This is a genomic window from Microbulbifer jejuensis, from assembly GCF_047289955.1.
GTDB lineage: Bacteria > Pseudomonadota > Gammaproteobacteria > Pseudomonadales > Cellvibrionaceae > Microbulbifer.
Map to the genome: position 1 here is coordinate 1 of NZ_JBLBUB010000013.1, position 57,671 is coordinate 57,671.

The 57,671-nt window shown below is 52.4% G+C and carries 53 protein-coding genes, 1 tRNA gene, 4 pseudogenes and 1 other annotated feature (1 of these 59 running past the window's edge); of the genes and pseudogenes, 29 read left to right on the plus strand and 29 right to left on the minus strand.

The genetic code is table 11. The features are described 5' to 3' along the window. The 4 genes from tnpA to ydiJ all read right to left on the minus strand — a co-directional run. Positions 1 to 194: IS66 family insertion sequence element accessory protein TnpA (gene tnpA, locus ACL7TT_RS09715; RefSeq protein WP_413395025.1), on the minus strand; the 194-nt coding region annotated here is incomplete at its 3' end. Positions 195 to 395: 201 nt separating this feature from the next. Then, a complete protein-coding gene (locus tag ACL7TT_RS09720) occupies positions 396 to 800 on the minus strand; it encodes a 3D domain-containing protein (RefSeq protein ID WP_299942490.1) in 405 nt (134 codons plus the stop codon). 497 nt (positions 801 to 1,297) lie between these two features. Next, the gene (locus ACL7TT_RS09725) at positions 1,298 to 2,035 is read right to left on the minus strand and encodes a tetratricopeptide repeat protein (RefSeq protein WP_413395027.1); all 738 of its coding nucleotides are present in this window, start codon (positions 2,033 to 2,035) and stop codon (positions 1,298 to 1,300) included. Between the two features lie 75 nt (positions 2,036 to 2,110). Further along, entirely contained in the window at positions 2,111 to 5,149 is a 3,039-nt protein-coding gene (ydiJ, locus tag ACL7TT_RS09730; RefSeq protein WP_413395029.1) for a D-2-hydroxyglutarate dehydrogenase YdiJ, read from the minus strand. Between the two features lie 258 nt (positions 5,150 to 5,407). On the opposite strand from ydiJ, the gene ACL7TT_RS09735 reads away from it, so the two are divergent. Both ACL7TT_RS09735 and ACL7TT_RS09740 read left to right on the plus strand, forming a co-directional pair. Then, positions 5,408 to 6,355 (plus strand): YbgA family protein, encoded by a 948-nt coding sequence (locus ACL7TT_RS09735; RefSeq protein WP_299942487.1) that lies wholly within the window; start codon positions 5,408 to 5,410, stop codon positions 6,353 to 6,355. A 344-nt stretch (positions 6,356 to 6,699) separates the two neighbouring features. Continuing rightward, positions 6,700 to 8,172: a cryptochrome/photolyase family protein gene (locus ACL7TT_RS09740; protein WP_413395031.1), complete on the plus strand. Its 1,473-nt coding sequence runs from the start codon at positions 6,700 to 6,702 to the stop codon at positions 8,170 to 8,172. A 213-nt stretch (positions 8,173 to 8,385) separates the two neighbouring features. On the opposite strand, the gene ACL7TT_RS09745 is transcribed toward ACL7TT_RS09740, so the two are convergent. Beyond that, complete coding sequence (locus ACL7TT_RS09745; RefSeq protein WP_413395033.1) at positions 8,386 to 8,820, minus strand: MAPEG family protein; 435 nt, start codon at positions 8,818 to 8,820, stop codon at positions 8,386 to 8,388. A gap of 311 nt (positions 8,821 to 9,131) precedes the next feature. On the opposite strand from ACL7TT_RS09745, the gene ACL7TT_RS09750 reads away from it, so the two are divergent. Beyond that, positions 9,132 to 9,362, plus strand: coding sequence for a tautomerase family protein (locus tag ACL7TT_RS09750; protein WP_413395035.1), 231 nt, complete (start codon positions 9,132 to 9,134; stop codon positions 9,360 to 9,362). Positions 9,363 to 9,523: 161 nt separating this feature from the next. Here ACL7TT_RS09750 and ACL7TT_RS09755 read toward each other — a convergent pair whose 3' ends face one another. Beyond that, positions 9,524 to 10,252, minus strand: a complete 729-nt coding sequence (locus ACL7TT_RS09755) for an aspartate/glutamate racemase family protein (protein WP_413395037.1) — start codon at positions 10,250 to 10,252, stop codon at positions 9,524 to 9,526. Positions 10,253 to 10,970: 718 nt separating this feature from the next. Here ACL7TT_RS09755 and ACL7TT_RS09760 point away from each other — a divergent pair. The 3 genes from ACL7TT_RS09760 (at position 10,971) to ACL7TT_RS09770 (ending at position 13,378) form a co-directional block, all read left to right on the plus strand. Next, a complete protein-coding gene (locus ACL7TT_RS09760; RefSeq protein WP_413395039.1) occupies positions 10,971 to 12,170 on the plus strand; it encodes a pyridoxal phosphate-dependent aminotransferase in 1,200 nt (399 codons plus the stop codon). Between the two features lie 135 nt (positions 12,171 to 12,305). Next, a complete protein-coding gene (locus tag ACL7TT_RS09765; protein ID WP_413395041.1) occupies positions 12,306 to 12,782 on the plus strand; it encodes an Lrp/AsnC family transcriptional regulator in 477 nt (158 codons plus the stop codon). 191 nt (positions 12,783 to 12,973) lie between these two features. Next, positions 12,974 to 13,378, plus strand: coding sequence for a DUF4345 family protein (locus ACL7TT_RS09770; protein WP_413395042.1), 405 nt, complete (start codon positions 12,974 to 12,976; stop codon positions 13,376 to 13,378). 222 nt (positions 13,379 to 13,600) lie between these two features. Here ACL7TT_RS09770 and ACL7TT_RS09775 read toward each other — a convergent pair whose 3' ends face one another. From ACL7TT_RS09775 to ACL7TT_RS09795, 5 genes are all read right to left on the minus strand, one after another. Next, positions 13,601 to 14,437, minus strand: a complete 837-nt coding sequence (locus ACL7TT_RS09775; protein WP_299942479.1) for a sterol desaturase family protein — start codon at positions 14,435 to 14,437, stop codon at positions 13,601 to 13,603. 353 nt (positions 14,438 to 14,790) lie between these two features. Next, positions 14,791 to 15,855 carry a helix-turn-helix transcriptional regulator gene (locus tag ACL7TT_RS09780; protein WP_413395044.1) on the minus strand — a complete coding sequence of 355 codons (1,065 nt, stop codon included), beginning with the start codon at positions 15,853 to 15,855 and terminating at the stop codon, positions 14,791 to 14,793. 3 nt (positions 15,856 to 15,858) lie between these two features. Further along, positions 15,859 to 16,425, minus strand: coding sequence for a lytic transglycosylase domain-containing protein (locus ACL7TT_RS09785; RefSeq protein WP_299942477.1), 567 nt, complete (start codon positions 16,423 to 16,425; stop codon positions 15,859 to 15,861). A gap of 133 nt (positions 16,426 to 16,558) precedes the next feature. After that, complete coding sequence (locus tag ACL7TT_RS09790) at positions 16,559 to 18,286, minus strand: proline--tRNA ligase (protein WP_413395047.1); 1,728 nt, start codon at positions 18,284 to 18,286, stop codon at positions 16,559 to 16,561. 211 nt (positions 18,287 to 18,497) lie between these two features. Beyond that, positions 18,498 to 18,899: an HU family DNA-binding protein gene (locus tag ACL7TT_RS09795; protein ID WP_299942475.1), complete on the minus strand. Its 402-nt coding sequence runs from the start codon at positions 18,897 to 18,899 to the stop codon at positions 18,498 to 18,500. A 285-nt stretch (positions 18,900 to 19,184) separates the two neighbouring features. Between ACL7TT_RS09795 and ACL7TT_RS09800 the strand changes: the two genes are divergently transcribed. From ACL7TT_RS09800 to ACL7TT_RS09875, 16 genes are all read left to right on the plus strand, one after another. Next, positions 19,185 to 19,454: an FmdB family zinc ribbon protein gene (locus ACL7TT_RS09800; protein ID WP_413395049.1), complete on the plus strand. Its 270-nt coding sequence runs from the start codon at positions 19,185 to 19,187 to the stop codon at positions 19,452 to 19,454. Between the two features lie 58 nt (positions 19,455 to 19,512). Continuing rightward, the gene (gene aspS, locus ACL7TT_RS09805) at positions 19,513 to 21,291 is read left to right on the plus strand and encodes an aspartate--tRNA ligase (protein ID WP_413395051.1); all 1,779 of its coding nucleotides are present in this window, start codon (positions 19,513 to 19,515) and stop codon (positions 21,289 to 21,291) included. A gap of 101 nt (positions 21,292 to 21,392) precedes the next feature. Then, the gene (locus ACL7TT_RS09810) at positions 21,393 to 22,136 is read left to right on the plus strand and encodes a YebC/PmpR family DNA-binding transcriptional regulator (RefSeq protein ID WP_299942472.1); all 744 of its coding nucleotides are present in this window, start codon (positions 21,393 to 21,395) and stop codon (positions 22,134 to 22,136) included. A gap of 142 nt (positions 22,137 to 22,278) precedes the next feature. Continuing rightward, positions 22,279 to 22,806, plus strand: a complete 528-nt coding sequence (gene ruvC, locus ACL7TT_RS09815; protein WP_299942471.1) for a crossover junction endodeoxyribonuclease RuvC — start codon at positions 22,279 to 22,281, stop codon at positions 22,804 to 22,806. A 60-nt stretch (positions 22,807 to 22,866) separates the two neighbouring features. Then, complete coding sequence (gene ruvA, locus ACL7TT_RS09820) at positions 22,867 to 23,478, plus strand: Holliday junction branch migration protein RuvA (protein ID WP_413395054.1); 612 nt, start codon at positions 22,867 to 22,869, stop codon at positions 23,476 to 23,478. Positions 23,479 to 23,493: 15 nt separating this feature from the next. After that, on the plus strand, positions 23,494 to 24,510 hold the full coding sequence (ruvB, locus tag ACL7TT_RS09825) for a Holliday junction branch migration DNA helicase RuvB (RefSeq protein WP_413395056.1): 1,017 nt from the start codon (positions 23,494 to 23,496) through the stop codon (positions 24,508 to 24,510). 17 nt (positions 24,511 to 24,527) lie between these two features. Continuing rightward, positions 24,528 to 24,932, plus strand: a complete 405-nt coding sequence (gene ybgC, locus ACL7TT_RS09830) for a tol-pal system-associated acyl-CoA thioesterase (RefSeq protein WP_299942468.1) — start codon at positions 24,528 to 24,530, stop codon at positions 24,930 to 24,932. A gap of 3 nt (positions 24,933 to 24,935) precedes the next feature. Continuing rightward, positions 24,936 to 25,625 carry a protein TolQ gene (gene tolQ, locus ACL7TT_RS09835; RefSeq protein ID WP_299942467.1) on the plus strand — a complete coding sequence of 230 codons (690 nt, stop codon included), beginning with the start codon at positions 24,936 to 24,938 and terminating at the stop codon, positions 25,623 to 25,625. A 20-nt stretch (positions 25,626 to 25,645) separates the two neighbouring features. Beyond that, a complete protein-coding gene (gene tolR, locus ACL7TT_RS09840; protein ID WP_299942466.1) occupies positions 25,646 to 26,077 on the plus strand; it encodes a protein TolR in 432 nt (143 codons plus the stop codon). 6 nt (positions 26,078 to 26,083) lie between these two features. Continuing rightward, positions 26,084 to 26,878, plus strand: coding sequence for a cell envelope integrity protein TolA (tolA, locus tag ACL7TT_RS09845; protein WP_413395058.1), 795 nt, complete (start codon positions 26,084 to 26,086; stop codon positions 26,876 to 26,878). Next, positions 26,875 to 28,170, plus strand: coding sequence for a Tol-Pal system beta propeller repeat protein TolB (tolB, locus tag ACL7TT_RS09850; RefSeq protein WP_413395060.1), 1,296 nt, complete (start codon positions 26,875 to 26,877; stop codon positions 28,168 to 28,170). The genes tolA and tolB overlap by 4 nt, the downstream gene beginning before the upstream one ends. 94 nt (positions 28,171 to 28,264) lie before the next feature. After that, on the plus strand, positions 28,265 to 28,750 hold the full coding sequence (locus tag ACL7TT_RS09855; RefSeq protein WP_413395062.1) for an OmpA family protein: 486 nt from the start codon (positions 28,265 to 28,267) through the stop codon (positions 28,748 to 28,750). Positions 28,751 to 28,767: 17 nt separating this feature from the next. Next, positions 28,768 to 29,589 carry a tol-pal system protein YbgF gene (gene ybgF / locus ACL7TT_RS09860; protein WP_413395064.1) on the plus strand — a complete coding sequence of 274 codons (822 nt, stop codon included), beginning with the start codon at positions 28,768 to 28,770 and terminating at the stop codon, positions 29,587 to 29,589. A 105-nt stretch (positions 29,590 to 29,694) separates the two neighbouring features. After that, positions 29,695 to 30,354, plus strand: coding sequence for a 7-carboxy-7-deazaguanine synthase QueE (queE, locus tag ACL7TT_RS09865; protein ID WP_413395066.1), 660 nt, complete (start codon positions 29,695 to 29,697; stop codon positions 30,352 to 30,354). Between the two features lie 52 nt (positions 30,355 to 30,406). Further along, positions 30,407 to 31,084 (plus strand): 7-cyano-7-deazaguanine synthase QueC, encoded by a 678-nt coding sequence (queC, locus tag ACL7TT_RS09870; RefSeq protein WP_413395067.1) that lies wholly within the window; start codon positions 30,407 to 30,409, stop codon positions 31,082 to 31,084. A 128-nt stretch (positions 31,085 to 31,212) separates the two neighbouring features. Continuing rightward, positions 31,213 to 31,288: transfer RNA gene (locus ACL7TT_RS09875), tRNA-Lys, on the plus strand. A gap of 160 nt (positions 31,289 to 31,448) precedes the next feature. On the opposite strand, the gene ACL7TT_RS09880 is transcribed toward ACL7TT_RS09875, so the two are convergent. Together ACL7TT_RS09880 and ACL7TT_RS09885 are read right to left on the minus strand one after the other, a co-directional pair. Next, on the minus strand, positions 31,449 to 31,796 hold the full coding sequence (locus tag ACL7TT_RS09880; protein ID WP_413395069.1) for a hypothetical protein: 348 nt from the start codon (positions 31,794 to 31,796) through the stop codon (positions 31,449 to 31,451). Between the two features lie 316 nt (positions 31,797 to 32,112). After that, positions 32,113 to 32,304: a hypothetical protein gene (locus tag ACL7TT_RS09885; protein WP_413395071.1), complete on the minus strand. Its 192-nt coding sequence runs from the start codon at positions 32,302 to 32,304 to the stop codon at positions 32,113 to 32,115. Between the two features lie 84 nt (positions 32,305 to 32,388). Here ACL7TT_RS09885 and ACL7TT_RS09890 point away from each other — a divergent pair, with 84 nt between their 5' ends. Both ACL7TT_RS09890 and ACL7TT_RS09895 read left to right on the plus strand, forming a co-directional pair. Next, positions 32,389 to 32,601, plus strand: coding sequence for a hypothetical protein (locus tag ACL7TT_RS09890; protein WP_413395073.1), 213 nt, complete (start codon positions 32,389 to 32,391; stop codon positions 32,599 to 32,601). Positions 32,602 to 32,821: 220 nt separating this feature from the next. After that, positions 32,822 to 33,193, plus strand: a pseudogene (locus tag ACL7TT_RS09895) (transposase); the annotation flags it as partial. A gap of 631 nt (positions 33,194 to 33,824) precedes the next feature. Here ACL7TT_RS09895 and ACL7TT_RS09900 read toward each other — a convergent pair. From ACL7TT_RS09900 to ACL7TT_RS09915, 4 genes are all read right to left on the minus strand, one after another. Then, positions 33,825 to 34,775, minus strand: coding sequence for an IS5 family transposase (locus ACL7TT_RS09900; protein WP_413395075.1), 951 nt, complete (start codon positions 34,773 to 34,775; stop codon positions 33,825 to 33,827). 99 nt (positions 34,776 to 34,874) lie between these two features. Then, positions 34,875 to 35,333 carry a hypothetical protein gene (locus tag ACL7TT_RS09905; protein ID WP_413395077.1) on the minus strand — a complete coding sequence of 153 codons (459 nt, stop codon included), beginning with the start codon at positions 35,331 to 35,333 and terminating at the stop codon, positions 34,875 to 34,877. Positions 35,334 to 35,447: 114 nt separating this feature from the next. Continuing rightward, a protein-coding gene (locus ACL7TT_RS09910) for an IS3 family transposase (RefSeq protein WP_413395079.1) occupies positions 35,448 to 36,664 on the minus strand; the annotation gives its coding sequence in 2 pieces (ribosomal slippage) (positions 35,448 to 36,385 and positions 36,385 to 36,664; 1,218 coding nt in all). Beyond that, positions 36,270 to 36,386, minus strand: a sequence feature (AL1L pseudoknot). Its footprint overlaps the gene before it by 117 nt. Continuing rightward, entirely contained in the window at positions 36,585 to 37,097 is a 513-nt protein-coding gene (locus ACL7TT_RS09915) for a hypothetical protein (protein WP_413395081.1), read from the minus strand. The genes ACL7TT_RS09910 and ACL7TT_RS09915 overlap by 80 nt, the downstream gene beginning before the upstream one ends. Positions 37,098 to 37,285: 188 nt before the next feature. Here ACL7TT_RS09915 and ACL7TT_RS09920 point away from each other — a divergent pair, with 188 nt between their 5' ends. From ACL7TT_RS09920 to ACL7TT_RS09930, 3 genes are all read left to right on the plus strand, one after another. Beyond that, positions 37,286 to 37,849: a hypothetical protein gene (locus ACL7TT_RS09920; RefSeq protein ID WP_413395083.1), complete on the plus strand. Its 564-nt coding sequence runs from the start codon at positions 37,286 to 37,288 to the stop codon at positions 37,847 to 37,849. 213 nt (positions 37,850 to 38,062) lie between these two features. Continuing rightward, complete coding sequence (locus ACL7TT_RS09925) at positions 38,063 to 39,316, plus strand: DDE-type integrase/transposase/recombinase (RefSeq protein ID WP_413395085.1); 1,254 nt, start codon at positions 38,063 to 38,065, stop codon at positions 39,314 to 39,316. Continuing rightward, positions 39,313 to 40,119: an ExeA family protein gene (locus ACL7TT_RS09930; RefSeq protein WP_413395087.1), complete on the plus strand. Its 807-nt coding sequence runs from the start codon at positions 39,313 to 39,315 to the stop codon at positions 40,117 to 40,119. The genes ACL7TT_RS09925 and ACL7TT_RS09930 overlap by 4 nt, the downstream gene beginning before the upstream one ends. Before the next feature lie 562 nt (positions 40,120 to 40,681). On the opposite strand, the gene ACL7TT_RS09935 is transcribed toward ACL7TT_RS09930, so the two are convergent. The 7 genes and pseudogenes from ACL7TT_RS09935 to ACL7TT_RS09965 form a co-directional block, all read right to left on the minus strand. Continuing rightward, entirely contained in the window at positions 40,682 to 41,080 is a 399-nt protein-coding gene (locus tag ACL7TT_RS09935; RefSeq protein ID WP_413395089.1) for a hypothetical protein, read from the minus strand. Between the two features lie 4 nt (positions 41,081 to 41,084). Further along, the gene (locus ACL7TT_RS09940) at positions 41,085 to 41,459 is read right to left on the minus strand and encodes an RHS repeat-associated core domain-containing protein (protein ID WP_413395091.1); all 375 of its coding nucleotides are present in this window, start codon (positions 41,457 to 41,459) and stop codon (positions 41,085 to 41,087) included. A 57-nt stretch (positions 41,460 to 41,516) separates the two neighbouring features. Next, positions 41,517 to 41,738, minus strand: a complete 222-nt coding sequence (locus ACL7TT_RS09945; protein WP_413395093.1) for an Imm32 family immunity protein — start codon at positions 41,736 to 41,738, stop codon at positions 41,517 to 41,519. 11 nt (positions 41,739 to 41,749) lie between these two features. Continuing rightward, positions 41,750 to 42,478: an RHS repeat domain-containing protein gene (locus ACL7TT_RS09950; protein WP_413395095.1), complete on the minus strand. Its 729-nt coding sequence runs from the start codon at positions 42,476 to 42,478 to the stop codon at positions 41,750 to 41,752. A gap of 32 nt (positions 42,479 to 42,510) precedes the next feature. After that, a complete protein-coding gene (locus tag ACL7TT_RS09955; RefSeq protein WP_413395244.1) occupies positions 42,511 to 47,325 on the minus strand; it encodes a hypothetical protein in 4,815 nt (1,604 codons plus the stop codon). A gap of 156 nt (positions 47,326 to 47,481) precedes the next feature. Continuing rightward, positions 47,482 to 48,063 (minus strand): annotated as a pseudogene (locus tag ACL7TT_RS09960) (DUF6531 domain-containing protein); the annotation flags it as partial. 179 nt (positions 48,064 to 48,242) lie between these two features. Next, positions 48,243 to 48,563 (minus strand): annotated as a pseudogene (locus tag ACL7TT_RS09965) (IS66 family transposase); the annotation flags it as partial. 93 nt (positions 48,564 to 48,656) lie between these two features. Here ACL7TT_RS09965 and ACL7TT_RS09970 point away from each other — a divergent pair. Together ACL7TT_RS09970 and ACL7TT_RS09975 are read left to right on the plus strand one after the other, a co-directional pair. After that, complete coding sequence (locus ACL7TT_RS09970; protein WP_413395097.1) at positions 48,657 to 49,586, plus strand: IS5 family transposase; 930 nt, start codon at positions 48,657 to 48,659, stop codon at positions 49,584 to 49,586. Positions 49,587 to 50,498: 912 nt separating this feature from the next. Further along, positions 50,499 to 50,870: pseudogene (locus tag ACL7TT_RS09975) on the plus strand (transposase); the annotation flags it as partial. Between the two features lie 126 nt (positions 50,871 to 50,996). On the opposite strand, the gene ACL7TT_RS09980 reads toward ACL7TT_RS09975, so the two are convergent. From ACL7TT_RS09980 to ACL7TT_RS10000, 5 genes are all read right to left on the minus strand, one after another. Further along, positions 50,997 to 51,362, minus strand: a complete 366-nt coding sequence (locus tag ACL7TT_RS09980) for a hypothetical protein (RefSeq protein WP_413395099.1) — start codon at positions 51,360 to 51,362, stop codon at positions 50,997 to 50,999. A 160-nt stretch (positions 51,363 to 51,522) separates the two neighbouring features. After that, the gene (locus ACL7TT_RS09985) at positions 51,523 to 52,494 is read right to left on the minus strand and encodes an IS30 family transposase (RefSeq protein WP_413395101.1); all 972 of its coding nucleotides are present in this window, start codon (positions 52,492 to 52,494) and stop codon (positions 51,523 to 51,525) included. Positions 52,495 to 52,768: 274 nt separating this feature from the next. Next, positions 52,769 to 53,077, minus strand: a complete 309-nt coding sequence (locus ACL7TT_RS09990; RefSeq protein ID WP_413395103.1) for a DUF4288 domain-containing protein — start codon at positions 53,075 to 53,077, stop codon at positions 52,769 to 52,771. Between the two features lie 8 nt (positions 53,078 to 53,085). Beyond that, positions 53,086 to 55,815 carry an RHS repeat-associated core domain-containing protein gene (locus tag ACL7TT_RS09995; RefSeq protein ID WP_413395105.1) on the minus strand — a complete coding sequence of 910 codons (2,730 nt, stop codon included), beginning with the start codon at positions 55,813 to 55,815 and terminating at the stop codon, positions 53,086 to 53,088. Positions 55,816 to 55,881: 66 nt separating this feature from the next. Beyond that, on the minus strand, positions 55,882 to 57,671 hold the 3' portion of the coding sequence (locus ACL7TT_RS10000) for a DUF6531 domain-containing protein (protein WP_413395107.1). The gene runs 190 nt beyond the window's last position; 1,790 of the gene's 1,980 nt are visible here — the last part of the coding sequence; its start codon lies beyond the right edge, outside the window; the stop codon is at positions 55,882 to 55,884.

A 57,671-nucleotide genomic window follows, 5' to 3' on the forward strand; every position in this document is an offset into this window, starting at 1 on the left:
TCAACCGAGGTTTCCAAAACTGGCATGGGCACCGGCATCAGCTTAGGCCGGGGCTTGTTCTGCTTGTTGCGCCAATAGGTGAAGGTGCTGAGCTTTAGCTTATGCTGCTGGCAGTAGGCTGCTTGGGATAGATCGCTGTTCTTCCAAGCACCGATGTGCTGCTGCCAGAAATCGGATTTACTCTGAGTGGCCATTCAAATCTCCTGATCATTAAAAATCAGGAGAGTAGTGAAAATCTGGCTGGACTTTCAGGTGGGGTTACTGGATCGCTTACACTACTTCGGAGGGCTGATCATCGGGAAAAGGTCAAAAGTCCTGTCTAATTGCCTGGCAGCGGCAATACAAAAAACCCCGCTGGAGGGCGGGGTCACAAGGGTTGTTGAAATCAGCTCTGCTTACTTAGCCGGTTCAAAAATGATTTTCAGCTTTTTCTTGCCCCAGGCACGGGCTTTCTTGATATCTTTTTCCATCCACACGTCGATGCGGTTTCTGAATCGCTTGTTCATACGGTCGCGCACAGTATAGGTACCCGGCAGTCCTTCAATCTTTACCTTGGCACCGTTGGTCAGGCCGTGTTTTTCCAGATCACGGGATACGGCGATCACTTTATCACCCGGGCGCAAGCGGTTGTTCCAGGCCGCTACCCAGGGGTCGCTGTCGGTCTGGCCGGGTACGGAATTGTAAGCGGTTGCGTCCACGACCATGGTTTTCTTGATCGCCGCCGATGCATTGACACTCATACCAATGGCGAGAAAAGCAGCCACAAAGAAGAAGGTATTACGCAGAGTCTGTTTCATCATGTCCCCTCCAGGAGTAAAGTGATCACAAGCCAAAAGGTGCTTATGAAGTTTAAGTATCCTTAGGAATAATTGATCAATATTTAATCAACGCTGGTTATATTACAGGTGGTGGCGGACCGATCAACTTTTTCTGTTAAACCACAATAACCCGTATGAAATGGCTTTTTTTTTCTCAAAAATAATCTTAAATACCTTTTCTTCGCTTTTTTCCGCAACAAGTTTGCGCTGTATGCTTTTTGTGCAGTTGAGGTTGGCGCTGACCCGCTCGCCCTTGGTAAATGATTTCCGGCAAAGAAAAAAAAGATGACAGCGATGTCATCCTAAGAGAAGGGAGTCCCCCGTCTGGGATGGACTGCTCGGACACAGAGGAGAAAGTAAAAAATTTCTCCGTGATTATTTGTGACTAGCCATTCAAAGCTGCTGAATCACTGGGGAAATGGCCTGGCAGGACGGAGAAACCATGTAGTCACAGGCTAGCTGGTAAACTCACACTGCGTTCAGAGGGAGGTTTCCGTATGCTGCACAATTGGCTGGATCTGCCGGCGCAGTGCAGAAAGGTAGTTGCTATCCTCTTCCAGGTCGGGAAACCCGTACCGAAAATCCAATTGTACAGCCTTATCCAGCCAGGTGATGGCTTCCGGAAGGTTGCCCTGCCATTCACAGACCTGGCCCAGATTGAAATAGGTAATGGCGAGGTTGTGCCATTCCCCCTGTTCCACCAGTCCAGCCACAGCACCCTTATAGAGGAGGTAGGCTGTGTTCAGCAGGTGAGTGCGCTGGGTGGTTGTGAGTTCGCTGGCGGCCTGCTGATGATAGGTGTGCGCCAGGGCAGAGCGGACCCTGGCGGCCGAGTGCTGTAATTTGGCACCGGAATCCAGATAGTCGAGTACGGATTGAAACTGGGCGCGGGCCAGCAAATACAGGTCTGGACGTGATTCGGCGCCCAGGGCATTCAAAATGATGCCATAACGGTAGCGCAGGGGCTGCTGCCTGGATGGATATGGCGCTAGGGCAGCAATGGCTTTTTCATAGAGGGGCAGAGCGTCGTGGTAGTTGCCGCTGCGGGCGAGGGCTTCGGCCTTATTGACCCATGCCATGGGGTTCTGGATACCGTTCCTGCCAAGTGTCGCGTCTTTGCGCCAGGTGTTTTGCACTGTAAACATAACAAGAAGCAGTATCGCCATGCCGAGGAGCACGTAAAAAAAGATCGGTAAACTGGCTGGGGCTTTGTGCACTGGGACTTCCCGCGGGCTGCTTTGGGTGGACGATTCAGGGGCGCACTTTTGCCGGCCCCTTACGTCAGTTAATCCCTAATTTTTGAGTTGTGCCAGCAGTCCCTGCAGAGGGTGGCGCAGACTAACACCCGCAAAGCGGTTTGCCTGGCAGCGGCAGGAGTAGCCGGTGGCGAGTTGGTTGCCCTCACCGTGGCTGAGTTTGGCGGCCCAGGACTGCTGGAAGATCACGCGCGAGGTTTCCTTGTGTACAGCCTCGTGACCGTAGGTGCCGGCCATGCCGCAACAGCCAAGGTTTTCGGTTTGCAGCTCAAGGCCAAGAGCGGAGAATACCGTTTGCCAGTCTTTCAACGAGGCGGTGGCAATGGTCTGCTCCGTGCAGTGCGGCAACAACTGAAAACTGCCGGGGCGCACCCGTTCGCGTTGTTGTGCCAAGTGATCCTGCTGCTCAGCCAGCCACTCTTGCAGCAGCTGGACTTTTGGCGCCCGTTCACCGAGGAGTTTTTTGTATTCCGAGCGGTAGGTGAGGGTCATGGAGGGGTCTATACCTACCAGGGGAATGCCACGTGCCGCCAGATTGTTGAGCATTTCGCTGTTGCCCTGAGCCACCCGCTGGAATTGGCGCAGGAATCCGTATACATGTAGTGGCTTGCCGTTGGCCCGGTAGGGCGCCAACAGGGGTACGAAATCCAGATGCTTGAGCAGGCGCAGTATGTCCGATACCACTTTGGCGTCAAAATAACTGGTAAAGGCGTCCTGCACGATAATCACTGCGCGACTGCACTGGGTGGGGCCCAGGGCCTCCAGGCAGGCTTTGCTGGCGGTGGGCACACCCAGTTCCCGCACCCTGGCCTTCAGTGTTACCTGTGAGAGCCGCGGGCTGTCCACCATGCCGAAAGCGCTCTCCATCAGGGCGGTTACCGGCTTCAGCTGCAATGGCCAGTTATAGAGCTGCGGCAGCTTTGCCAATTGCGGCATCAAAAATTCCAACCCGGCCACGGCATAGTCCCTCAATGGGCGCAGGTAGCGGCTGTAATACAGCTCGAGGAACTTGCTGCGAAACTCCGGCACATCCACTTTGATAGGGCATTGACCCACACAGGATTTACATGCCAGGCAGCCCTGCATGGCTTCATTCACTTCGTGGTTGAAATCGTACTCGCCACGCATTTTGGCAAGGGAGTTCACGATGCGTTTGGGCAGGCCGACAAAAAAGGAGCGTTCCCGGTATTTGCGTGCGCTGGCTATCGCATTCACATCGTGCCCGCTCAACAGACGCAGCCATTCCCGCATGAGTGAGGCGCGCCCCTTGGGTGAGTGAATCCGGTTGCGTGTGGCTTTGTAGGAGGGACACATGGCGTCGTCGGGGTTCCAGTTGAAACAGGCGCCATTGCCGTTGCAGTGTACCCCTTCGCTGTAGCCCTCCCATACCTGGGCGGGAATCTGCCGGTCGTATTCACCGCGTATCGCCACCGCGTCAATTTTCAACAGGTTGGTGCTGTCGTCGGGCGTGGCAATTTTGCCGGGGTTTAGCTGGTTGCGCGGGTCGAATGCGGCTTTGATTTTTTGTAGCTCGGGGTAGAGTTCCCCAAAAAATTCCGGCGCATATTCAGACCTGACTCCCTTGCCGTGTTCACCCCACAACAACCCCTGGTATTTCTGCGTGAGGGCCACCACCCGATCAGTGATGGGGCGTATGTGTGCCGCCTGCTGCGGGTCTTTCATATCGATGGCTGGGCGCACGTGTAATACCCCTGCATCCACATGGCCGAACATGCCGTAATCAAGGCCCGCTTCATCCAGAATCGCACGAAATTCGGCAATAAAGTCCGCCAGCTGTTCCGGGGGTACCGCAGTATCTTCCACAAACGGAATCGGGCGCTTTTCCCCCGGGGCATTGCCCAGCAGACCCACTGCCCGTTTGCGCATGGCCCAGATGCGATTGACCTCTGCGTGGCCGCGGGCGATGGAGTAGCCGAAGCTCTTGCCCGGCTGACCGATCACTTCGCCTATTTGTGTGGTGAATCTTGCCAGTGCACTTTCCAATTCCTCTTCGGAATCCGCTGCGTACTCCACCAGGTTGATTCCTTTGACCGGCCTGTCCTCTGTGGGGAAAAACCCGCTCACGCTGTGCCACACGATATCCTCCATGGCCAGCTGCAGTACCTTGCTGTCCACCGTTTCGATAGACATGGGACCGGCGTCCATCAAGTGCTTGGCGTCGCGCAGGGCATCCCGGAAGTGGTCGTATTTCAGGTTCACCAGCGCTACGCACTCGGGAATCGGCAGCAGGTTGAGTTTTGCCTCTGCCACAAAGCCGAGGGTGCCCTCGGAACCGCACAGCACACTGTTGAGGTTAAAGCACCCGTTCTCGCGGATATGGGCCAGATCGTAGCCGGTGAGGCAGCGGTTCAGCTTGGGAAATTTCTGCTCGATCAAATCTGCCTTTTGTCGCGCGATTTCGTCGCAGGTTTTGTGCACTTTGGCCGAGCGCTTATCGCCACCGCTGATTTCCCGCAACCGCGCTTCGTCTATGCATGAGGATTGCCACAGTTCGCCGCCTATGAGCACGGTATGCAGTTCCAGCACGTGGTCGCGGGTCTTGCCGTAGACACAGGAGCCCTGGCCCGAGGCATCGGTATTGATCATACCGCCAATAGTGGCGCGGTTGCTGGTGGAGAGTTCCGGGGCAAAGAACAGGTCGTGGTGTTTGAGTGCGGCATTCAGCTGGTCCTTGACGACGCCCGCCTGTACGCGCACCCAGCGTTGCTCCACATTGATTTCCAGAATCTGGTTCATATGGCGGGAGATATCCACCACCAGTCCGTCGCTGAGGGACTGGCCATTGGTGCCGGTACCACCGCCTCTGGGGGAGAGTACCACGGAGTGGAAGTCCTCCCGGTCGGCCAGTCGCGCCAGTAGCTGCAGGTCACGATTGTCGCGGGGGTATACCACTGCCTGGGGCAGTACTTGATAAATGGAGTTGTCTGTCGCAAGAACCATGCGGTTGGCATAACTGGGGGTGATGTCACCGCGAAACCCCGCGTCTGCCAGCGCCTGCAAAAACTGCAAATACAGCGCCTGAACCTCGTCAACTTCGCGCAATGCTGGAATCATGGGCTAATCCGTAGTTTCGGGTAGGTAGAGACCGCACAGATGACCGGTGGAAGCGGTGAAGTAAAGCCTCGCTGCCCAGCTGCCTGGAAAAAATGTGACCCCGCATTGTAGCTGTGATGTGGGTGGGCGCAAGCGCGATGTAGCCGAAGCCCTGGTGCCAGAAAGCTGTACAAAAGTAGTCCTTGTATAACTAAACGCGGCAGGCTATAAAAAAGAAACAGGTATTTTCCGCGCCTTAAAACCATGCATATCCAGTTGTTGCCTCACAAGATCCCGGTGGGAATCAGCCGTTGCGCGGTGGGTGATCCGGTGCGTTACAACGGCAGTCACAAGCACAGTAAAGTCTGCACCGAATTATTGGGCCACTGTTTTGACCTGCGCGCCTATTGCCCGGAGGTGGCGATTGGCATGGGCGTGCCGCGACCACCCATCCACCTGATTGTGAGCGACCGCCTGCGGGCGGTAGGGCGGGAGGATTCCGCTATAGAGGTTACCGAGGCATTGGAGGCTTATGCGGACCAGATTGTGCCAGAGGTGGAAAATCTGCGCGGTTTTATTCTGATGCAGAGGTCCCCAAGTTGCGGTGTGCGCACCACACCGCATTACAAGGCGGATGGGAAGGGCATTCTGGCCCACGATTCAGGGCTGTTTGCCGCGCGTCTGCGCCATCATTTCCCGCACCTGCCCCTGGAGGAAGTGGGGCGCCTGAATGCCAGCGGCCTTCGTGAAAACTTCCTCACCCGTGTATTTGCCTACGATGCCTGGCACCGCTATGTGGCCCCCGATCTGCGTCCGGCGCGGGTGATCGAATTCTATACTGCCTACAAATATCTCCTGCTCGCACACAGCCAACCCCTGACCCGCGCGCTCGGCCAGTTTATCGCCAATGTCCGTGTGTTGGGACCGAAGCAATTTGCCTGTGAAGTGCGGGGGAAAATGATGGAAATTCTTGCGCACCAGGCCAGCCGCGAGGACCGAACCAATGCCCTGATGCACAGCCAGGGGCACTTGAAAGGATATTTAAACAGGGCAGAGCGGGCGGAGCTGGCACAACTTATTGAAGCATATCGCCAGGGGCATAAACCCCTGTCTGCGGTGCTCACCATGCTGCGCCACTATTTGCCGCGCAGCCCGCACCATTTTATTCACAGCCAGGTTCTGCTCGCCGCGGAGCCGGCCGAACTGGGTTTGTGCGAATTCCGCTGAAAGCCACTATGGTTGACACTGCAATTCCTAAAGCGGCCCACCTGCCACTTCGCGAAGTGGCTCACCACGCGGTTCACTCGGTGACATTACGGGACTGAAAGCGCTGCCAGGGCCTGCTGTCCCCGCCTCGTATTTGCAAAGGCTACTGGGCATATCCACAACACTTTTTTGCAAAGGGGTGACCGAATTCGACACAGAGGCTTGACAAACCCCTCTGGCTGAGAGGAGGATTTTATTGAAATGCAGCGCGCTGGTCCGGATGAATTGGGGAAATTAGCCATTTTCGCTGTACTGCCGGTCGCCAAAGAAAGCGCGATTGCGCAACTGCGGGAGCCGCTGAAATAATGCGCCGAAAACTGTCCCTGGAGCGCGGTTTGGTATGGCTTCGCAGTGACCTGCGTATGCACGATAACTCGGCGCTGTACCACGCCAGTCAGTGTTGTCAACAATTGGCCGCAGTCTTTATTGCCTGCCCCGCCAGTTGGAAAAATCACGATGAGGGCAATACACTGGTGACCTTTCGCATGGCCTGTCTGCACGAATTGCAGACCCGGTTGCAAACCCGCAATATTCCCCTGTATTTCCTCCATATTTCCACCTTCTCCCAGGTACCCAAAGCCCTGCAGCATGTTGCGCTGCGCCTGAAAATCGATGGTGTATTTGCCAATGCGGAGTATCCAATTAATGAACAGCGCCGGGACACTGCCGTACGGGATATATTGTGCGAGCGTGGTATTCAAGTCGAGTACTATAGCGACCGCACCCTGCTGTCGCCGGGATCGGTTAGAACCGGCAATGGCGAACCCTATAAGGTGTTTACCCCCTTCAAGCGTACCCTTATTCAATTGTGCGCGGAAAGTGCGGTTAATCCTTTGCCGGTGCCGCGAAAAATGCCTGTGCCCGAAGGGGGCTCGCATTGGCCAAAATGGCTGGAAATGGGAGGGGGCGCCAGGCTGACCCAGAAAATACCCGGCCAGTTGCCGAACTACTCAATCGATAGCGCCGTGACGGGGGTGGTGAGGGGTTGGAGGGCTGGGGAGAAGGCGGCGCAGAAGCGTCTGAAGGTTTTTAGTGAGAGGATCACCAAATATCAGGCCGAGCGGGATTTCCCTGCATTCGACAGCACTTCTCGATTATCCCCCTATTTAAACAGCGGAGCCATTTCCATTCGCCAGTGCACCCATATGGCCCTCAGCTTAAATGATGGTTGTTGGCAGGGAGGCAGCGAGGGCATTGCCTGCTGGATCAGTGAGCTGATTTGGCGTGAGTTCTACACCCATCTGTTGGTGGACTTCCCTCGCCTGAGTATGGGACAGCCCTTTAAAGTGGAGACAGAGGGGGTTCCCTGGGTTTATAACCAAGATCTTTTTAACCGTTGGAGTCGCGGCGAAACCGGGGTCCCTATTGTGGATGCCGCCATGTGCCAATTAAATGAAAGTGCCTGGATGCACAATCGTCTGCGCATGATTGTGGCCTCATTCCTTAGCAAGAATATGCTGATCGACTGGCGCTGGGGCGAGCGCTATTTTATGCAGCACCTCATCGACGGCGATTTCGCCTCTAACAATGGCGGCTGGCAGTGGACGGCCTCCACAGGCACCGATGCCGCCCCCTATTTCCGCGTCTTCAATCCCTACAGCCAATCGCAGAGATTTGATCCAGACGGCACGTTTATCCGTCGGTATATCCCGGAGCTGGCCCTACTCAATGACAGGGAAATTCACAATCCACCTCCTGTTCCAGGTTATCCCCAGGTCATTTGTGATGTGGGGGCTGGGCGCAAGCGTGCGATTGCAGTTTTTGCTGGGCTAAAATAGGCATGGGGGTTTGGTTCCTCCAAACACTTGGGGGCTGGGAGATTAGATACTTGGCAGGGTGGGTGCTGGAAGGGCAGCCCACTGTCCAAAAAATCCGCGCTCTATCCCCAAAAACAGGTCCAGGCTGGTTGTTATACTGGCTTCGGGGCTGGACTGTCGGTCTCATCACCTGTCCAGCTCCCGAAGCTCCAGTATCCGGTTATGCCAGTAATGCTAGCCTATTGAAAAAACCGTTCGAGCGCCATTAAACGTCAGTAGAATCAGTGGAATGTTGGATAAAAGGAAAACGAAAAAGCGCAATTCAATTTTATTGCCCAGTGCCTGGATCAGGCTGTGCAGAATTCTCAAGGCAACATAAGTCCATGCGGCAAGAATATTGATAGTAGCCGAATCACCAATAACAGCCAGAGAGAGCGCGATGGCATAAAATATCGTTGGCTGCTCCATCAAGTGATTGTAGTTATCCGCTTTCCAGCGGACCTTCGCCGGTAGTTTTGACATCTGATCGCCGGCTGGGGCATTGGGGTCCATCGGCATTTTCGCTGCTGCAATGGCTGGCAGGCGGGTCACATACATCCATGCCCACATTACCAGTGACCAGATAACCAGCGCAACAACGGGTTGAATCATTAGCATTTTGGTATCCATATCTGCTCCCAAGACTATCCAGAATTATTATTTCTTATTCAACAATACCACACCAGGGCGGGTATGAGGGAAGTGCATCGTTAAAGCAGGGAAGAGACATTTACCCGGTGATGACTGAATCCCCAGTATCAACACCACAGGCGCGCTCAACAGCAAGGTTTTATCTCTATCTAAGCTTGCCATAATAGGGCATCCCAATTGGAATGCTGGAACGATGATGCCAGAAGCCCTCTATTTCTATTGTATTCATGCCAGGCTGAGTGCCGAATCTGCACTATAGGCGTGTACACAGTTTGGGATGGAGATAGAGTATGCCACGCATTATTGTTTACGCGCCTCGCCTGTCCAGAGAGAGAAAAGTTGCCAGTGTCGCGGCACTAATCCGGGCTTTTGAAGAAAGTACAGGGCTGGGTGCCAACCTGCTTACAATCCATATTGAAGCGGATTCCTACGATAACACTGGTGTAGGCGGGCAACTGTTAACCGATACCTGCCCTGAAATTTCGGAACGTGAAAAACAATTTTTGAATATCGGTGCTTAACCTCCCATAGGAAAAGGTATTTGGGGAGGCAGGCGTTTACTCGCGAGATCAGTTGCACCGCTGCAATTGCAGGCAGGATACTGAATTCAAGGATTATTTGACTATTGTGGAAGTGGTTGACCATATCAGAAACTTAACGCTTATTGAACGCGGCTTTGGTTCTACGGGAAGCAGGGCGCCCGGTCAACGGGGATAGCCTCTTTGATCGCCGCTTCGGCCAATAGGCGGTTGGAGTTGAGTGTTGGAATTGATGAATTACTATTGTCGATAATTAATGGAATCTCTGTACAACCAAGAATAACGCTATCGCATCCCGCATCTTCCAGATCATTAATGATCTCCTGAAAGTATCGAACAGTTTCTGGCTTGAAAATTCCATAGACTAATTCGCACATAATCAGTTGGCCTATGTTTTCTATCGCTTTCTTCGGCGGGCGCTGCCAACTGAGCCCGGCAGTTGCTATCTTTGCCGGATACACATCGCTTTCTACCAGCCACTGGGTGCCCAGTATGCCGAGTTTTTTGTATCCGAGTGCCTGTGCTGCCGCAACCACACAATCGCTGATATGGAGCCAGGGCAGGGGGGATCTTTGTGCAACATAGTCGAAAGCCTGGTGGATTGTATTGTCCGGACAGGCGAGAAAGTCTGCCCCCTGTGCTTTGAGCTTGTTGGCAGAAGAGAGCATCAGGTCGCCAACCCCCCGCAGGTCATTTGCCGCAAGGCATTTCACATAACGGGCCAAAGAATGGGTGTGCATGGAGATCTCGGGATGGGCATGCTCACCGAGATATTTTCTGCTCTCTGTACAGATAGTCTTGTAGCAGAGAGCCGCGCCTTCGGCGGAGCAGCCAACAATGCCAATATGCTTTGTGTTATGCCGGTCTTTCATATTCTATTCCTTTAGGAAGCTTTGAATATAGTTGAGCTATTGAGGCATTGTAAGGGGTGTGTCCGAACCTGGTTGGCTTCTCAAGGTTTCGTGAATGAGGGTAGTAAGTTTAAGGTGTTTCAGGTAATTAGAGAATGTCTCGGCAGCAGAGAAGATATCTGTACTGATTGGACTATCAACAGGTGTGCCGGGTTTTTGTTGATCTATAGATGTCCAGGTTCCAACGGCAATTGTGTGTCTTACCATCGCTGGGTGTTTGACTGAATGCACATCTTTAAGCGGGATACGCATTGGTGGAAAAAGGTAGGCCACTTTTTTCACTTCGTTGTCGTTATCGGCACTGGCGCAGCCTGGAGCAGGCCTGAAATTCAAACCGGTACCGGGTTTGTTCTCACTTGTATTACTGGCAGCGCTTTATCAGGTATTGTATCGATAGCGGTGGAATTACCCCGCACAGAAGAGTCTTAGCAGTCAGGGTTATGACCATGCCTGGGGCTTTATCTGTAACTGGCTGTCTTTTTTCGAGCGGCACACCCCATGGCGGACCAAACGCCCATCTCGGGTCGGAGACTGCCATAGAGCAAATATCCACAGCATTTTCTGCGGTTAGAGTCCTAGAAACGCCTAAGTAATGCGTATTCTGCGGTGATATAGAGTCATCGATTACAGCTACGGTCGCTATCTTAACGGCACAAACAGCGGATAAAGTGTTAAAAGCGTGACAGATTTTACTCCCCGATTCAGTCTGCAAAGTGAGGCCCTGGCTTGTGAAGGCTCCAATGTCTGGGCCGTCAGTGATCGGGCCCACAGCTTGGCCAGGAAGGGGGAAGATGTCATTTTTCTCTGTGTGGGGGACCCCAATTTCGATACCCCCGAGCCCATTCTGGACTTTGCCCGTGCCCGCCTGGGCGTGGGGCGCACGCACTATTCACCCGCCGCCGGTGAGCCCATGTTGCAACGCGCTATAGCGGATATTGAGAGCAGGGTGTCGCCACATCCCTGCAGTCCCGATGATGTGGTGGTGTTTCCCGGCGGGACTAACGCCATTTATGCTGTGCTCTCCTGCCTGCTCAACCCCGGTGAGGAGATAGTGATCCCCGAGCCGATGTATATCGGTTATGTGCCCATCTGTGACAATCTCAGGCTATCGGTGAAACGGGTGGCCTGCCCGGCAGAGAAGGACTTTGCCTTTGATGTGGAGGCGATCAAGGCGGCCATCAGCGAGCAAACCCGGGTGGTGATGATCAATACTCCGGTCAACCCCACCGGTGCCATGGCGACACCGGCGCAGCTGCGTGCGCTTGCGGCCTACTGTCGCAAGCGGGCTATCTGGCTGGTGTGCGATGAGATGTACTCCATGATCACCTTTGCTCGCCGGCACACTTCGCTACGCACGGCGGCGGAAGCGCTGGACAATATTGTCGTGATTGATGGCCTGTCCAAATCCCACGCCATGAGTGGTTGGCGCCTGGGTTGGGCGGTGGCGCGGGGGCCATTGGTGGATCGACTGGCACAGTTTGCCGGTGCCACTATCTTTGGCTGCCCGCAGTTTATCCAGGAAGCGGCCGCGTTTGCCCTGGAGTTTGACAGTTACTTTGTCAAGCAGATGTGCGATGCCTACGAGCGGCGCCGCGACCTGATTGTGGCACGCATTGGCAGGATACCGGGCCTCGGCTGCTATAGCCCAGAGGCAGGTATGTTCGTGATGGTGGATGTGTCCGATGTGGCCGCCTCGGGGCAGGAGTTTGCCGAGGCCCTGCTGGATGCCGAACGGGTTTCCGTGCTGCCCGGCGCGCCATTCGGCCAGAGTGCAGTGAACCATGTGCGCCTGACGCTTGCCGCAGATGAGGTAGTGTTGACCCGTGCACTGGACCGCATTGAGCGTTTTGTTACCCACAGGTGCCGCCAGGTCGGCTGAGCGGACGACTGCTCATTTCATCCGGCCATCCTTGCCGAGGCGAGAAGTTCTACCCGACCACGGGGATAGAGTGTTTCAGCCACCGGCGAATACCGCTATCCTTGCCTCCTTTCAGACTCAAAAGAAACCAACTTCGTGAAAATTGACCGGCATAATTTGCGTATTTTGCAAGCACTGCAAACTAACGCCCGTATTAGCAACCTGAATTTGAGTGAACAGATTGGATTGTCAGAGAGTGCCTGTCTGGCCCGGGTGAAGCGCCTGACCAGTGAGCGTTATATCCGCGCATTCCTTGCGGAGATAAACCTGGATAAGGTGCGCCATGCTGAATTTTATGTGAATGTGGCACTGAAACGCCAGGATGCGCGGACCAGTGAAAATTTCCGCCATATTATCAATGATATCCCTCAGATTGTTTCCTGTGTGAAAATGTCCGGGGAGTTTGACTATATGCTGCGATTTATATGTCCGGACGCAACGGACTTCAATGTAGTATCTGAACAACTGCTGGCCAATGAAGCAGCGGCCATATCCCGTATGACTTCGCATTTGGTGATTGAGAAAACCCAGCGGTTCACCGGATATCCCCTCGAACTGCTCTTCAAAGATTAAATGTTATTTCAGGTGCCGGCACAGAATCCGGTTTTTTGTATCAACCAGGGACACACGATCCTCGGGTGAATATTAGGGCTTTTGGCGGCTGGAGCCTCATATATACTGTAGTCACACTCTAGTCGAGCCGTAGGACCTTTGGGGCCGATTGCAAGAAATGTTCGATTACTACGGTTGGAGGGGAATAAGCGTTGAAATACTTTGGAAGGATTTACCTGGCTTGCAATGCGTTGATTTTTGCGTTTGTGGGTCTGGGGGCATTACTTAACCCGCAAGCTTTCGCCGCTGTGATCGGGATCACATTCAATAACCCTGCTGCAATGCCTGAATTTCTCGCTACTTACGGCGGTTTTACACTGGCAATCGCTGTAGTTCTGCTGATTGCGCAGGCATTGCGGCGGTATCGCAGGGTGGCTTATGCGGCACTTTCGATCGCCTATATCGGCTTTGCGCTCGGCCGGTTGTACGCCATGCTGTTCGTCAGTGGATTTGACGAGCGCAACCTGCTGTTTTTCTTTTTGGAAGTGGTAATGGTGGCCTGGGGGCTTTTTTGCTACCGCGAATCTCGCTGGCTGCCTCTCCAGCACGGTCATTAGTTTACCCCCGGCAATCCTATAGAAGGCTATAAACTGTCCGCTATTGCCTTTGAGGTACCGCTGCAATTGCGTATAGCCGCCCCGATTCCAAAGGCTTGTGTCAGTCTATGGCCAGTGGCGGTCCCCGCCTGTAGGGATTAGCAATCAACTTTCGCTTATGAATGTTGCCCACAGCTAACGGGTTGCGTCCTGGTGCGTTTGGCCAGCTGCGGGCCGGATGGGTCAGGCCGGTATATTACCGCTAGGGCTTAAGTTAATATGGGTGCCGGATGCCTTCTCTTGCGCTGCGCCATACTGCTTCCCGTCTACCGCCCGGCGAAAAGCGAGTTTGTAGTCTTTGAATTCCGTACCCATCCAACGGTCCCACCAAGTAAAGTAGAAGCCGTAGTTGCCCTGGAAACGCTGGTGATGTAGGTCGTGGTGGGTGGTGGTGGTCATATTGTCCAATGGGCCGTCCACCCAGCTGCGCGGATGGAACTCGCAGCCCGTATGCAGCATGGCGTTGCGGAAAATCATGATAAACACGAAAGAGAGCCAAATAGTCGGGTGTAAGGGAATCATGAGGACGATCAGTGGGGAGAAGAGTCCATTTAGTGCGGCCTCACCCACGGAAAAGCTGTAGGCCGTCCAGGGCGTGGGGGTTCGGGACAGGTGGTGCAGGCGGTGGAAGTGCTTGAACACTTTTGGGTGGTGCATTCCCCGGTGAGTCCAGTAAAAGTACGCATCGTGCAAAAGGATTAGCACCGGCAGGCTGGCGATATTCCACCACATGGGGTAGTCGCTCCATTGCCAATATAATTTTGTCAGCCCCATCTCTTCAAGCAGGCTGACAATGGTGCCGATTACGGTAAAAACACACACGGTCAGCATGGAGAAGCTGACCTCGCGGCGTATATCCTTCCACCCCGCACGGTGCTTTTGAATACGGCGCCGGTGCATCCAGGTGCGAAACAACCAGCCTGCGCAGATACTCATGACAGAGGCTGCCAGCACATAGCGAAACAGGGTCAATTGAAAGTGTTTGGCTCCGTATTGGGCCAGGTCCATTAGAAAATCCATACACTCACCATCAATTTTGTATTGGGAATGGAGACGTCGTATCCCTGCTATATAACCCGGCAAACGGATCGGTTTGTCATGACCATTGTTAATGGTTGCCCTTAAAATACTGGCGAAACGTGTACCAAATTGCCTGAATCTCAAAGGCGCCCGCCGCCCTGTGATTGACGGTGGCACCATTCCGTACAGCACTGTCGCACAAACCTGTTTGGTTGCCGTGACAGCATATCGGGATACCGTGTACCACCCTTATCAAGGTGCTACTTGCAGTGGTGCTCCCAGTCTGGAGAGATTTCCATGGCGCGGCTTGCGGAAAGTGAAAAACTTCTAACGGATTTCGAACCCGCACCGATTCAGGTAGGTAACTTTTGCCGGCGGTACTCAGTTGGGGTCAGGTTGTGACGGCGCTTGAAGGCGGCGTTGAAAGGGCTCAATGAACGGTAACCAATATCCAGGGCGATGGTGAGTACCGGCAGGTGGGCTTGCTCGGGATTGGCCAGGCGTGCGCTGGCCTCATCGATACGGAACTGGTTCAGATATTCGTTGAAATTGCGATAACCCAGATGGCGGTTGATCAGGATGCGCAATAGATGCTCGCGGGTATCCAGTTGCTCAGCCAATTCACGGATAGTGAGCCCTGTCTGGCGATAGCCCCCGTTTTGCATATGTGCCCGCAGCTTTCTCATTTGCGCCAGCTGTTGTTCATCCGGAGAGGGCACTTGTGTAGGAGCGGGAGCCGCCTCTTCGATGGGGGCGGCCGACGGGGGCAGGGACTCCCCCAAAGCACTGGGTGACAGTGCCAGCAACCATAGGCAGGCGGCGAGGGAGAGCAGGCTGGCGAGTAGCGCATGCAGGGTTGGCACTCCGTTGGGTACGGGGCGGTAGGTAAACAGGGATTCGGCGCCGATCACAATCAACATGTAGACACCCACTGCAATCAACAAAATGGCGCGCAGCCGCCGGCGTTCCTCTACCAAGTCCGAGTGGAATTGCCCCAGCAGCGTCAGCATGCCGGCGCCAACCAGGCCCATGCTGAGTAGCTGAGATAGGTTAAAGAGCAAGGCCTGGATCCCCGAAGCCAGGGAAACTGGCGCGTACCTTACAAAAATACTCGATGCAATAGAGAGGCCGATAGGTATCCAGCCCCAGCGCGGGAAGGGCTCTTCCTCCCGGCAAAGCAGGTGGGTAAAGAGCCAGAATGCTGCGGGCACAAGGATAACCGGCAGGTTGACCAGGAACGCGCCTGTCAAAGGCATTGGCGGCAGTGTCGGCCACAGCAAATAGCAGATGACGCCAACCAACACCAGTATCAGCCAGCGTCCGGCGGCCAGTCGATGGTGATTCAAAGACACTTTTGCCGCTGCCAGCACTAGCAGTGCACAGGCGCCGCCGGAGAAAAATAAATAACCGGCGGTCATGGCTTATCTCCAGCGTGTTGCCCAGGCATCCAGAACCTTGCGGCTATAGGTATGGCGACCGTAGCTGCCATTGTAATAGGCAAGGGCGTTAGCGAGGTTGCCTTTGGCCTTTTCGATATAGTGCTTGAGGATGGTGCAGCCATAGCGCAGGTTGGTATCCATATTGATCAGGTTGTCATCCGGGCGCCCGATTTCCTTTTTCCAGAAAGGCATGACCTGCATCATGCCCCGGGCACCGACACGGGAGACTGCGTAGGGATCGAAGGCACTCTCTACCTGGATTACGGCGAGTACGATCTCCGGGCGCAGGCCGGCCCGGGTGGCTTCCCGGTGCACTGCCTTTAACACCTGCATACGCTCTTTCGGGTCTTTGATATAGCGGGAAAGTGGTTGGGATTTTGACATCAGCCACACTTCGGCATCGAAGCGATCCACAAAGCTGCCCGCCTGGGTGATGGCTTCCTGTAACGCGAGGCGCAACTCAGGGTCGACCTCCACAGTGGGACTTTGGGATTCGGCACTGCTCCAGGCCAGGCAGAGCAGCAGAGCAGCAGTAGCTTTTCTCATCATGCCAGGGATTTTACGAAAAGCCTGAGAAAATGGGCAGTCCCTATTTTGACGGGTGGTATCACCCACTTTGCCTACCGCTTCCCCGGTAAGCGGGACCTCCGGCCCAAACTTCGGCGGACCGGAATACGGGGTGTCAGTAGTCAATTTTCTCCAGCAGCACGGCCTCCAACTGAGAGAGGGCAAATTCCTGGGCCTCAATATCGGCGCGGCCCTTGTACTCTGCCACGCCCTTTTCCAGGCCGCGATCGCCAATAACAATGCGGTGGGGAATACCCAGCAGCTCAATATCCGCCAACATGGCGCCAAGGCGCGCCTTGGGCTCGTCCATCAGCAGCACATCAATGCCTCTACTGTGCAGGGATTCGTACAGGTGTTCGCACTTGTCCCGGACCGCGTCGCTCTTGTGCATATTGATGGGCACAATTGCCAGTTGGAAGGGGGCAATGGCGTCGGGCCAGAGAATACCGGCACTGTCGTGGTTCTGCTCGATGGCTGCGGCCACAATACGGGACACACCGATGCCGTAGCAACCCATGGTCATCCGCTGCTCTTTGCCGTTCTCATTGAGGATGGTGGCGTTCATGGCGCGGCTGTACTTGTCGCCCAACTGGAAAATGTGGCCCACTTCGATGCCACGCTTGACTTCCAGGGTGCCCAGGCCATCCGGGCTGGGATCACCGGTGACGATATTGCGCAAATCCTCGACGCGGCCGAGTTTCACATCGCGGCCCCAATTTACGCCGGTGTAGTGATAGTCGTCGCGATTGGCACCACAGATAAAGTCCGCCAGATGGGCAGCGGACCTGTCCACAATGGTTTCAATCTGCATACCCACCGGACCCAGTGAGCCGACAGTACAGCGCAATTCTTCAGCGATACGCGGCTCGGGGGCAAACTGCAACGGGCTGGCGACACCGGTCAGTTTTTCCGCCTTGAGTGTATTCAGGTCGTGATCACCGCGCAGTATCAAGGCAATGAGCGGTGCGCTTTCGCCCTGTTCACATTCACCCAGAACGATCAGTGTTTTCACGGAGTGTGCCGGGTCTGCCGTGAGAAAGTCACTTACCGCAGCGATGGATTTTTGACCCGGGGTATACGCCTCCCGCATCTCCCGACTGGGTTCGGGCCGGGCCCCGGCAGGCGCGACGGCTTCCGCCAGCTCCACATTGGCGGCGTAGCGGGAATCTGTGGAGAAGGCGATATCGTCCTCACCGCTCTGCGCCAGGACGTGGAACTCGTGGGAGCTTGAGCCACCGATAGCGCCGGTATCCGCCAGCACCGGGCGATAGTCCAGGCCAATGCGCTCAAAAATACGGCAGTAGGCGTTGTACATAACATCGTAGGTCTCCTGCAGGGAATCCGCGCTGGCGTGGAAGGAGTAGGCATCCTTCATGGTGAATTCACGCGCGCGCATCACGCCGAAGCGGGGACGAATCTCGTCGCGGAATTTGGTCTGCACCTGGTAGAAATTGGCCGGTAGCTGCTTGTAACTGTTGATTTCGTTGCGGATCAGGTCTGTGATCACCTCCTCGTGGGTTGGCCCCAGACAGAATGCATTGCCGTGGCGGTCGCGGATGCGCAGCAGCTCGGGGCCGTACTGCTGCCAGCGCCCGGACTCTTCCCACAACTCGGCCGGCTGTACCACCGGCATCAGCACCTCGAGCGCGCCGGCGCGCTCCATTTCCTCGCGGACGATGCGCTCGACCTTGCGCAACACGCGCAGTCCCGTGGGCAACCAGGTGTAGAGGCCCGACGCCAAGCGGCGGATCATGCCCGCGCGCAGCATCAGTTGATGGCTGATGACTACGGCATCGTTGGGTGTTTCTTTTTGGGTTGCAATGAGATAACGGGATGCGCGCATAGGGATTAACTGGGATTTATTAGCTGTAAACCGGGTATTTTACGCTATTTACCGCACAATAAATATTCCTGCGGCGGCTTTGCGGTATGGGGCGTTGCCAGCGATAGAACGCGGCGGTTGTTGCCGGTGGCACGGGCAAGTCCGCTTGGTGATATCCCGACAAAAAAAACCCCGCGTATGCGGGGTTTTCAGCTCTGGGGCCGGCGGAGGATCAGGTCTCGGCCATTTCCTTCAGTTTTTTCAGCGGGCGGACTTTCACCTGAATGCTCGCCGGCTTGGCCTTGAACATGGTCTCTTCGCCAGTGAAGGGATTGATGCCTTTGCGGGCCTTTTTAGCTGGTTTCTTCACCGTGGTGATTTTCAGCAGACCCGGCAGGGCAAATTCGCCAACAGCGCGCTTCTTGATGTGGCCTTCGATGATATCACCTAATTCATCCAGAACGGACTGGACCTGTTTGCGAGACAGTTCGGTATTTTCAGCAATCTGGTTCAGAACCTGGGTCTTGGTGTACTTCTCCTTGATAGCCTTTACTTTCTTGGCCGGTGGTGCGGCTTTCTTAGCCGGAGCCTTTTTGGCAGCGGCTTTTTTGGGAGCAGCTTTCCTGGTAGCCATGGCTGGTTTCCTTCTTTGTTGTTCGGTGTAAGTCCGGTAAGTGTGTTTCTACTCCCGCTGCACTGCGTCCAAAAACGGTGGTCTCAGCGGGTGCTAACGGGAAGTATATATAGTTTTTGCAAGATCGTACGAGGAAATACTGGAAAAATAGTGCTTTTCTGTGTTTTTTAACCTTTGAACCGGTCCCTGGGAGCCTCTTGGCTGGCCGATAGGGCGGAGCCGCTTCTTCCCTCTGTAGGGCTCATGTATACTCTCTTCCCTTTTTCAAGCACCGGGTACTGAGTAATGCCGATCTATGAATACCAGTGCAATGCCTGCGGCCACGAGATGGAGGCCCTGCAGCGCATGAGCGATGACCCGCTCAAGGATTGTCCAGTTTGCAGTAAGGCCGAGTTGAGCAAGAAAATTTCAGCAGTCGGATTTCGCCTAAAGGGAGGGGGTTGGTACGAGACGGACTTCAAGACGGGCAATAAGAAAAACCTGGCCGGCGATGCGGCCAACAGCGGTAAGGCCAAGGGCGACAAAGCCGCGAAAACGGCTGGAAAGACGGCCTAGGCCCGCGATGTGTACGCTCAGTTAACCATTTCACCATCGATAACGGGAATTTTTATCCATGCGCAGCGACTTCTGTGGCGTTCTTCGTTCCGCGGACATTGATCGTATAGTAACCCTTTGTGGCTGGGTCGATCGCCGCCGCGACCACGGCGGTGTGATTTTCATTGATCTGCGTGATCGGGAGGGCATCGTTCAGGTGGTATTCGACCCGGATGCTGCCGAGTATTTTGAGCTGGCTGATCGCGTGCGTGGCGAGTATGTGTTGAAGGTCACAGGCCGGGTGCGCGCCCGCGCTGCGGAGGCCTTGAACCCCAATATGGATACCGGTGAGGTGGAGGTCTACGGGACCGAACTTGAGATCCTTAACAGTGCCGAAACCGTCCCCTTCCAACTGGACGAGCACACCGAAGTGGGAGAGGACGTTCGTCTCAAATACCGCTACCTGGATTTGCGCCGCAACGAGATGCAGCACAATCTGCGCTTTCGTTCCAGGCTTACCACAGCGATTCGCAACTACCTGGATGCGCACGAATTTCTGGATATCGAGACCCCGATCCTCACGCGCGCCACGCCGGAGGGCGCGCGCGATTATCTGGTACCGAGCCGCACCCACGAGGGCAAGTTCTTCGCCCTGCCGCAGTCCCCACAGCTGTTCAAGCAGCTGTTGATGGTGTCGGGTTTTGATCGCTACTACCAGATTGCCAAGTGTTTTCGCGATGAGGACCTGCGTGCCGATCGCCAGCCGGAGTTCACCCAGGTTGATATCGAAACCTCTTTTCTGGGGGAAGAGGAGATCATGTCCATCACCGAGGACATGGTGCGGGCGCTGTTTAAGGCGTTGAAGGGTGTGGAACTGGGGGCCTTCCCCCGTATCACCCACTACCAGGCCATGCTGCGCTATGGTTCCGACAAGCCGGATCTGCGTATTCCCCTGGAGATGGTGGAAATCAAAGACCTGATGACCGAAGTGGATTTCAAGGTGTTCTCAGGACCCGCCAGCGACCCCAAAGGGCGAGTGGCCGCAATCAGGGTGCCCGGTGGTTGCGACAAGCTGACCCGCAAGCAACTGGACGATTACGGCAAGTTTGTCGGTATCTATGGCGCCAAGGGGCTCGCCTATATCAAAGTCAACGCGCGCGCCGACCTGGAAAATGGCCTGCAGTCGCCGATCGTCAAATTCCTACCTATAGAAACCCGCGCCGCCATTCTCGACCGTCTGCAAGCGGAAGACGGTGATATCATCTTCTTCGGTGCGGACAAGGCCAGGATTGTATCGGAAGCCCTTGGCGCACTGCGCTGCAAGCTGGGCCAGGACCTGAACCTCTATACCAGTGAGTGGGCACCCCTGTGGGTGGTGGCTTTCCCGATGTTCGAGGAAAATGACGACGGTAGCCTCACCGCGCTGCATCACCCCTTCACCGCACCTTCCTGCACCCCCGAAGCGCTGGAGCAGAACCCATTGGGTGCCCTGTCCCGCGCCTATGATATGGTGCTAAATGGCACCGAACTGGGTGGTGGTTCCTTGCGTATTCACGATCAGGTGATGCAGCAGGCGGTATTTCGTATCCTCGGTATAGATGAAGAGGCGCAGCGCGAGAAGTTTGGCTTCCTGCTCGATGCCCTCAAGTACGGCGCGCCACCCCATGGCGGTCTCGCTTTTGGCCTGGATCGCCTGGTGATGCTGATGACCGGCAGCGATTCCATTCGCGATGTGATCGCATTCCCGAAAACCCAGAGTGCCGCCTGTGTCATGACGGATGCCCCGGGTTCGGTTGACGCCAGGCAGTTGCGCGAGCTGAATATCCGCCTGCGCCAGAAGGAAGAGATTATCCGCTGATTTTCCCCGGTGGGCTCAGCGAAGTGAGCCCATCAAGCTCATGCTGTGGGCAATGTGTGTTGCCCACTTCCCACTCCGCGCACTGATGGAGAGAGACGAGGATGGCCGGACATAGTAAATGGGCCAATATCAAGCACCGCAAAGCAGCCCAGGATGCCAAACGGGGCAAGGTTTTCACCAAGATCATCCGCGAGTTGACCGTGGCCGCCAAGGGAGGAGGCAACCCCGATGATAATCCAACCCTGCGCGCCACTATCGATAAGGCACTGGGTGCCAATATGAAGCGCGACACCATTGATAAGGCCATTGCCCGCGGCGTAGGCAATACCGATGGTGAACACTTTGAGGCGGTGGTTTATGAAGGTTACAGTGTCGGCGGTGTGGCGGTACTGGCGGAGTGTCTCACCGACAACCGCAACCGCACCGTGGCAGAGGTGCGTCATGCTTTTTCCAAACGCGGTGGCAACCTGGGTACCGATGGCTCGGTGAGTTATCTCTTTTCGCGCAAAGGACAGTTGTACTACGAAGCCGGGGTCGATGAAGAGGCGCTGATGGAGGCGGCTCTGGAGGCCGGTGCCGAGGATATTGAGACTGACGACGACGGCAACGTCGAAGTGACCACGGAATTCCAGGACTACCTCACCGTCAAGGATGCACTGGTTGAGGCCGGCTTTATGCCGGATAGCGCCGAGATAGCCATGATCCCCTCCACCACCATAGCGTTGGATAAAGAGGCAGCGGAAAAAGTGCTGGCACTGGTCGAGATGCTGGAAGACCTGGACGATGTGCAAAATGTTTACACCAATGCGGATATTCCCGTTGAGGTGATGGAGGCACTTGGCTGAGGATTCGTTCCCTCCCCCAGGGGCAGGCGCCGTCCTGCCCCGGCTTTTACCGCTGCACCCCGCGTTCACCCTTGACGCCTTCCCCCCGCCTTGGGACACTCCCATTACTATATAAACATACAGATATTGAGGGAGCTGCCTTTTGACCCGGATACTGGGAATTGACCCCGGCTCACGCAAAACAGGCTACGGCATTATCGATGTCAAGCGCGGCAGTGCCCACTATGTGGCCAGCGGGGTGATTCGTATCCCAGAGGGCCCTTTGCCACAGCGCCTGAAATTGATTTTTGATGCAGTAAGCCAGATTGCCGAGCAATACCGGCCTGTGCAAATGGCGATAGAAAATGTTTTTATGGCAAAGAGTGCCGGTTCCGCCTTGAAGCTGGGGCAGGCCCGTGGCGCTGCCATTGTGGCCGGTGCCAACCGGGGCCTTGAGGTGGCCGAATACGAGGCGCGCAAGGTCAAGCAGGCAGTGGTGGGCAACGGCGCTGCAGACAAATTGCAGGTGCAGCATATGGTCAAAACGCTGCTGTCGCTGCCAGCCTGTCCGCAGGAGGATGCCGCAGATGCCCTTGCCGTGGCGCTGTGCCATATGCATACGGGGCGGCTCCCAGCACTTGCTGGCGGCGCCATGCCCAGTCGCTTTCGCAGGGGCCGTCTCAGTGTTTAGGTGCGTTTATAGGCAAAGCCATACCTCCACGGGTGGAAAATCAGAAACCTGGAAAAACACATGATCGGAAGATTGAGCGGTACCCTGGCTGAGATGCGGCCGCCATTATTGTTGGTGGACGTGCACGGAGTTGGCTACGAGGTGCTCGCGCCCATGACCACTATTTTCGAGCTGCCGGCTTTGGGGCAGCCGGTGCAGTTGCACACCCATCTGGCGGTTTCCGAGACAGTGCAACAGCTATACGGCTTCATCCGCGACGCCGAGCGCAAAGTGTTTCGCACCCTGATCAGGATCAGTGGTGTAGGCCCCAAGCTGGCTTTGGCCATTCTGTCTGGCCTGGATGTCGCTGCCCTGGCCCGCTGTGTGGCGGAAGACAATGTGACGGCACTGGTGAAAGTGCCTGGTGTGGGAAAGAAGACCGCCGAGCGCCTGATTGTCGAATTGCGTGATAAGTTGACACCGGAAGTGAATGACGCCAATGGTATTCCGCTGGTGCCGGCCACTACGGCGCCCAGAGTGGATCATGCCGGTGAGGCTGAAAGTGCCCTGGCAGCATTGGGCTATAAGCCTGCGGAGGCCAGTAAAATGGTGGCCTGGGCCGGTAAGACGCAGCCGGATGCCGACAGCGCGACCCTGATCCGTCTGGCACTGAAGGGTATGGCGCCCGCTTAATCTGGAGTGGTTTTCATGATCGAAGCCGATCGCCTGGTGGCGCCCCAACCCGTGGGGCCTGTAGGCCAGGAAGAGCAGTATGATCGCGCTGTACGCCCCAAAACCCTGGCGGACTATGTGGGCCAGCCGGTGGTCTGCGAGCAGATGGAGATCTTTATCCAGGCGGCCAAGCTGCGCAAAGAGGCCCTGGACCATACCCTGGTGTTCGGTCCGCCGGGCCTGGGCAAAACCACCCTGGCCAATATTATCGCCACAGAGATGGGCGGCGCCATCAAGGCTACCTCCGGCCCGGTGCTGGAGAGGGCCGGTGATCTGGCGGCTTTGATGACCAACCTGGAGCCGGGAGATGTTCTGTTTATCGACGAGATACACCGCCTGAGCCCTCATGTGGAGGAAGTCCTGTACCCGGCCATGGAGGACTACCAGTTGGATATCATGATTGGTGAGGGTCCGGCGGCTCGCTCTATCAAGCTGGACGTGCCGCCTTTTACACTGGTTGGCGCCACAACCCGGGCGGGTCTGCTCACCTCTCCCCTGCGGGACCGTTTCGGCATCGTGCAGCGGCTGGAGTTCTACAGCGTTGAGGATTTGACTCATATCGTGCACCGTTCTGCGGGCCTGATGGGGGTAGGTATGGACGAGGGCGGTGCCCTGGAAGTGGCGCGGCGTGCCCGCGGCACCCCGCGCATCGCCAACCGCCTGCTGCGCCGGGTGCGCGATTACGCGGAGGTGCGGGGCGATGGCTCGGTCGATTCGGCGATCGCCGACGCCGCTTTGAATATGCTCAATGTGGATGCCAGGGGCTTCGACCAGTCGGACCGGCGTATGTTGCTGGCCATGATCGAGAAATTCGATGGCGGCCCGGTCGGTGTGGACAGCCTTGCTGCAGCAGTGAGTGAGGAGCGGGACACGCTTGAGGATGTGCTGGAACCTTACCTTATCCAGCAGGGTTATATTGCCCGCACGCCGCGGGGGCGGGTGGTGACCGGACTTGCCTATGAGCACTTCGGTTTGCCGAAACCCGATAAATAAAACGGAAAGGGGGAGGGGTGAAAGCGGTTTTCAGTATTCCTGTACGGGTCTATATCGAGGATACGGATGCGGGCGGTATCGTCTACTACGTGAATTATTTGAAGTATATGGAGCGGGCGCGCACAGAACTGCTGCGCTCTCTCGGCTATGATAAGCCGGCAATGCCACACCAGGGGCTGCTGTTGGTGGTGCACTCCGCCGAGATCCGGTACCGCCGCTCTGCCAGGCTCGATGATGCATTGCGCACTACTGCGACGATTGGCAAACTGGGGCGCGTTGGGGTGACTTTCGAGCAAAAAATCTGGCGCCAAAATGAGCTAATTTGTGAAGGTGTGGTCAAAGTTGCCTGTGTCGCTGACCACAACCACAAACCCTGTGCTCTGCCGGGGCCCATTTATTCAGCATTAAAGGCAGTAATTTAGAAGATGAACGCCGGTGAACAACTTTCCCTTTGGGGACTCATTCAGAACGCCAGCCTACTGGTACAGCTTGTGATGTTGCTGTTGTTGCTGGCCTCGGTGGTTTCCTGGGTCATGATTATCCAGCGGGGTCTTTATCTGTCCCGGGCCAAACAGGCTCTCAATAGTTTCGAGCGCCGCTTCTGGTCCGGTGCCGATTTGAACAAGCTGTTCCGCGAGGGCAATGAGCGCGCTGAACGGAGCAAGACAGACGGGGTAGAGTCCCTATTTCGCGCCGGTTTTACCGAGTTTACCCGTCTGCGCCAGCAGGGCAGCAGCGGCCCTGAAGCGGTGATGGAGGGAACCGAGCGGGCCATGCGTGTGGGTATGTCGCGGGAGCAGGAGAAAGTAGAGATGAACCTGCCGTTTCTCGCTACTGTGGGCTCAGTCAGCCCCTATATCGGTCTGTTCGGCACTGTCTGGGGCATCATGAACTCTTTCCGTGGCCTCGCTACTATGCACCAGGCCACCATTGCCACGGTAGCGCCCGGTATCAGTGAGGCCCTGGTGGCCACGGCCATGGGCCTATTTGCGGCGATTCCGGCAGTGATAGCCTATAACCGCTATTCCGCCAAGGCGGAGTGGTTGCTGTCCAGTTACGAAACATTTGCCGAGGAATTTTCCTCGATCCTGCACCGCAAAGTGCATTCCGGCTAAGGTGTGAGCAGGCGAATCCTATGAGTGTGTTTCGCAAGGGCAGCAAAAAAAGGCTGGTATCTGAAATCAACGTGGTGCCCTATATCGATGTGATGCTGGTGCTGCTGATTGTGTTTATGGTCACGGCACCATTGCTGATGCAGGGGGTCAAAGTGGACCTTCCCAACGCGCCCTCGGCGCCGATGGAGGAGTCGGACGAGGAACCGTTGATTGTCTCGGTGCGTGCCGATGGCACCTATTACCTAAATCTGGGTACAGATGAGAAAGCGGCCAAGCCACTTCCAGAAATCAAAGAGACGGTGGCCAAGGTATTGCGTCAAAAGCCAAAAACCCCGGTTCTGGTATGGGGTGACAGCGATGCCGATTACGGTTTGATTGTCAATGCCATGACTGAATTGCAGCAGGCCGGAGCCCCCAGTGTCGGCTTGGTTACCGAGCCACCCCAAGGGTAGGTGCTGGTGAATAAAGGCGCATACCCATTGGCGATTGTGATCAGCCTCCTGTTGCACGGGGTTCTGATTGCGTTTATTGCCCATGGTTGGGAGGCCAGCCGTACGCATGAACACAAGCCCATGCCGCAGTTTGTACAGGCCAGGCTGGTGACGCTTGAGGCGGTTACGCCCAGAAAGAAGCTACCCAAAAAGGTGGATAAGATACAACAGCGTGCCCAGCGCGAAGCACAGCAAAAGCGCCAGGCAGAGACTGAGCGCAAACGCCGCGCTGCACTGGAGCGCAAAAAGAAACAGGAAGCTGAGAGGAAGCGCCAGGCGAGCATTGAGGCCGAGCGCAAGGCCCGGGAAGAGAAAGCGCGCCAAGAAAAAGACCGCAAAGAGAAAGAGCAAAAAGAAAAGGAGCGCGAAGAACAGTTGGAGAAAGCGCGTCAGAGTTCCTTTGACGAAGCGCTGCAGGAAGAAGAGGATCTGCAGGAGGCCAGCGAAGACGAACGGGCGGTAATGTCCGTGGCCCAGGCAATTCAGCAGCGTATAGAGTCGGTATGGAGCCGCCCACCGAGCGCTCGCAATGGTATGCGCACCCTGGTGCAAATCAATTTTGTACCCACCGGAAGAGTGGTGGCGGCCAATATCCTGGAAGGCAGCGGCAACGCGGCACTCGATCGCTCGGTGCTCACTGCCATTCACAAGGTGGAGGTTTTTCCCGAAGTGGCCGAACTGGCCCTGGAAGAACCGGTCGTATTCGAGCGTGAAGTCCGCAAAACAATTTTGAAATTTGAACCCGAAGATCTTCGCCAATGATCCAGAACCTCTTAAAAACTGTCGTCACTATTGTTGTTACCACTGTCTGTCTGCAGGCGCGCGCCCAGTTGGTTGTGAACATCACCAGCGGTATCGACGACCCCACCCCAATCGCGGTGTCCCCATTCAGCTGGTCCGGCAGCGGTGTTTTGCCCGAGGATGTGTCCGGGATTATCTCTGCCGACCTGCGTCGCAGTGGCCTGTTCGCCCCGGTACCCAAGGCGGATATGTTGTCCTTCCCCAAGGCGCCGAAAGATGTGGTGTTTCGGGACTGGCGCATTTTGGGCACTGAATACATCGTTACCGGTCGCATTGAACCCCAGGCGTCCGGTTATCTGCTGACTTTCGACCTGATGAATGTCTTTGGTCAACACAAGATGTTTACCCGCCAGGTGCGGGGGGGGCAGGCTCAGCTACGGGATATCGCGCACCGTGCGGCGGACGAAATATTTGAGGCGGTGACCGGCATTCGTGGCGCCTTTTCCACAGAAATGGTGTATGTGCGGGAAGAGACCCGTGGCGGAAAGCCTAGCTATGTACTGATGCGTGCGGATATTGATGGTGCCCGTGCCCGGCCGATCCGCCGCTTTGAGGCCCCGGTGATGTCCCCCATGTGGGCCCCCAACGGCCAGGAACTGGCTTATGTCTCCTTTGAGACCGGACGCCCGGCGATCTTCCGCGAAAACCTGCGCACCCGCGAGCGCCAGCAGCTGACCAACTTCAAGGGTCTAAACAGCTCCCCAACCTGGTCCCCCGATGGAACCAAACTGGCGATGGTACTCTCCAAAGATGGCAATCCGGAAATCTACGTACTGGATTTGACAAGTGATCAACTTACCCGTATGACCAGACACTTCTCCATTGATACCGAGCCAAACTGGATGCCTGATGGAAAATCGCTGGTTTTCACATCTGATAGGGGAGGAAAACCACAAATTTATCAATTGACTCTTGCCACTGGTCAAGTGGACCGCTTAACCTTTGATGGCGACTACAATGCGCGGCCACGTATTTCTCCTGATGGGAAGACGCTGGTTATGGTGCATCGCAATCGGGGAACCTTTACCATCGCTACGATGGATATCGATTCGGGCAGAATGCGTGTCCTCACGGAGACCACATTGGACGAATCACCCAGCATTGCGCCAAATGGGGCTATGCTGATGTACGCGACCAAACTTGGCGACAAGGGCATTTTGGCTGCGGTGTCGCTGGATGCGGGGGTAAAATACAACCTGCCTTCTCAGAGGGGCGATGTCCGCGAACCGGCATGGTCGCCGTACGTTGATTGAGACGGGGTGTCGGGCGCGCTGGTGGTGCAGGGTGTTTAAAGACCATAAAGACTTTTCAGGATCTTTGAAAATATTAAAAGTGGAGTAGCTTCTTATGTTGAAATCAGTAAAAACAGGTCTTGGCCTGGCCTGTGTTTTGGCGGTAATGGCTGGTTGTAGCAATACCGACACCACAGGAAGTAGTGGCGAACAGGTGACCGGCAACGAACTGGTGGAAGAAACGACGACTGTGGTGGATATTGAAGAGGTTCCGCTGGCGCCTCTGGAAAATGTGGTTTACTTTGATTTCGACCAGTCCCTATTGAAGCCGGAAACCCGTGAGTTGCTGATCCTTCACGCAGACCGCATGCGCGGCAGCATGGGCGCTGTGCGCCTGGAAGGCCACGCCGATGAGCTTGGTACCCGTGAGTACAACCTGGCGCTGGGTGAGCGCCGTGCCAATGCGGTGCGGGACTTTTTGGTGCTGCAGGGCGTAGACGGGGAAAATCTGGAAGTGATCAGCTATGGCGAGGAACGCCCCGCTGAAATCGGCTCCAGCGAAGCTGTCCGTGCGATGAACCGTCGTGTTGTCATTAACTAATCGTAAAATGGATGCCAATGGCTTTAACGATTAGAAAACTGGCGATTGCCGCAACGGCGCTATTTGTGGTATCGCCAGTATTCTCCCAGGTTCCGGTAGTGGATTTGTCTGCCAGTAGGGGGGAAGATCCTTCATCCTCCTATAGCAGCAGCACTGAAGGGGCACAGCTCGCCCGTAGCACCGCCGCAGGCTCCCGGGCCAAGACCAACCCCCAGGCCGAAGTCTACTACCAGATGCAGGTGCTGCAGCAGGAAGTGCAATCATTGCGCGGCACAGTGGAGGAGATGCTCCATGAGATTAAACGTCTCAAGCAGCAGCGCACCGAGGATTACATGGATCTGGACCGGCGTATCACACGCTTAAGTGGTACGACGCCATCGACATCGCCGCCGACCAAAGCCGATGACGCCACTTCTGCTCGGGATGACTCTCCAGTATCCCCGATTCCCCAGGAGCCCAAAACTGATGGCAATGAGCGCGATCGCTATCAGGCCAGTTTCGGTTTGGCGCGCAATGGCGATTACGGTGGTGCCAGTGCAGAATTCAAGCGACTGCTGGAAGACTACCCCAACGGCCAATACGCCCCCAATGCCAACTACTGGCTGGGCGAGATAGCGTTGGTCCAGGGTGAGCTGGAAGAGGCCCGCGCATGGTTTGTGGCACTGCTCGACGGCTACCCCAATTCCAACAAGGTTTGGGATGGCCGTTACAAGCTGGGTACTGTGTATCACCAGTTGGGCGATCAGCAGAAGGCCCGCGCCCTGCTTGAGCAGGTGGCCGCCAGCGATGCCAGGGCTTCGAACCTGGCGCAGAAATACCTCAAGGAAAACTTCCAATAGCGGGGGGTTAGAGCGCCCATCACCGCTGGTTTTTTGAACAGAAAAAGCCTATGATCCCGCGCCCGGATGGCACCTGCCCCTCGGGCGTTTTTGTGTTGGGTGTGTATGACCAGTCTGTCCAAAGAATCACTCAGGGTTAGTGAAATTTTCTACTCTCTCCAGGGGGAAGCCCGTGATAGTGGGTTGCCGACGGTATTTGTGCGCCTGACCGGTTGCCCGTTACGCTGCACCTACTGCGATTCCGAATACGCTTTTTACGGCGGCGAGCGTATGGCCCTGCAGCAGATATTAGAGCGCGTGCAGAGCCACCCGGCACACCATATCTGTGTAACCGGGGGTGAGCCCCTGGCCCAACCAAACTGTTTGCCACTGCTGCAAGCCCTGTGCGATGAGGATTATTCCGTCACTCTGGAAACCAGTGGCGCCATGCCGGTGGGTGGTGTGGATAGCCGTGTTTCCAGGGTGGTTGATTTGAAGACGCCGGCATCTGGCGAACAGCACCGCAATCGTATGGAAAACCTACAGGTGCTCACTCGACACGACCAGGTTAAATTCGTGATCTGTAACCGGGAAGACTACGGCTGGGCCAAGTTTACCCTGGACCAGTATCGATTGTCAGAGCGTGTGGGGGAGGTGCTCTTCTCGCCCAGTTATAAGCAGCTGGAGGGGCGACAACTGGCAGAATGGATACTGGAGGATGGTTTGCCGGTGCGTTTGCAGTTACAACTGCACAAACTATTGTGGGGAGACATCCCGGGGGTTTGATGGGTCCGATGACCCTCATGGTGCTACTTGTGCATAGAATAATGGGGAACAGATGACAGCAAAAAAAGCGGTAATTTTGCTTTCCGGTGGCCTGGATTCTGCCACCGTGCTCGCAATGGCGCGCGCTGATGGTTACGAATGCTACGCCCTGGGCTTTAACTATGGTCAGCGCCACGCCTCTGAGCTACTGGCGGCCTCGCGGGTGGCAAAGGACCTTGGTGCACGAGAGTACAAGGTGGTGGAGCTGGACTTGCGTGCCATTGGTGGTTCTGCCCTGACCGATGACACTATCGCTGTTCCCGAAGAGAAGGCCGCAGGTATCCCGGTCACCTATGTGCCTGCGCGCAATACCGTGTTTCTTTCCATCGCCCTGGGTTGGGCCGAGGTTTTGGGGGCACAGGATATTTTTGTGGGTGTAAACGCCGTGGATTATTCTGGCTATCCGGATTGCCGTCCTGCTTACATCGAGGCCTATGAAAAGATGGCCAATCTGGCCACTCGTGCGGGCGTGGAGGGGCACAGATTATCCATCAGGACACCATTGATGAGTATGAGCAAGGCGGATATTGTGCGAGAAGGCATGCGCCTCGGGGTAGACTACAGTTTGACGGTATCCTGTTACCAAGCGCGTGCCGATGGTGCAGCCTGTGGGCGCTGTGACAGCTGCCGCTTGCGCGCGGCGGGCTTTGCCGGTGCGGGTCTTGAAGACCCGACAATCTATGCGCAGTGATGGCCTCTTGGCGCCATTTTTACATGAAATGCCTAACCTCTTAAGTTTGTTGGTTTTTTTTAAATTGGGTATTGTCTTTTTACAGGAGATCCGTAAGATACGCGTCTCCTTGTGAGGAGACACGAAAAGGGTCGTTAGCTCAGTTGGTAGAGCAGTTGGCTTTTAACCAATTGGTCGCTGGTTCGAATCCAGCACGACCCACCAAATAAAGTCTTGTAAATCAGAGAGTTGCAAGATCGAAAGAGCGGTATCAACCTAGTTGATGCCGCTCTTTTTCGTTAAAGTGTCAACAAAGTGTCAACGCAAATTCAGCAAATCCGGCTCTGGACCTTAGTTTTCTTTCTATCTGTATCAGGAATAAAGATCAGTGTTGATGGCTGGAGAGCCGGTCTCGTAATGCCCGCAGGATGCTGAAAAGGCCGAGCTGCATTTCCGGGCTCAGCTCCATGTGCTCTCCCGGCGTCAGGAGTACGGAAAGGAAATCAAGCTGATGGACAGCCTCATCCAGACTTTCCATTAACGACAAGTGCTGGGGGTCATGCCCGAGGCGGTGCTCGTCTTCGTGCAGGAAGCGGATCGTTTCACCGGTATCCGCATTCTTCATAAACAAGCCTTCACCGTTATCGTAGTAGTGCAATAGCTGCTGCTGGGTGACCCACAGGATGTGGTCGTCGTGCTCGTTGAAGACGGGTTGGGAATTGGAATTAGCCATGATGGCCTCCTTGGTTTCATTTCTACATGAATGGTTAGGGCGCCAAGAGGGTAGAAACCTGTCCAAGGTCAGGCCCGGTTGATTCCCCCAAAGGGTATTGTATTCCCCGGCCTCTCGGCATTACTGGTCAAATTTCGGGCACAAAAAAGCCGCTGTAACGGCAGCGGTTGATACCCGCCCTGGACTTGAGGTTTCTACGCCTCAAGATCGACTGTAGTGGTCTGATTGAAGGCGGTCAAGCGGATACGGGCAACAAAGCGCAATAAAGGACAGTTAAAGGAGGTCGGTAGATTCTTACGAAACTATCCCATAGCAGCTATTGCACATCCTTTGCGCGGATAAAGCGCAAACGCATTTTTTTGGGAGTGCTGCGCTGTGGATCTTTTTCCACATAGCCTATTGTGATGCCATCTGTACTCATCAACGGCATGATCCCGCCCTCGGCCAGGTACTTCAACTGTTTGTTGGTAATCAATATCTCGTTACTGGTATCTAGGCAGTCTTCCATGGCTGGTTTCTTCTCGCAAATGGAAAAATGGGATTAAACACCAGGCTGTAGACGGCGGCAATCAGCAGTTGGTGGCTCCTCTACATGCTGAACTTCACGCCACCCCGCCAGCCAAAGAAAGCAGATACAAAACTCCATCACCGCCGGGAAAACCCCGTGGTTACTGGTTCTCAGCCATTTTGGCCTGTGAAAAATCTCTTCAATTCTCTTCATTTTTCTTCAATTTGTGAAATCCTGAAAACCGCTACAGCCCACGGCTGGTGGGGGTTTGCGGTGTTTTCCAATTTCACTGGCTAAGGAAAAGCGCAAAACCGGCAGGCGTGGGGAGGAGTGATCGCAGGCCCTTTCAAGTCTTCAGAAATCGTTTGTTTTATAGTCAATACATTAGATAACTCCTTGAATTTTCTTGACTTCTTTATTTCTGAGATGCAAGCGATCATTGCTGCTAGCCATGCTGCGCAATGAAGAAAAGTGAAATCCCGGTTCAAAACATGGAAGGAAGATTTAGGCGAATTTTGTGCATGGCCTGCAGGGCTTCCCCTAGGCTTGGGAGCATCTACCTCAAGATAGACTTCAGTACTATGTCATCAACCAGATTCGCAACTCGTTGAAGCATGTGGCCATGAAGAACCAGAAAGCCCTTATGGCCGATCTCAAGAGCAACGCCTCAATACTGCCAAGAACGTCTTGGAGGCCAAGTGGCCTATAGCCTGTCGACGTATTTCAAATATCCGAAATGTGTGCGAACGCCGATTTACACCACCAACATCGTGAGGCTGTACACCGCCAGTTCCGCAGGATGACTAAAACCAAGGGCGGCTCCGCCAATGAGGACAGCTTATTCAAGCTGCTCTACGCCGGTATACTGAAAGCCTCCGAACGCCCGATCTAGAACTGGAACTTGACGCTGTCACAGCTGACGATCCACTTTCCGGATCGCCTGGAGAAATCAGCCTATGAGGCTACCTGGCTGGCACAGAGTTTTGAACACCCTCTAAGCAACTGGCAGGGGCGGTTACACAGAATTATTTACACTCTCTGGATCAAAGGTGCAAGTATAGCTAAAGCATATACGTCCCCCAACATCCCTATTAAGATTCAACAAAAACTCAGGAATATCAACTATCGCAGTTTGTTCACAAGATGAAACAGACACAAAGAAATCATGAGTAGCATCATCGGGTTTTTCTTCAATTAAGTTGTGTAATACTTCCGACTTGATTGACTCATTAAGAATTAATCGAAGGACTTTCTTACTCCTATCTTTATGGTAACTTCCTGTTCGGTAGGGGACACCATCTAAATATTTTTTTTCTAATATTGATAATTCTTCTTCAGATAAACCAATAATTCTAAACGAACACTTAGGGAACCTCTGATTAATTCACCTTCCTCCCGCGCTCCCACACCAAAACGGGAGAAATTGATCAAGGATTAGTCAAAAATCACGTTTTCACAGCAAATAATCCCCGATTTTCCCACCCAAAACCCGCTTTTCACGGATTTTGGGCGCACTGCCCCTATGCGGGCAGATATTTTTTCCCAATCAATAAATTGGTGAAGCCCGCTAACAGGCACAGACGTTGGGTATTTTTCTCCAGTCCCCGATAGCGCACTTTGCGGTAGCCAAAGATGCATTTGATATAGCGGAACGGGTGCTCCACTTTGGCCCGGATCTGCGCCTTGATTTTTTCCGCCGCTTTCAGCTCTTCTTTGCCCGGCAGCGTCTTCAGCTTGCTCGGCTTCATGGCGATATGCCACTCAACCTTCTTATCTTTTAATTCTTCACGCTTCTCGGCACCGGTATAGCCGGAATCGCCCCAAACACGCTTTTCCTCGCCGTGCAGCAGTTGCTCTGTCGCTGTCACGTCGTGCGCATTGGCGGCCGTGGTTTCGAGGCTGTGGATAAGTCCGAGTACGTCGTCGGTACCAATGTGCGTTTTCATTCCGAAGTGCCAAGTGTTGCCTTTTTTTGTTTGGTGCATTTCCGGATCGCGTTCTTTGGCTTGGTTTTTTGTCGAGCTGGGAGCAGAAATAATGGTGGCATCGACGATGGTGCCCTCGCGCAACATCATGCCTTTTTCCCGCAAGTAGCCGTTGATCTCTTCGAAAAGTTTGCGCCCAAGGTCGTTTTTTTCCAGCAGGCGGCGGAAGTTAAGGATGGTGGTTTCATCCGGAATTCTGCCCGCCAAGCGCAGCCCGGCGAAATTGCGCATGGATTCTATTTCGTAGAGCGCATCTTCCATTGCCGGGTCGCTGAGGTTGTAAAACAGCTGCATGCAGTGAATGCGCAGCATGACATCAAGCGAATACGCCCGCGGGCCGCGGTCGTTGTTGTGGTAGAAGGGCTCGCTACGGTCGCGCAGGCGCTGCCAGGGAATGAGCGCATCCATCTTTGCCAGAAATTTCTCGCGCCGGGTTTGACGGCGCTTGCTTCGGTATTCGGCTTCGGCGAAGGTGACTTGATGCATGATTTTGGGTAGCCTTGAGGAGTAGTACGATTCTATCTGATGCTTGGGGAATTATTCAGAGGTTCCCTAGTTAGTTGCATTCCTTTTCACCCACAATGGCTATACATGCCAAACGAGACAATCATAACAGTCTGACTTCATTGCCTCTGAAATAAATTGTACTGTTTCTAAGGGTATCCAACAGTACAGAATATTTTCCCTTTCGTTAGGTTCTTGCTCAAAATAGAACCATGTATCCCACGGAGGACTTTCATCCTCAGAGATGAAACCTCCAGACTCTTCAAACACTAATCCATCTTCAAGGCTTCTATCGGGATAATATCTTAATATCCTTCCGGCCGGAGAAATATTAGTTTCCTGGTTAGTTAGATTGGTCTTTCTTAATTTATGAATCCTATCAATTTCATCTTTTTTTCTAGATACCGAGATATTGTAATCTCTAATATCAATTTGAGGAGCAAGAGTTTCCGATCGTAATGAATTAACTCTATCAGAGTCCGTGTAGCTCTCAATACACCATAGCGATGCTACCAATTGATATTCTTCAAACTTACTCATGGGTAAAAGTCATAGTTCCGGGTAGAAGTATTGCCTGGAGCGGTATTTGTCTTTCCTTTAAGGTAATCAGCTCTATGAATCATCCTGGGTTTGCCGGAGGCAATTTGATTTGAGTCATGCCGCTTGGGCAGACTCGGCTTGCTGATAATACAACTTTTCGTATTCGGCTGGAGGCATATCGCCAATCGGCTCGAGAATGCGGCGATGGTTAAACCAATCGACCCAGGTCAAGGTTGCGCGTTCAACCCCATCCAGCCCTTTCCAGGGGCCTGCTCTGTGGATGACCTCCGCCTTGAATAAGCCGTTGATGGTTTCTGCCAGTGCGTTGTCGTAGGAGTCGCCGACGCTGCCGACTGACGCCTGGAAGCCCGCTTCATTAAGCCGCTCAGTGTATCGAATCGACAGGTACTGACTGCCTCGATCACTGTGATGGGTAACGCCGCGGGGTTTGCCTCGTGCCCACAGTGCCTGCTCCAGAGCATCAAGCACGATGTCGGTTTGGAGGCTCTTTAACACGCGCCAGCCAACAATGTAGCGGGAGAATACATCGACAACGAATGCGACATAAACAAAGCCAGACCAAGTTGCGACATAGGTAATGTCGGCCACCCAAAGCTGGTTGGGGCGCTCCGCCGTAAACTCGCGGTTCACCAGGTCCAGCGGCGTATCGGCCAGCTCATCTGGGATAGTCGTAACACAACGCTTGCCTCTTCGAACGCCTTCCAGCTGCAGCACTCTCATCAGCCTTTCAACTGTACAGCGGGCGACCTTTACGTCCTCGCGGTTAAGCTGCTTCCAGACCTTGCGAGCACCATAGACGCGATGATTTACTTCGTAGACCCGCTGGATCTCAGGCTTCAGTTCATCGTCACGTTGAGCTCGCACACAGCGCTGTTCTGGATTGGCCTGCAGATGCTTGTAGCGGTAGTAAGTCGACGGTGCAATCGGCAGAACCTCGCAGATTGACTCGACACCGTGCGCCTCACGCTCCTGATCAATGAATGGCACCATTGCTTCGGTTTGCGGTCGAGCTCCGCCTGGGCAAAAAAAGCGGCAGCCTTGCGCAGGATCTCGTTAGCGCGCTTTAGCTCGCGGACTTCGCGCTCCAGCTCTTTAAGGCGGGCTGCGGCGCCACTAGTGGTGCCGGGCTTAGTGCCGTTGTCGACTTCCATCTTGTTGATCCATGATCGTAGAGTCTCAGGCGTACAGCCGATCTTGGAGGCGATAGATGTAATCGCTGCCCAACGTGATTTATGTTCGTGCTCGCCGGTCAACACCATGCGAACTGCGCGTTCCCGTACTTCGGGAGAGTATCCAGGTCGTTTGCTCATTGGCTAATTCTCTCAAGAAAGTTAGCCTCCGAGAAACCCGGGGTGATTCACTAGCCTGATTCAGATTTTTAGCTTTATTCGAGGCGGAACTTTGACGATGCAAAGCATCTGCTGCACGCTGATAATAGTCTGCTGCCTTTTCACGAACATCTTTTGGTATATCATCTCGGTCGCCTTTTCCTTTCAGACATTGCTCAATCTTTTTCTTATGCGGCAATAGGTCTTTCGGGAACTTTGGTACCCTTGGGCACATTGTTGACATGCAAACCAAGCCAAGTGGATCAACACCCGACAATGGATTTTGGTTTACATATCCATAAGTATGGTTTAAACCAAAGTCCTCGATGAACAACCTAGACATCTCTTGCGACACAGCGGGACTAAGGGTTTCGCCAAACAAAGCCATTTGCAGTTGCGGATCGGAGAAATCCATTGTGATGCCAATCGGATCACTTTGAAGATACCTGCCGATGGTCGGATCATAATGTGGATTACCAAACTACTGCCTAACGATCCCCTGCTTTTCAGCCATTTTCACATCGTAATGCCGACGCCCCCTTATAACGGTAATCTGGCAAATCGTATTTCTATCGGGTAGCTAATGTCGATAAAATTCTGCCCATGGGACTCTTCTTTGACGACATCGACGCTGCCCACCGCTTTTCTCTGGAATTAGATCGCCACCAGAACACGCTCACCTGCACTGGCTGCTCTTGCAGTGGTCAGTTTGTCTCCCATGGATTTGTCTATAAGAAACACTCTCAAGGGCGGCAACGCACCGTCGGCAAGCGGATTCTTTGCTCAAGCCGCTGCGGGAGATCTGGCTGTGGCCGCACTCTCCGACTTTACCTCAACACCGAGCTGCCAAGGCTGCAATACACCGCAACACATCTGTTGATCTTCCTCACAACTCTAATCGCTGGCTTCAGTATCCAGCGTGCCTACAGTCAGGCAACCTCCGCTCCGACTACCCGCAATGCCTATCGCTGGATCAACAAACTCAACCGCAAGCTGATGGATTACCGCAACAGACTGAGAAAACCCAAGGAAGCCGCTGCCATGTTCGGTAGGAGCAGATCCCGTCGCCTGCACATACTACTGATAACTCTGGAGCGATTATCTTCGATTCTTGAACAGCCCCTCTGCCAGCACTATCAGCAACGCTACCAAAGCGCTTTTATTTGAGCTTCTCCCGGTATTGAACCCCCCCTGGCAGTAGCAAGAATCCACTAAATCTCACCACTAAATCCCTTTACACCGACCAAATTCCTGTAGCCCCGACACTCAGTATGCCGACAACCCCATAGCAACCTTAGCTCGCCACAGAACCTGTCACTATTACTGCTCTTTCGACCTATTTACCCTCCTGCTTTCATCGATGCCATACAGGAGAGAAGCATGCCAACCCCAAAGAACCCACCCTTCACACTCCGCCTGCAGGTGCTGAGTGCCGTGGACTATGCACCCGGAGAGAATCTCCGTGCGCGAATCAAGCAGGTAGCCGGGCGCACTTTTGTAGACCAGGCCAGCGGCCTGGAGTACCGCTTTACCTGGCGCACTATCAGTACTTGGCTATATAGATTCAAAAAGCACGGGGTCACCGCTCTGGATCACAAAACCCGCTCGGACAAGAACAACTACCGCAAGATTCAAGTCGACGAGCTGGCGGAGGCCATCCACGAGGTACTGCCTACCCTGAGCCCAAACAAGCATGGCACTATCCCTAAAATGGCCCTGTACCGACAGTTGCTCAAGAAAAACCTGATTCAGCGCAGCCAGCTCTCACAAACCTCCTTTTACCGCATGGTGCGTGAAAACGATCTATTGGACGGCGAGCAAACCCAAAAGCTGCGCCGCTCCTTCGCAATGCAGTTTGCCAACGAGCTGTGGCAGGCAGACACCATGTACGGGCCGTCGATCAAACAGTCCGACGGCCGCTGGCGAAAGACCTTCCTGATCGCTTTTATTGACGATGCCAGCCGGGTGATTACCCACGGTGAGTTCTTCTACCGAGACAATACCGAAAATATGATTGAGGCCTTTAAGAGCGCGCTCTATAAGCGCGGTAAGCCCGAGCGACTGTATTTTGATAACGGCAGCAATTACACCTCAAAAGAAATCCTGCAAGCCTGTGTGCGCCTCAATATCCACCTATCACACGCCCCGGTTCGAGATGGGGCAGCCAAGGGCAAAATCGAGCGTTTCTTCCGCGGCTTCCGCGATCGCTTCCTGGTTCAGCATACCGCCTTCGAGTCGTTGGAAAGCCTCAACGCCCTGACTTGGGACTGGATAGAGGACGAATACAACAGCCAGCATCATACCGGTATCCAGATGGTACCCCTGGATCGCTTCAATTTAGATCACAGCCGCGTTCAGTTTCTCAGTGATGATGAGGTCACTGAGGAGGTCTTTTTTGTTGAGGAGACACGCAAGGTGAACAAAACCAATGTTTTCTCCATCAATTCGCAAAAGTACGAGTGCCCGGTAGACCTGCGCGAGAAGAAGATCCAGGTTCGCTACGACCGCAGCCAGCGCAATCGCTTTATTGTTTATTTCTCCGACCAGCGTATGGGAGAGGCCATGCTATTGGATCTCCACTACAACGCCCGCCAGAGGGCGCCCTACACCACAGTCGAGGATAGCCCACGATGATTAAATCGACCTTTGGCATCACCAAAGAACCCTTCAATCGCAATGACCTCGATTTGCTTCCACAACAAAAGAAAATCTTTGACATCATCAAGATCCATGCCCAACAAGGGGGATTTTCGGTGATTATTGGCAATCCTGGCGTGGGTAAGAGTGTGCTGCGAGAACATATCGAACAGCTACAAAAAACACGGGATGTCACTGTTGTTTCTTGCTCGCGTACTCTGCATACTTACCCCAATGTCCTCAGGCAGCTGGCCGAATCGTTTAAAATTGAAGTGCCAGCTAAGGATCTGGAAAAAGCCCTGATCAACAATGCTTTTAACCATGTACGGGAGCGAAAAATCCTGTACATTCTTATTGATGAGGCGCATTTGTTGGATATGCAGGTGCTGCGCAAATTACGCCTGCTGTTTGGGCGTTTCCCGAAAAAACACAACCTGGTGCTGTTTGGGCAGAGAGACCTCTTGTATTACCTGTCCATGAACCTTAATCAGGATATCAAGAGCCGGATTACCTACTCCGAGAATATCGCACCGCTGAATGACGAGGATTTGGAGCGTTACATCGTCCGGGAACTGGAAGTGGTAAGGCTGGGAATCAATACATTCGATGCTGCCTCCATGGAGCTGATTATACGCTCGGCGCAAGGCAACCTGAGGCTTTGTCGCAATCTTTGTTATGGCAGTCTGATCGAAGCCTGCCGGGAGAGCAAAAAGATCGTTACCATCAGCCATGTCAATAGTGTACTGGTTCAGCCCCATTGGCGTTCCCACGATGAGCTCATCAAACAGCAGGTCGCTTAGATAAGGCATATTAAGCGCTGATCTTTAGCAGCAACATCACACAGGAAAGGGGGCAAACGTCCCCTTTCCTGTGTCTGACAGACCAGAAACATCTTGCCAGCAGCAAGATCTATCTGATCGAGAATGACCGTGTCTGTCCGATGCGATGGTATTTTGGGAATTTGTAGGATGTAGAGAGGTAAAAACTACGATGACAGAGTGGGGAGTCCCGATCAGGTTATGATCAGAGCTTGGGAATCAGATCATAAGTTGGCTGAATCTTATGATCAATAATTTGGGAAAATGTGCGATCTTAAAGTGGGGCGCTACAAGTTTTGAACACCCTCGCTGAATCTTATGATCAATAATTTGGGGAAATGTGCGATCTTAAAGTGGGGCGCTACACCCGACCCAGAAATGGAACTTGACGCTGCCACAGCTAACGATCCACTTCCTGGACAGCCTGGAGATATATACCAGCCTATTGAGGCTACTTGGCTGACACAGAATTTTGAACACCCTCCTTTATGATCAAATTCGGCGACCGCCTCACCGATTATCAATAAGCAACTGGCAGGGGCGGTTACACAGAATTATTTACACTCTCTGTTCTACCAGTCCACCATAGGTAAAAGCTTCCTCCAAGGGCAGTTGTAATTGACACCTCCCCAACAAGATACTTCATTTCCAGTGGGCTAAAATCTAAGACTTGACCAAGAAATCCCAATGTTAAAATTGATACAACAACAATCAGCTGATTCATTATGATCAACAAACTACCTGCTTTCATAAATATGCTAAAAACAGATACAAATATTGTAATAATCACGTATACAATCGCGACACCAAGACTAACCGTTCCATCATTAAAAAAAGAATTGTATATTTCGTCCCACCTTAACAGCATATACACTACACATTTCCCAATTGAGACAGCATAACAAAGCATAAATAGAGATCGATAGATATTAAACTGATTCATCAATTTACAGTCTCTTAGGAAGAGGTCCTCGTCTAAACGTAGTAGACCATGTTTTTTGGACGCATTCCGTTTTACATTTTAACAACCCATTATTATTACCGTTATCTTCACATTTTTCTCTCTCGTCGTATTCCTCCTTACATACCCTCTGACATTCTTCCTGCGTTACTATTTTCTTCCATATTGTATATCCAGCATAAGCCGCAACTAAGACTACCACCACCAATTGTGCTGCCTCTCCAGTTGGGTCACTGTACATCAGTGGGTTTTGCAATGCATACCCATAAGTATTAATCCCACCGTCCAGCCCAATCGGATCACTCTGAATATACCGTCCAAGACTGGGATCGTAATCCCGGAAGTAATTATAAAATGACAAAACCCCAGCCGTCCGGCTGGGGTTTCTCTACCGGGTTAAGTCGAGCATCTTAGAAAATCAAGGTTTAAAAACTATCAGATCACATTCTATGGATGAGTTCTCGACACCAGCATATTCAGAATAATGCTCATGCTCCCAATTTTCGTTTTCATCTATCTCAGTGGCACATTTTTCAATAAACTTCGCCAACGTCCTAAGCTCCTCTGGTGAGGCTTGCAAGGTAACTTCACTTATTGTTAGCAGGTTTTCCCCACCACTTTCATAACCAAAAGCTTTCACGCTTACACTCCCTAGCACATCGGCACTTCAATACACAAATCTGGGTTTATCTCACAATACATGGCTTCTGGAGATAACTCGAACGGAATAAGCATACAGGCAGGGCATCTCAGCTTAAATCCTTTCTTCTGCAAGAACTTCTTAACTTTTTTATTCATATTATCGAGGCTGCCACTGTTCTTATGGCTTTGAGTGCCGTCTTGGTTAACGACACCGCTGCCTTTAGATGTTTCAAAGTGCGCGTGCTTTTGCTGCCCTGGAACATGAGGGTTATCTATTCGCACACGGCTTCCACCACCTAAATCTACATTTTTTCCAGAGGGCGCCAACCCAAGGTCATCGAAATAATTGATCGGATTTGCTAGTACATACAGGTAAGTATTTATCCCACCTTCAAACCCAGTTGGGTCGCTCTGTAAGTACCTGCCAGTACTCGGATCATAGTCTCGATAGTAGTTGTAATGAAGCCCGGTTTCTCTGTCCTCGTATTGGCCCGGGAAACGGATGTACTGTTCAACGATTGAGATTTCCTCTTCCGTTTCCCCAAAAGGCTTATAACGTCCTCGCCACACGATTTGCTGATTTTGGTCGGTAACGACTTGGGGTGTGTCCAGATGATCGTTATGGATAAAGTACAACTCCATCGCCAGCGCCGGATGGTGAAAAGTTTGAATCGCTATTATTAGTACGACGATGGTAATTAACTTAGCGACCGGATTATTCGCTCGTTGAATTTCCATGACCATTTTCCTTGTTACTTTTCGTAGGCCGTTCATTGCTCATATACTCTGACATTGCTAAAGATGCTCTGCCCATTCGGGGCTGTGACGTCATGGTCCATCACGAATACCAAGTAATTCATCACACCCGCAAAGTATTGCCCTACCGGAATTGTGTAATGCTTCACAGAACCATCGCCGGGATATTCCCGGTAATCCTGGTTTGCCCAGGTTTGTGTGCCATAGAGTTGGAATGCCCAGCCTTCACTGTAACTGTTGTCATCATCCAGGCCGATGGCGTGAATCTCACCCTGCACGCTACTGCTGAACTCAAATTCCAATACCGTATTCGCGGTAACCGTGTAGGGAAAGTCGATCCGTTGCCAATTGTTGCCCGTCAGGTTTAGTGCGTTACCGCCACCTTCTATGTTAACCGTGCCCACAATACTATTGTCCGCATAGTCGACTAAGGTGGCAGTATTGAAATCAATATAACTAGATGGAAGCGGAGCCTCAGATACGTTAATGCTGTATACCTGGGTATCAATACCCAGGCTGTTCGAAGCGCTGATTTCAACCAAGTGATTGCCCTCCTGTCCAGCTTGCGGGGCCCAGCTAACCAAACCGGCGGCACTCACCGTCATCCCTGCGGGGCCTGAGACTAATGCGTAGGAAATGGTTGGCATCCCTCGCGCCTCTATCCTATTGTCGGCATCGTATGTATACAGTTTACCCACGGTCGCCGTGATACCTGCGGTTGAGATTATTTGCGGTGCGGTATTTTCATATACTTTTACCTTACTAAAGATGCTCTGCCCATCGGGAGGTGTGACGTCATCATGGTCCATTACAAACAACAGGTAACCCATCGCACCTGTAAAGTACTGCCCTACCGGGATCGTGTAATGTTTCACTGAACCATCGCCGGGATAATCCCGGTAATCCTGGTTTGCCCAGGTTTGTGTGCCATAGAGTTGGAATGCCCAATCGTCACTGTAATTGTCATCATCATCCAGGCCGATGGCGTGAATCTCTCCCTGCACGCTACTACTGAAATCAAATTCCAATACCGTATTCGCGGTAACCGTGTAGGGAAAGTCGATTCGCTGCCAATTGTTGCCCGTCAGATTTAGTGCATCACCGTTGCCCTCAATGGTTACGGTGCCCACAACGCTATTACCCGCGTAATCGGCTAATACGGTTTTGTTGAAGTCGATGTTGCTCTGGTCCACTATCGTAAACGGTACTTGCTTCAGAACTTGAGTATTCTGGGAGTCAATAACCGATGCTGTAATATTATGCAAACCTATCGATAAACTACTGATATTGACAGATACTCCTGTTCCCAGCACTCCATCCCGGTCGGAGCTCCAAGCAATATTTGCACTTATATCGCCATCTTCCGGATCAATTGCTATTCCCGATAAGCTTACCTGGTCTCCAAAAAAGCTAGTGCTACCCAATACAGGAGAAGTAATATCGATGGCAGGGGGCTGGTTAACCACTATGTCTAGAGAAGTTATGCTTTGCCCTACTATATTTCCTGAATCAGCTACGTTTGCGAAGATAGTGTGGCGGCCAACAGATAAACTCGTAATGCTTATTGCACCCCCTGTGCCTATGAGTCCATCAAGACTGGAAGTCCACTGGATGTTCTCAGTCAAAATACCGTCTTCGGGGTCATCAGCTGTTCCTGACAAACTAACTTCATTCCCAAAATAACTAACACTACCTGAAATAGGGGACGTGATTTCAATTGCAGGCGGCTGGTTTGTTGAGTCACTATCAACCAGCATGCCCACTCTGGTGGTATCCAGGTAAATGTATTCACTGCTGGTAGTACCCGTAGCGCTGGTAATAGTTAGGAGTTGTCCTCCTTCATCATAGTGGAAGTGCTGGTCCGCCTGTGGGGTGGTGGTGAGTTTGGCAATGCGTTGCCCTAAAGCGTTGTACAGGTAGGAAGCCGTAGGGGCGTTGCTGATAGTCACCAGATTGGTGCGGTTGGCATGGTTGCTGTCATAGTCCTGGATGGTGCCGTCAAGCTTGTGATCCACATCCAGGTTACCCGCCGCATCATAGGTGAATCCCCGTTGGCTGGTGTTGGTGCCGTCCGTGCGGTTGATTTGGTTCAGTTGGTTGCTGGTGGCACTGTAGGTGTAGGTGGTGGTTGTTCCGTCTTTGCTTTCCGTTTGCTGGGTGCGGTTACCTACCCCGTCGTACTGGTAATCCAGTTGGCCATAACTGCCCACGGCTTGGATCAGGCGGTTTTCCTTGTCGTACTCGAAGTTTTGGTCGTGGGCGATGTTGTCCTGGTCGTGGAGGGTGGTGATGTTGTTGTTGGGGTCATAACTATAGTTCAGGTCCAGGAAAGTGTTGGTGCCAATGGTTTCAATATCGGTGGTCCTGTAATCCTGGTCGTAACTCATGGTATGGGCCATGCCATTACCATTGGTATAACTGGCAATGGGGCCAAAGGGTAAGTAGCGGACGTTGCTAATGACCGTTTGTGCGGCAGCTACACTGTTTTCCTGGGTGGTAATGTTAGCGATACGGCCCGCACTATCCCGACTGTAGTTCACAATCCGACCACTGGGATAAGCGATACTGGTGAGGTTGTTCGCCAGGTCGTAGACATAGCTAAGGCTATAGTTGATGCCTTCAATGTTGTAGCTCTTCTGGATCAGATTGCCACGATGATCATAGGTGTAATCGGTTTGACCGCTTTCGTCGATAATGCGGGTATGACGGCCTTTGCCGTAGTTGCCTGCCGTGGTGTCATCGTAGGTGTAGGTGACGTTTTCACTGGGGTTGGCGGGGTAGCTGACGGTGAGCAAGCGGTTGAGGGCATCGTAGCTGTAGTTAGTGACAATGCCTCTCGCATCGGTCATTTGAATGCGGTTACCGGCAATGTCGTAGTCGTAACTGGTGGTGCCGGTATCGGGGCTGACCCGGGAAGTGAGATTGCCAAAAGCATCATAGTTGTAAGTAGTGCTCAAACCCCGTTGATCAGTGACGGTCTTGATCCGGTCCTGGCTGTCGTAGGTATAGCCCACCTGGAAGTTATCCGGGTCCGTTTGTGTGATCAGGCGATTAAGGGCATCAAAGGCCTGGCCCGTAGGGTTGGCACGGGCATCGGTGATTTGGGTAAGGTTGTCGTTGCTGTCGTAGTCGTAGTGGGTGATTTGGTTGCTGGCGCCAATTTCATTTATTAGGCGGCCTAAGGTATCAAACACCCAGGTTTGGGTTTTGACGATGGTGCTGCTGCTGTCCTTAATCACTGCCTGGGTGCGATTGCCGGCGGCATCAAGGGTGTATTCAATGCGCTCCCCCAGGTTGTTCTCAATGGCCGTTAAGCGCCGGGCCGCATCATAAGTAAAGTTCAGGTAGGAGTTATCGGGCAAGGTAATGTGGGTCACCTGGCCGATGGTATCGTAGCCGAAGGTGATTACCGCATCCAGCGCTGTATTACCACCAGGGTCTTTCACAGTAGAGGTCAATAACCAACCCCGCACATGGTAGGTTAGAACTGTTTCCACGCCGTTGGCGTCGATGCTTTTACCCGGTAGATCCCTGCCGTTGTGATCGGTCAGTTGAGTGACATGGCCTAAGGGATTCGTCGTACTAATCAGGTTGCCCGATACATCGTAAGCGTAGGATGTCAGGTCCGAAACATCAGTACGGGGGCCATCCATGGTGGCAACCAGGCCAGCGCCATTACTCCCGGCAGGGTGATAGGTATACGTAGTGGTGCGAGCCTGCAGTGGAAAGCCAATAGGATAGTCTTTGCGCACCGTCAGCTGCGCATTAGCGTCATAGGTATATTCAGTCACATGATCCGGTTCGGTAATTCTGGTCGGAAGCCTGAAATCAGAGTGCCATTGGGTCTTGATAATCCGCTCTTGGGGCGAGCCCTTAGCTTCGATACGCTGGACTTCCAATCCTCTGGCATCGTAGTCATAGTCCGTTACGTTGCCCTCCCAATCGGTCGCCTCATCCATAAACCCATTGGCGTCATAGGTGCGGTTTTGCATCTCGTTGCGGGAGCAGTCACTACACTTGTCCCCAGTAACCTGAGTTACCACCTGCTTCCCTCCTTCTGTGCCAATGTGGTATTCCCGCGTACCGCCGGAGGCATCGGTGACGATGGTTGAGGTCGGGGTATAGGTAAAGGTTACCTTATCGGTATTATTGGCATGTTCGCTACTAATCGCTCGACCCTGGCTGTCATAGGTCCAGGTTGCATAGCGAATACCCCGTTCATCAGTGATGCCAGTCAGGTGATTAACCAGGTTAGTATCTTCGTAATGGTATTGACGGGTAGAGCCGTCTTCATAGGTCACGGTGTTGAGGTTGTAGTTGGCATCGTAACCATAGGTAATCTCACCCTCTGGGTGAGTCACCTTGTTGATCTGACCGTTGCTGTTGTAGCTGAGCTGCAGGTTGTTGCCGAAGGGACCAGTGACTGAGGCTAAACGCCCTAAAGTATCATGTCCCATGCTGAGGACTTGACCATTGGGTAGGGTGCGGGACAGAAGCTTACCGGCTTCAAACCGGTCGATGGTGTTATCCGTGTCATAAAACAGCCACTGGTTACCATCGCGAACCAAACGGACAGAGAAGCCATTGGATTCTTTGAATTGGCCGGGCGCTATTTCCTCAAAAGTGTAATACGCACCATCAGGTCGCGTCACTGTGTGTGTTTTCGTATCCAGGGAGCCCCATTTCTGCTCAATGAGGGGCATTTGCCCCTCGGCGGGCATCATCGCCCCAGCGGCGGGTACAAGGGACAAAGTAGCCACTACAACAGCCTGAGCATCCTTAATCTCACAGAGGCCATTGGCATTGAAATGGGCTGTTGCAGTACGCAAACTACCTCGCCGATAGTCCGCCTTGATGTCGTTCCAACCGCTTAAGCAGGCTTGATCCCGGCTATCATATCGGCCTGACTGGTGTACGGTAGAAGGAATGATTGGAAAAGGGAAGCTTTGTGGTGCTTGGGGCAATAAAGCATCTACGCTAGTATCAAAACTGTGCCGCCAGTGGGACCCTATCACCACACCTGCATCAGAAGCGCCGGAATCATAGTATCGCGCAAAGGAAAGCAGGGTGCGCTTGACATCGCTAGCACGTTCAACTTTTCGTCCCGTTAATACATCACAGGGGTTGCCCTCGCAGTTACCGCTTGGTTTTGGCTCTGAAGCAGATGCATAGAATTGCGTTAAGCACTCACCGGTTTCTGGATCTGGCTTAGTACCTGCAGGGCATTCATCGTAATGAAAGAAATGGTGCTCACAAAAAGTATAAAGTTCAGGATAATTTTGGCATGGAAAGTAAGAATCAAGAAATTCTGGTACTGGATGGGATTTGGCATGTAAATGGGTACCAACAAAGAATTTTTCAGAATAATGTTCACTGCAGTTATTATCATTAGAGACCTCCCTCACCTGATTCTTTGCATCAATGCAAGCCTGCCCGGCCTGATCATGGCTGTCATAATAATGATTTATAGTTTTTAAGGTCCAAGATAATGCAGGAATGGATAACAGAAATAAGACAATGCCGCCCAAGGCCCTGATAGACAGGCTTTTATGTGCTAGATAGTTCATCTAAACCTTCTTTTTTAATTCGCGATCCAGCCTGGCAGGCTGCTGAAAAACCCTGAAAGAATGATAATAACCCGGTATGTTTATCTGAATCCATATAATGCGTGGAAAATTATCAAACAAAATGGTAACTATTCAGCATGTTTCTGCTGATACTTGAATTTTTCGAGTATGAAGTCTGGTCAGCTTCCATTGAAGAGCAGGACCAAGGCCTCGCTGGTTTCAACATTGTTTTTCTGGCAGGTTATCAGATAGGAACGAACAAGACAGAAGGCTCTGGCTCCATCTTTTGAGCGGAAACAACCGGAGATCTTTTGCTTGACCTTGGTCATACGAAGATCCCGTTCACTCTGGTTGTTGGTAAACGGTACCTCGGCATTTTCCATAAAACGTAGCACGTCGTCTTCGCAATCTATAAGACGCTCCAACAAATTGCGTGATTTGCTGCGTTTGACCCGGCCCCGGCGATACGTGGTTTCGCCCGGTTCCGGCGCCGGGCATTTGTCTCAGGCGGCGACTTTATCACCTAAGGAACCTCTGAATAATTCCCCAAGTATCGGATAGAATCGTACTACTCCTCAAGGCTACCCAAAATCATGCATCAAGTCACCTTCGCCGAAGCCGAATACCGAAGCAAGCGCCGTCAAACCCGGCGCGAGAAATTTCTGGCAAATATGGATGCGCTCATTCCCTGGCAGCACCTGCGCGACCGTAGCGAGCCCTTCTACCACAACAACGACCGCGGCCCGCGGGCGTATTCTCTGGATGTCATGCTGCGCATCCACTGCATGCAGCTGTTTTACAACCTCAGCGACCCGGCAATGGAAGATGCGCTCTACGAAATAGAATCCATGCGCAATTTCGCCGGGCTGCGCTTGGCGGGCAGAATTCCGGATGAAACCACCATCCTTAACTTCCGCCGCCTGCTGGAAAAGAACGACCTTGGGCGCAAACTTTTCGAAGAGATCAACGGCTACTTGCGGGAAAAAGGCATGATGTTGCGCGAGGGCACCATCGTCGATGCCACCATTATTTCTGCACCCAGCTCGAAAAAAAACCAAGCCAAAGAACGCGATCCGGAAATGCACCAAACAAAAAAAGGCAACACTTGGCACTTCGGAATGAAAACGCACATTGGTACCGACGACGTACTCGGACTTATCCACAGCCTCGAAACCACGGCCGCCAATGCGCACGACGTGACAGCGACAGAACAATTGCTGCACGGCGAGGAAAAGCGTATTTGGGGCGATTCCGGCTATACCGGTGCCGAGAAGCGTGAAGAATTAAAAGATAAGAAGGTTGAGTGGCATATCGCCATGAAGCCGAGCAAGCTGAAGACGCTGCCGGGCAAAGAAGAGCTGAAAGCGGCGGAAAAAATCAAGGCGCAGATCCGGGCCAAAGTGGAGCACCCGTTCCGCTATATCAAATGCATCTTTGGCTACCGCAAAGTGCGCTATCGGGGACTGGAGAAAAATACCCAACGTCTGTGCATGTTAGCAGGCTTCACCAATTTATTGATTTGAAAAAAATATCTGCCCGCATAGGGGCAGTGCGCCCAAAATCCGTGAAAAGCGGGCTTTGGGTGAGGAAAACGGGGGTCATTTTCTGTGAAAACGTAATTTTTGACTGATCCTTGATCAACTCCTCCCGTTTTGGTGTGGGAACGCGGGAGGAAGGTGAATTAATCAGAGGTTCCCTAAATTGGTGTCCGGGATTAGTAAACCACTACACTACAGTTCACTGGCGAAGTTTTCCTTGGGTTGTTTGGCATCATCGCTGTCCCCCCGTCAGCACACTTCTGCGCTTGGCGCCGTGAAGTTGGGTGAGACGGGTTAAAAGGTTGGCATCACTTCCGATCTGGTCCAGAAGGGGGCGAGCACGGTAAAAGAGTTGGCAATGCGCGGGGGTAAGAGCATATTCGAAGCGATAGCCTTGGGTGGCCCACCGAGGGTGGTTTGGCGCCAGTTGCTTTCGTTGTACATGCAGATCGTACTGTCATGGTTGGCACTGCAAACATCTATAATGAGGAGAATCGAGAATCATAAAAAAATTCCATCACTGCCCTGAAAACCCCGTGGTTGTTGACTTTCAGCCATTTTGGCCTGTGAAAAACCTCTTCACTTCTCTTCAAAAGTGTTCATTTTGTGAAATGAGTAAATTGGCTACAGCCCACGGCTGGTGGGGGTTTGCGGTGTTTCCCAATTTCACTGAGTAGAGGAAAGCCCAAAACCGGCAGGCGTGGGGAGGAGTGATCGCAGGCCCTTTTGAGGCTTCTAAAATTGTTTGTTTTATAGCCAATGCATTAGCTAACTTCTTGAACTTTCTTGACTTCTCTATTTCTGAGATGCAAGCGATCATTGCCGCTAGCCCTGCTGCGGAATGAAGAAAAGTGAAATCCCAGTTCAAAACATGGAAGGAAGATTTAGGCGAATTTTGTGCATGGCCTGCAGGGCTTCCCCCAGGCTTGAGAGCATCTACCTCAAGATGGACTTCAGTACTATGTCATCAACCAGATTCGCAACTCGTTGAAGCATGTGGCCATGAAGAACCAGAAAGCCCTTATGGCCGATCTCAAGAGCAACGCCTCAATACTGCCAAGAACGTCTTGGAGGCCAAGTGGCCTATAGCCTGTCGACGTATTTCAAATATCCGAAATGTGTGCGAACGCCGATTTACACCACCAACATCGTGAGGCTGTACACCGCCAGTTCCGCAGGATGACTAAAACCAAGGGCGGCTCCGCCAATGAGGACAGCTTATTCAAGCTGCTCTACGCCGGTATACTGAAAGCCTCCGAACGCCCGATCTAGAACTGGAACTTGACGCTGTCACAGCTGACGATCCACTTTCCGGATCGCCTGGAGAAATCAGCCTATGAGGCTACCTGGCTGGCACAGAGTTTTGAACACCCTCTAAGCAACTGGCAGGGGCGGTTACACAGAATTATTTACACTCTCTGGATCAAAGGTGCAAGTATAGCTAAAGCATATACGTCCCCCAACATCCCTATTAAGATTCAACAAAAAATCAGGAATATCAACTATCGCAGTTTGTTCACAAGATGAAACAGACACAAAGAAATCATGAGTAGCATCATCGGGTTTTTCTTCAATTAAGTTGTGTAATACTTCCGACTTGATTGACTCATTAAGAATTAACCGAAGGACTTTCTTACTTCTATCTTTATGGTAACTTCCTATTCGGTAGGGGACACCATCTAAATATTTTTTTTCTAATATTGATAATTCTTCTTCAGATAAACCAATAATTCTAAACGAACAATTAGGTAGCAATGACATCACTATAGTCCCTTATACTTTTTGGCAATTTGACGTAGAACGTCATAGGGTAATGTATCCCCGCCTTCATAACCATTATCAGGCTTCCATTCTTCCATGAAATCACCAAAATCATCTCTATTTTTAATGTCTTGGATTCAACTCCGAAGTGCATCACAGCCTAAGCTGCTAACACAGCCCTATGATTGCTCATTAACTGACTTGGTGTTTTATATCCCAGCCCTTTTCTTGGGCGAGAATTTAGTCTTTTCACCGCTCTTCTCACCTCCACCTGTGTCACTTTCTTCAAGTCTGTATCTTTCGGGAAATATTGCCTCAGTAAGCCGTTAGTATTTTCATTCAGCCCTCGCTCCCAAGAGCTATAAGGGTGGGCAAAGAAGACATCTGCAGAGAGCGCTGAACTGATTTTTTCATGATACGCAAACTCTTTCCCATTGTCAGCCGTAATGGTGTGAACAACCTCTTTAAACGGGCGCAGCAGTGCGATAGTGGCCTGGGTAACGTCTGCAGCACTCTTGCTGTTAACCTGTCCGGATACTGTGAAGTTAGTCACCCGCTCTACGATGGTAACCAGGGCGCCGCTGCGGCCTTTACCTATCATTGTATCTATCTCCCAATCACCTATGCGTGATTTGTCGTCAACAACCGTAGGGCGGTCATCTATGCTCACTCGATTCCTTATCTGACCCCGTGTCGATTTACCATTACGACGCTTGTCGTATTTCTTGCCCTTCCGGCGAAGGTGTAGGTAAAGGTCTCCTCCAGCCTGCTTATCCGCCCAAATATAGAGATAAATGCTCTCGTGGCTAATCAGCTGCTCTTGATCCTCCAGTAACCAACCCGAGATCTGCTCTGGGCTCCACTCTAAACGTAGTTTGGACTCAATGAGAGCTATCATTGCAGGGATCATCTTAGTGGGTTTGACAGCATCTTTGCGCCGCTGCTCTGCCTTTTGTTGCGCCTGCTTGTGACGATACCCCCTACCGCCAGTATTCCTGGCCAGCTCCCTGCTGATCGTTGATTGACTTACGTCAATGGTTCTAGCTACCACCCTTTGGCTCAAACCACTTTTGATTAACACTGAAATCTGGCATCTTTGCTCATAAGTCAGCTGATTGTAATCCTTGGTCATCACTTCATCTCTTTGGTCGGAGAAAAAGCAACTAAGCCTACCTTCAGCTGGCTTCTTTTCCTACCTCGTCAAGTGATGCACTTCGGAGTTGAATCCAAGAGTCATTTCTTCTAAGGGTTAGCTTAATACTCATGTCCAATCGGGTCACTCTGTAAATACCGTCCGGCACTCGGGTCAATCAACGTATAACACTCACCTGAAAATTGCCGGTATTAAAAAATAACTGTGCCATTTCACGCAGTGACGTTTAATTAAAGCTGGAAAATGATCATTCTTAATTGTCGTCAAATGGGGCAAGAAGGCTTTCAGCTTCACTCTGTCTGAGAAAGCGCGAAAACAACTCAGCCCCATCTTCAATGTCATCATCGATGGGAAATACACGTTCGACTTGATGAAACTTCCATGCAATTTCAACTGAATCTGACGTAATAAATTCAGATTCGTATTCCCTTGTGCTTTTTTTGGCTTTTTCTTCGGCTTCAACTTCATCCGTTGCTGAAACCAAAATAATACGTTCTTCCCACAATGGTGGTTCTGAATCACTTCGTTCGCTTTTATACATAAGGCTAACTGAGTAATACATAGTAAGTCCTATTTTTGGAATCGCTTATCATTCAATAGCTTCCATGCCTTCTTGTATTCCTTACTGTTACCGCGCCTGATTTCTTCAAGCGTTTTATTCCTAAGATTTTCAGGAAATTCACGATTGATGCTACCCTTACAATTTTTTCCAATCCAGTCATCAGCTTTGCTACCGAACTTATCAAGTGCATCTTGCGCAGCTTTTCTCAACTTGGGGTCAGACAGCGCATCCATAATGTTTCTTATCTGACGGGTATTTCCACGTGCTATGGCTTGCATCAGTGCCGCACGAAGTGAATCAAGACCACTTGGGTCAATAAAGTTGATCGGGTTCTGGTCTACATAACCATAAAGATGGTTTATTGAATCATACAGTCCTTCTGGCGCGATAAGCCCCATTTGAATGGCAATTTGCAACTGTGGATCACTATAATCGCGTAGGATGCCTATGGGATCACTCTGTAAATAGCGTCCGGTACTAGGGTCATAATCCCGATAGTAGTTGTAATGAAGCCCGGTTTCTCTGTCCTCGTATTGGCCCGGGAAATGCAGATTTACCACAGCTTGATTAGCATCACCATCCGGGTCAGCATTAGGCTCAGACTTTCCAAAGGCGTCACTATCCCAACGCCATACAATCGCTTCACTCTCGTTGGTACCGATACGCGGAGTATTCAGGTGATCAGTATGCAGATAGGTCAGTGTGGCGCTCTGCACCACCCCTTCGCTGTAGCTGATCTCTACCTGCGCTACCGGCATATTGTCGATGTAAATATAATCAATCCGGCTTTGGATAGCACTGCCATCTGCAGCCATAGTGGCTTCACCCAGATACTGGCCACTCAGGTTATAGTGCAGCAGGTTATCCTCGGTTTTATCCGTACGCACTCTCTGGCCGAGGGCGTTGTAGTAGTAGGTGCCTTTGAGTGTGTCGTTCTCGCTATAGGTCTTGAGACGGTTGGCATGGTTGTAGGTGTACTGCTTGGCACCATCATCCGTGCTGATAGTATTCCCCACAGCATCGGTTACCCAGTCTTTGCCACCTTTGCTGGTGAGGCGATTGGAGCTGGTCTCATAGCTATAGGCAGTGCTGCTCTGGCTGTTATCTGTGTTGGTAATCTCCTTTTGGGTGCGGTTGCCCACCGGGTCGTACTGGTAACTGTTCTGTCCCTCTATATAGCCCTCATCAGTAAGGCGGTTGAGCTTGTCGTAGATAAAGCCACGATCCTTAGAGTTATCCAGGTTATCCGCAATGCCGGTGATATTGTTGGCCAGGTCATAGGTATAGAACTCAGAGCGAACATTACCGATACCGGAGGCTGTTACTGCCTCCAGGCGGCCGTCCAGGTCATAGCTATAGCTTTGGGTAATGCCATTGCCATACTCCATGGAGCTGATGCCACCATAGGGCTGGTATTGGATATTGCTGATAATGGTACGGGCGCTGGCTTCACTATTCTCCTTTGAGCTGACCGCTGAGATACGGCCCAGAACATCGCGGCTGTAGCTGACAATACGACCAGAGGGGTAAGTAATGCCACTAACACGACCAAGGCTGTCGTAGCTGTACCGGGTGTTGAAGCTCCAGCTGGCGATGGTGTCATCCTGGCGGGTGATACGACCCAGATCGTCGTAAGTCAGGCTGGTAGAACCGGAGTCATTGCTATAACCGGTGAGCCGTCCTACCCCTTTGTTGCCATCTTCGGTGTTGTCATAGTTGAACAGGGCGTTTTCGCTGGCGCTGCCAGGGTAGCTGATGGCAGTGAGACGATTCAGGGCATCGTAGTTGTGATTGACGGTGATACCACGGGCATCAGTACGCACCTTCAGGTTACCGGCTTCGTCGTGGTCGTAAGTGGTAATACCGGTATCGGGGCTGGTGCGCTTGGTGAGGTTGCCGGCAAAATCGTATTCGTAGCGGGTGGTATTGCCACGCTGATCAGTCACTGAGGTAATGCGGTCCTCGCTGTCGTAGGTGTACTGGACCTGCTTGTTATCGGCATCGGTGACGGTTTGCACTCGGCCCAGGGCATCGCGGGCCTCCCCGGTAGTGTGCTGATTGCCATCCGTGGTAGAAACACGCTTGCCGTTTTTATCGTAGGCAATAGAGGTATTCTGGCCGTTATTCCCGTTGACATCGATCAGGCGACTCAGTTCGTCGTAACTACGGCTAACGGAACGCACCAGGGTGGTGCCGTCGGCGGCAAACACTTTCTCTTCCTTGATATTACCTGCAGCATCCAGGGTATATTCCATCCGCTCACCCAAAGAGTTCTCCGTGGCAGTAAGACGGCGCGCAGCATCGTACTCAAAGGTAATACTGGAGTCATCCGGGTAGGCGATATGAGTTACCTGGCCTACGGGATCATAGGTATAGGTGGTTACCAGATCGCCGGAAGCTGCTTTGACCGTGGTCGTTTTTAACCAGCCACGTGCAGTGTAGGTAAAGTGGGTTTGCACTCCGTTTGCATTCTGTGTCTTCAAAGGACGGCCAGCGGCGTCGTACTCCAGAATGGATTCCAGGTGGCCTAATGCATTGGTGGTGGTTGTGAGGCGGTTATTGCTGTCATAAGCATAGGTGGTGACATCGGAGACATCTGTGCGCGGACCATCTGCTGTCTCCATCTTACCCGCAGTAGTGTAGGTATAGGACCAGTTCTGCTCAGTAATCGCTGCATGGGTGCCATGGGCCACCAATAAGCTAAAAGCCCCCGCAAGAATAGACTTACTAAAATACATATCAATTCCTTCGAATCTTCTTAGTTGTTAGTTTGTTTTGCTTAAAATCTATGCAATCAGATCTTGTTAAGAGCCCTCGACCGGTGTGACTTTTTTACTGAGTAAACGGCCTTCGGTGTCATAGGTGTACTCGGTAATACCTTCGGAAGTAGTGACTTTTTTGGGCAAGTTAAGAGTATCATGCCATTCGGTGGTGATTACCTTGGCTTCAGGTGTGCCTGCAGCTTCGGTGCGGGTCAGCTCACGCCCCAGATTATCACGGGTGTAGGTAGTGGTATTGCCTTCCCAGTCTGTTTCATTGGCAACAAAGCCATTGGCATCGTAGGAATAATTCATATTCGCGGCTGCACAATTGGCCGACGCTTCACCCTCTACCGAGGTGATACGCTTCACACCATGCACATCGGAGTAGTTGTATGTAGTTTTTTTGCCGAGGGCACTAGTAAGACGACGGGTATTCTTATCGACATACTCCACATCGACTGATTCCGCACCACCGTTGTGCTCTGTGCGAATCGCTCTACCTTGATCGTCATAGGTGAAAGTGCTGTAGACATTGCCAGCCTCATCAGTTACGCCTGTCAAGGCATTGGGGAAACGGCTGTCTTCGTAGCGGAAGATGCGTTTAGAATTATCGTTATCAGGGAAGGTGATAGATTGCAACAGATCACTATTTGTATAACCAAACCAATAGGTAGAACCATCATTGCGCCTGATTGCAAGAAGGTTACCAGAACCCGACCAAATGAGATTCATACTATTCCCATTATCATCGGCAATAGAGTAGACATTAAGCCCAGCCACAACCTCATTATAAGTATAGGTGATACCCTGATCCTGCTGGTTTTCTACACGAAGAATACGGCCATTGCTGTCATAGGTTTCTGTATATTCGCTACTTTTCAGCTCCCAGCCAATGAATTTACCGTTTTCATCCAGCACTTTCTTTACTCGCCAGTCTCTATTGGCTTCTGCCACAAAAATGCCATTCTCATTTTTGAAGTGAAGATCCTTGCCATTGGGACGATAAGCGATAACCCTTTCCGTAACTCTTTCAGTTTCGCTATCAAGTAGTGTGTAGTGAGCAAGAAAGAGACTATGGTTATGTCGCCAATTATTCTTTACAGATGCAAAATAATCACCAACACCCACTTCGAGTTGCCTTTCCATAGCATTCTTTTTACCTAAAGGTAAAGAAATGCGCGGTAGCCTTCCCATAACTTCAGGCTCTGTATGTAACACGGTTTGTATTTTTGGGGTGGGCTCATCATTATTTAAGAATGCTTCACCGATACTAAATCCGGCACCGCTCTTTTTATGATTGCCAAAGCTATTGTAAAACCAAGTAAATGTTAAAGGGAAGTCACCCTCAGCCTCAAAAACAGTCTCGCGCTGTAATTTGTGACCATTAAAGAAATTAATCGGATTGCCGACTTCATTTGAGCAATTCTCAGGTTCTGGAGGTGCGATGCAATCTCTGGCCGAACTATCCCACGGTTTGTCTATTGGGCATTCTTTCTCACACAGGCCAGTTTTCGTATTAAATATTGTTGGAGGCTCGCACATTGGGGCAGCTTGTTGGCATTCATAAGTTCGATGTTTTCCATTAGTTTCGCCGATATGGATAAAGTTATCCGGGCAAAACCATCGAGTAATTACGCGTAGATAGCCGCCATCCTCAGTAAATATTTGATGGCCACTAAAATTTTTATTATTCCAAAAATGCTCAATCGGATAATGAACTGCATCTGGCTCTTCATTAGTATACCCAGTGTCTGGTGCTGGCGCAGACCCAATAGAGTATGTATGATGACAACCCCAATATCCTTCGTATTCCCCTACCTTCATACATCTAT

Coding starts and splice junctions, on each gene's coding strand:
- ACL7TT_RS09795 (WP_299942475.1), bottom strand. CDS start 18,899: ATGGCTACCAGGAAAGCTGCTCCCAAAAAAGCCGCTGCCAAAAAGGCT.
- ACL7TT_RS09905 (WP_413395077.1), bottom strand. CDS start 35,333: ATGAGTAAGTTTGAAGAATATCAATTGGTAGCATCGCTATGGTGTATT.
- ACL7TT_RS09885 (WP_413395071.1), bottom strand. CDS start 32,304: ATGGAAGACTGCCTAGATACCAGTAACGAGATATTGATTACCAACAAA.
- ACL7TT_RS09925 (WP_413395085.1), top strand. CDS start 38,063: ATGCCAACCCCAAAGAACCCACCCTTCACACTCCGCCTGCAGGTGCTG.
- ACL7TT_RS09970 (WP_413395097.1), top strand. CDS start 48,657: ATGCATCAAGTCACCTTCGCCGAAGCCGAATACCGAAGCAAGCGCCGT.
- ruvA (WP_413395054.1), top strand. CDS start 22,867: ATGATCGGAAGATTGAGCGGTACCCTGGCTGAGATGCGGCCGCCATTA.
- tolQ (WP_299942467.1), top strand. CDS start 24,936: ATGAACGCCGGTGAACAACTTTCCCTTTGGGGACTCATTCAGAACGCC.
- ACL7TT_RS09810 (WP_299942472.1), top strand. CDS start 21,393: ATGGCCGGACATAGTAAATGGGCCAATATCAAGCACCGCAAAGCAGCC.
- ACL7TT_RS09800 (WP_413395049.1), top strand. CDS start 19,185: ATGCCGATCTATGAATACCAGTGCAATGCCTGCGGCCACGAGATGGAG.
- ACL7TT_RS09750 (WP_413395035.1), top strand. CDS start 9,132: ATGCCACGCATTATTGTTTACGCGCCTCGCCTGTCCAGAGAGAGAAAA.
- ACL7TT_RS09855 (WP_413395062.1), top strand. CDS start 28,265: ATGTTGAAATCAGTAAAAACAGGTCTTGGCCTGGCCTGTGTTTTGGCG.
- ACL7TT_RS09915 (WP_413395081.1), bottom strand. CDS start 37,097: ATGGATTTCTCCGATCCGCAACTGCAAATGGCTTTGTTTGGCGAAACC.
- tolR (WP_299942466.1), top strand. CDS start 25,646: ATGAGTGTGTTTCGCAAGGGCAGCAAAAAAAGGCTGGTATCTGAAATC.
- ACL7TT_RS09785 (WP_299942477.1), bottom strand. CDS start 16,425: ATGATGAGAAAAGCTACTGCTGCTCTGCTGCTCTGCCTGGCCTGGAGC.
- aspS (WP_413395051.1), top strand. CDS start 19,513: ATGCGCAGCGACTTCTGTGGCGTTCTTCGTTCCGCGGACATTGATCGT.
- ACL7TT_RS09720 (WP_299942490.1), bottom strand. CDS start 800: ATGATGAAACAGACTCTGCGTAATACCTTCTTCTTTGTGGCTGCTTTT.
- ruvB (WP_413395056.1), top strand. CDS start 23,494: ATGATCGAAGCCGATCGCCTGGTGGCGCCCCAACCCGTGGGGCCTGTA.
- ACL7TT_RS09950 (WP_413395095.1), bottom strand. CDS start 42,478: ATGGAAATTCAACGAGCGAATAATCCGGTCGCTAAGTTAATTACCATC.
- ACL7TT_RS09775 (WP_299942479.1), bottom strand. CDS start 14,437: ATGGATTTTCTAATGGACCTGGCCCAATACGGAGCCAAACACTTTCAA.
- ACL7TT_RS09790 (WP_413395047.1), bottom strand. CDS start 18,286: ATGCGCGCATCCCGTTATCTCATTGCAACCCAAAAAGAAACACCCAAC.
- ACL7TT_RS09880 (WP_413395069.1), bottom strand. CDS start 31,796: ATGGCTAATTCCAATTCCCAACCCGTCTTCAACGAGCACGACGACCAC.
- ACL7TT_RS09990 (WP_413395103.1), bottom strand. CDS start 53,077: ATGTATTACTCAGTTAGCCTTATGTATAAAAGCGAACGAAGTGATTCA.
- queE (WP_413395066.1), top strand. CDS start 29,695: ATGACCAGTCTGTCCAAAGAATCACTCAGGGTTAGTGAAATTTTCTAC.
- ACL7TT_RS09890 (WP_413395073.1), top strand. CDS start 32,389: ATGCTGAACTTCACGCCACCCCGCCAGCCAAAGAAAGCAGATACAAAA.
- ACL7TT_RS09745 (WP_413395033.1), bottom strand. CDS start 8,820: ATGGATACCAAAATGCTAATGATTCAACCCGTTGTTGCGCTGGTTATC.
- ACL7TT_RS09985 (WP_413395101.1), bottom strand. CDS start 52,494: ATGACCAAGGATTACAATCAGCTGACTTATGAGCAAAGATGCCAGATT.
- ACL7TT_RS09935 (WP_413395089.1), bottom strand. CDS start 41,080: ATGAATCAGTTTAATATCTATCGATCTCTATTTATGCTTTGTTATGCT.
- ydiJ (WP_413395029.1), bottom strand. CDS start 5,149: ATGATTCCAGCATTGCGCGAAGTTGACGAGGTTCAGGCGCTGTATTTG.
- ACL7TT_RS09930 (WP_413395087.1), top strand. CDS start 39,313: ATGATTAAATCGACCTTTGGCATCACCAAAGAACCCTTCAATCGCAAT.
- tolB (WP_413395060.1), top strand. CDS start 26,875: ATGATCCAGAACCTCTTAAAAACTGTCGTCACTATTGTTGTTACCACT.
- ACL7TT_RS09980 (WP_413395099.1), bottom strand. CDS start 51,362: ATGTCATTGCTACCTAATTGTTCGTTTAGAATTATTGGTTTATCTGAA.
- ACL7TT_RS09920 (WP_413395083.1), top strand. CDS start 37,286: ATGGGACTCTTCTTTGACGACATCGACGCTGCCCACCGCTTTTCTCTG.
- ACL7TT_RS09755 (WP_413395037.1), bottom strand. CDS start 10,252: ATGAAAGACCGGCATAACACAAAGCATATTGGCATTGTTGGCTGCTCC.
- ACL7TT_RS09780 (WP_413395044.1), bottom strand. CDS start 15,855: ATGACCGCCGGTTATTTATTTTTCTCCGGCGGCGCCTGTGCACTGCTA.
- ybgF (WP_413395064.1), top strand. CDS start 28,768: ATGGCTTTAACGATTAGAAAACTGGCGATTGCCGCAACGGCGCTATTT.
- ACL7TT_RS09995 (WP_413395105.1), bottom strand. CDS start 55,815: ATGTATTTTAGTAAGTCTATTCTTGCGGGGGCTTTTAGCTTATTGGTG.
- queC (WP_413395067.1), top strand. CDS start 30,407: ATGACAGCAAAAAAAGCGGTAATTTTGCTTTCCGGTGGCCTGGATTCT.
- ACL7TT_RS09740 (WP_413395031.1), top strand. CDS start 6,700: ATGCGCCGAAAACTGTCCCTGGAGCGCGGTTTGGTATGGCTTCGCAGT.
- ACL7TT_RS09900 (WP_413395075.1), bottom strand. CDS start 34,775: ATGCATCAAGTCACCTTCGCCGAAGCCGAATACCGAAGCAAGCGCCGT.